56 protein-coding genes (1 of these 56 only partly in view) are annotated in these 55,746 nt (G+C 61.0%); 22 read left to right on the top strand and 34 right to left on the bottom strand.

What is annotated here, in order from left to right:
- On the top strand, positions 1-894 hold the 3' end of the coding sequence (locus tag I6L40_RS19800) for a methyl-accepting chemotaxis protein (protein WP_071912691.1). 1,212 nt of this gene lie to the left of the window's left edge; 894 of the gene's 2,106 nt are visible here — the last part of the coding sequence; the start codon falls outside the window, past its left edge; its stop codon occupies positions 892-894.
- Positions 895-950: 56 nt separating this feature from the next.
- Here the strand turns inward: I6L40_RS19800 and I6L40_RS19795 are convergent, their stop codons facing one another.
- Both I6L40_RS19795 and I6L40_RS19790 read right to left on the bottom strand, forming a co-directional pair.
- Complete coding sequence (locus I6L40_RS19795) at positions 951-1,406, bottom strand: NfeD family protein (protein ID WP_216994757.1); 456 nt, start codon at positions 1,404-1,406, stop codon at positions 951-953.
- Positions 1,403-2,323, bottom strand: a complete 921-nt coding sequence (locus I6L40_RS19790; protein WP_041210247.1) for an SPFH domain-containing protein — start codon at positions 2,321-2,323, stop codon at positions 1,403-1,405. Before I6L40_RS19790 ends, I6L40_RS19795 begins: the two co-directional genes overlap by 4 nt.
- A 198-nt stretch (positions 2,324-2,521) precedes the next feature.
- On the opposite strand from I6L40_RS19790, the gene cysG reads away from it, so the two are divergent.
- The 5 genes from cysG to I6L40_RS19765 all read left to right on the top strand — a co-directional run bounded on the left by cysG (position 2,522) and on the right by I6L40_RS19765 (position 8,054).
- Positions 2,522-3,967 (top strand): siroheme synthase CysG, encoded by a 1,446-nt coding sequence (gene cysG, locus I6L40_RS19785; RefSeq protein WP_216994756.1) that lies wholly within the window; start codon positions 2,522-2,524, stop codon positions 3,965-3,967.
- A gap of 95 nt (positions 3,968-4,062) precedes the next feature.
- Complete coding sequence (gene cysD, locus I6L40_RS19780; protein ID WP_185228297.1) at positions 4,063-4,971, top strand: sulfate adenylyltransferase subunit CysD; 909 nt, start codon at positions 4,063-4,065, stop codon at positions 4,969-4,971.
- A gap of 12 nt (positions 4,972-4,983) precedes the next feature.
- On the top strand, positions 4,984-6,411 hold the full coding sequence (gene cysN, locus I6L40_RS19775; RefSeq protein WP_216994755.1) for a sulfate adenylyltransferase subunit CysN: 1,428 nt from the start codon (positions 4,984-4,986) through the stop codon (positions 6,409-6,411).
- Positions 6,412-6,670: 259 nt separating this feature from the next.
- The gene (cysC, locus tag I6L40_RS19770) at positions 6,671-7,261 is read left to right on the top strand and encodes an adenylyl-sulfate kinase (RefSeq protein ID WP_071912698.1); all 591 of its coding nucleotides are present in this window, start codon (positions 6,671-6,673) and stop codon (positions 7,259-7,261) included.
- Between the two features lie 457 nt (positions 7,262-7,718).
- Entirely contained in the window at positions 7,719-8,054 is a 336-nt protein-coding gene (locus I6L40_RS19765) for a multidrug efflux SMR transporter (protein WP_082044051.1), read from the top strand.
- A gap of 442 nt (positions 8,055-8,496) precedes the next feature.
- Here I6L40_RS19765 and I6L40_RS19760 read toward each other — a convergent pair whose 3' ends face one another.
- The 9 genes from I6L40_RS19760 to I6L40_RS19720 all read right to left on the bottom strand — a co-directional run bounded on the left by I6L40_RS19760 (position 8,497) and on the right by I6L40_RS19720 (position 16,414).
- Entirely contained in the window at positions 8,497-10,125 is a 1,629-nt protein-coding gene (locus I6L40_RS19760) for a PAS domain-containing methyl-accepting chemotaxis protein (RefSeq protein ID WP_216994754.1), read from the bottom strand.
- 270 nt (positions 10,126-10,395) lie between these two features.
- Positions 10,396-11,268 (bottom strand): TIGR03899 family protein, encoded by an 873-nt coding sequence (locus I6L40_RS19755; RefSeq protein WP_216994753.1) that lies wholly within the window; start codon positions 11,266-11,268, stop codon positions 10,396-10,398.
- Positions 11,269-11,372: 104 nt separating this feature from the next.
- Positions 11,373-11,852, bottom strand: a complete 480-nt coding sequence (locus I6L40_RS19750; protein WP_071912704.1) for a DUF3299 domain-containing protein — start codon at positions 11,850-11,852, stop codon at positions 11,373-11,375.
- 32 nt (positions 11,853-11,884) lie between these two features.
- A complete protein-coding gene (locus tag I6L40_RS19745) occupies positions 11,885-13,132 on the bottom strand; it encodes an ABC transporter permease (RefSeq protein ID WP_071912706.1) in 1,248 nt (415 codons plus the stop codon).
- A complete protein-coding gene (locus I6L40_RS19740) occupies positions 13,126-13,815 on the bottom strand; it encodes an ABC transporter ATP-binding protein (protein ID WP_071912708.1) in 690 nt (229 codons plus the stop codon). The genes I6L40_RS19745 and I6L40_RS19740 overlap by 7 nt, the downstream gene beginning before the upstream one ends.
- 4 nt (positions 13,816-13,819) lie before the next feature.
- A complete protein-coding gene (locus I6L40_RS19735) occupies positions 13,820-14,410 on the bottom strand; it encodes a DUF2796 domain-containing protein (protein ID WP_216994752.1) in 591 nt (196 codons plus the stop codon).
- Positions 14,411-14,440: 30 nt separating this feature from the next.
- The gene (locus tag I6L40_RS19730) at positions 14,441-14,740 is read right to left on the bottom strand and encodes a DUF2607 family protein (RefSeq protein ID WP_043849910.1); all 300 of its coding nucleotides are present in this window, start codon (positions 14,738-14,740) and stop codon (positions 14,441-14,443) included.
- Positions 14,741-14,783: 43 nt separating this feature from the next.
- Complete coding sequence (locus tag I6L40_RS19725) at positions 14,784-15,326, bottom strand: YtfJ family protein (protein WP_041210236.1); 543 nt, start codon at positions 15,324-15,326, stop codon at positions 14,784-14,786.
- Between the two features lie 209 nt (positions 15,327-15,535).
- The gene (locus I6L40_RS19720; protein WP_041210235.1) at positions 15,536-16,414 is read right to left on the bottom strand and encodes a hypothetical protein; all 879 of its coding nucleotides are present in this window, start codon (positions 16,412-16,414) and stop codon (positions 15,536-15,538) included.
- Positions 16,415-16,552: 138 nt separating this feature from the next.
- On the opposite strand from I6L40_RS19720, the gene I6L40_RS19715 reads away from it, so the two are divergent.
- Positions 16,553-16,903, top strand: coding sequence for a hypothetical protein (locus I6L40_RS19715; protein ID WP_071912713.1), 351 nt, complete (start codon positions 16,553-16,555; stop codon positions 16,901-16,903).
- A gap of 27 nt (positions 16,904-16,930) precedes the next feature.
- Here the strand turns inward: I6L40_RS19715 and ppa are convergent, their stop codons facing one another.
- The 3 genes from ppa to I6L40_RS19700 all read right to left on the bottom strand — a co-directional run bounded on the left by ppa (position 16,931) and on the right by I6L40_RS19700 (position 20,230).
- On the bottom strand, positions 16,931-17,461 hold the full coding sequence (gene ppa, locus I6L40_RS19710) for an inorganic diphosphatase (protein WP_005335667.1): 531 nt from the start codon (positions 17,459-17,461) through the stop codon (positions 16,931-16,933).
- Positions 17,462-17,659: 198 nt separating this feature from the next.
- Positions 17,660-19,240 carry a DUF3369 domain-containing protein gene (locus I6L40_RS19705; protein WP_071912715.1) on the bottom strand — a complete coding sequence of 527 codons (1,581 nt, stop codon included), beginning with the start codon at positions 19,238-19,240 and terminating at the stop codon, positions 17,660-17,662.
- A 108-nt stretch (positions 19,241-19,348) separates the two neighbouring features.
- On the bottom strand, positions 19,349-20,230 hold the full coding sequence (locus tag I6L40_RS19700; protein ID WP_071912717.1) for a LysR family transcriptional regulator: 882 nt from the start codon (positions 20,228-20,230) through the stop codon (positions 19,349-19,351).
- Between the two features lie 159 nt (positions 20,231-20,389).
- Between I6L40_RS19700 and I6L40_RS19695 the strand changes: the two genes are divergently transcribed.
- Positions 20,390-20,794, top strand: coding sequence for an SMR family transporter (locus I6L40_RS19695; RefSeq protein WP_083593472.1), 405 nt, complete (start codon positions 20,390-20,392; stop codon positions 20,792-20,794).
- Positions 20,782-21,102 (top strand): SMR family transporter, encoded by a 321-nt coding sequence (locus tag I6L40_RS19690; protein ID WP_033113059.1) that lies wholly within the window; start codon positions 20,782-20,784, stop codon positions 21,100-21,102. The genes I6L40_RS19695 and I6L40_RS19690 overlap by 13 nt, the downstream gene beginning before the upstream one ends.
- Before the next feature lie 69 nt (positions 21,103-21,171).
- Here I6L40_RS19690 and I6L40_RS19685 read toward each other — a convergent pair whose 3' ends face one another.
- From I6L40_RS19685 to hrpB, 3 genes are all read right to left on the bottom strand, one after another.
- Positions 21,172-21,573, bottom strand: coding sequence for a VOC family protein (locus I6L40_RS19685; RefSeq protein WP_071912720.1), 402 nt, complete (start codon positions 21,571-21,573; stop codon positions 21,172-21,174).
- Positions 21,574-21,632: 59 nt separating this feature from the next.
- Entirely contained in the window at positions 21,633-23,951 is a 2,319-nt protein-coding gene (gene mrcB, locus I6L40_RS19680; protein ID WP_041210229.1) for a penicillin-binding protein 1B, read from the bottom strand.
- A 73-nt stretch (positions 23,952-24,024) separates the two neighbouring features.
- Positions 24,025-26,472, bottom strand: a complete 2,448-nt coding sequence (hrpB, locus tag I6L40_RS19675) for an ATP-dependent helicase HrpB (RefSeq protein ID WP_216994751.1) — start codon at positions 26,470-26,472, stop codon at positions 24,025-24,027.
- 179 nt (positions 26,473-26,651) lie between these two features.
- On the opposite strand from hrpB, the gene thpR reads away from it, so the two are divergent.
- From thpR to I6L40_RS19625, 10 genes are all read left to right on the top strand, one after another.
- Positions 26,652-27,224: an RNA 2',3'-cyclic phosphodiesterase gene (thpR, locus tag I6L40_RS19670; protein WP_071912935.1), complete on the top strand. Its 573-nt coding sequence runs from the start codon at positions 26,652-26,654 to the stop codon at positions 27,222-27,224.
- Complete coding sequence (gene sfsA, locus I6L40_RS19665) at positions 27,221-27,964, top strand: DNA/RNA nuclease SfsA (protein WP_071912723.1); 744 nt, start codon at positions 27,221-27,223, stop codon at positions 27,962-27,964. Before thpR ends, sfsA begins: the two co-directional genes overlap by 4 nt.
- Positions 27,965-28,083: 119 nt before the next feature.
- Positions 28,084-28,533, top strand: a complete 450-nt coding sequence (gene dksA, locus I6L40_RS19660; protein WP_005335644.1) for an RNA polymerase-binding protein DksA — start codon at positions 28,084-28,086, stop codon at positions 28,531-28,533.
- A 110-nt stretch (positions 28,534-28,643) separates the two neighbouring features.
- Positions 28,644-29,558: a tRNA glutamyl-Q(34) synthetase GluQRS gene (gene gluQRS, locus I6L40_RS19655; protein ID WP_216995456.1), complete on the top strand. Its 915-nt coding sequence runs from the start codon at positions 28,644-28,646 to the stop codon at positions 29,556-29,558.
- Positions 29,559-30,093: 535 nt separating this feature from the next.
- On the top strand, positions 30,094-31,584 hold the full coding sequence (gene pcnB / locus I6L40_RS19650) for a polynucleotide adenylyltransferase PcnB (protein WP_043849917.1): 1,491 nt from the start codon (positions 30,094-30,096) through the stop codon (positions 31,582-31,584).
- 11 nt (positions 31,585-31,595) lie between these two features.
- The gene (folK, locus tag I6L40_RS19645; RefSeq protein ID WP_042030454.1) at positions 31,596-32,105 is read left to right on the top strand and encodes a 2-amino-4-hydroxy-6-hydroxymethyldihydropteridine diphosphokinase; all 510 of its coding nucleotides are present in this window, start codon (positions 31,596-31,598) and stop codon (positions 32,103-32,105) included.
- Positions 32,102-32,896, top strand: coding sequence for a 3-methyl-2-oxobutanoate hydroxymethyltransferase (gene panB / locus I6L40_RS19640; RefSeq protein WP_041210224.1), 795 nt, complete (start codon positions 32,102-32,104; stop codon positions 32,894-32,896). The genes folK and panB overlap by 4 nt, the downstream gene beginning before the upstream one ends.
- Before the next feature lie 104 nt (positions 32,897-33,000).
- Complete coding sequence (gene panC, locus I6L40_RS19635) at positions 33,001-33,858, top strand: pantoate--beta-alanine ligase (RefSeq protein WP_043849920.1); 858 nt, start codon at positions 33,001-33,003, stop codon at positions 33,856-33,858.
- A gap of 24 nt (positions 33,859-33,882) precedes the next feature.
- Entirely contained in the window at positions 33,883-34,233 is a 351-nt protein-coding gene (locus I6L40_RS19630) for a putative quinol monooxygenase (RefSeq protein ID WP_041210222.1), read from the top strand.
- A gap of 152 nt (positions 34,234-34,385) precedes the next feature.
- Positions 34,386-35,753 carry a cation:dicarboxylase symporter family transporter gene (locus I6L40_RS19625; protein ID WP_302054902.1) on the top strand — a complete coding sequence of 456 codons (1,368 nt, stop codon included), beginning with the start codon at positions 34,386-34,388 and terminating at the stop codon, positions 35,751-35,753.
- A 64-nt stretch (positions 35,754-35,817) separates the two neighbouring features.
- Here the strand turns inward: I6L40_RS19625 and I6L40_RS19620 are convergent, their stop codons facing one another.
- The 8 genes from I6L40_RS19620 to hpt form a co-directional block, all read right to left on the bottom strand.
- A complete protein-coding gene (locus I6L40_RS19620) occupies positions 35,818-36,345 on the bottom strand; it encodes a rhodanese-like domain-containing protein (RefSeq protein WP_201909109.1) in 528 nt (175 codons plus the stop codon).
- A 4-nt stretch (positions 36,346-36,349) separates the two neighbouring features.
- Positions 36,350-36,787, bottom strand: coding sequence for a MauE/DoxX family redox-associated membrane protein (locus tag I6L40_RS19615; protein WP_216994749.1), 438 nt, complete (start codon positions 36,785-36,787; stop codon positions 36,350-36,352).
- Positions 36,784-37,092 carry a DUF3343 domain-containing protein gene (locus tag I6L40_RS19610; RefSeq protein ID WP_120415445.1) on the bottom strand — a complete coding sequence of 103 codons (309 nt, stop codon included), beginning with the start codon at positions 37,090-37,092 and terminating at the stop codon, positions 36,784-36,786. Before I6L40_RS19610 ends, I6L40_RS19615 begins: the two co-directional genes overlap by 4 nt.
- Positions 37,089-37,871 (bottom strand): acyl-CoA dehydratase activase, encoded by a 783-nt coding sequence (locus I6L40_RS19605; RefSeq protein WP_216994748.1) that lies wholly within the window; start codon positions 37,869-37,871, stop codon positions 37,089-37,091. Before I6L40_RS19605 ends, I6L40_RS19610 begins: the two co-directional genes overlap by 4 nt.
- Before the next feature lie 9 nt (positions 37,872-37,880).
- Positions 37,881-39,032 carry a double-cubane-cluster-containing anaerobic reductase gene (locus I6L40_RS19600; RefSeq protein ID WP_071912737.1) on the bottom strand — a complete coding sequence of 384 codons (1,152 nt, stop codon included), beginning with the start codon at positions 39,030-39,032 and terminating at the stop codon, positions 37,881-37,883.
- 226 nt (positions 39,033-39,258) lie between these two features.
- Complete coding sequence (locus I6L40_RS19595; RefSeq protein WP_041210215.1) at positions 39,259-40,032, bottom strand: ABC transporter permease; 774 nt, start codon at positions 40,030-40,032, stop codon at positions 39,259-39,261.
- Entirely contained in the window at positions 40,029-40,946 is a 918-nt protein-coding gene (locus tag I6L40_RS19590; protein WP_042030466.1) for an ABC transporter ATP-binding protein, read from the bottom strand. The genes I6L40_RS19595 and I6L40_RS19590 overlap by 4 nt, the downstream gene beginning before the upstream one ends.
- Positions 40,947-41,054: 108 nt before the next feature.
- Positions 41,055-41,585, bottom strand: coding sequence for a hypoxanthine phosphoribosyltransferase (gene hpt, locus I6L40_RS19585; protein ID WP_005343302.1), 531 nt, complete (start codon positions 41,583-41,585; stop codon positions 41,055-41,057).
- Between the two features lie 201 nt (positions 41,586-41,786).
- Between hpt and I6L40_RS19580 the strand changes: the two genes are divergently transcribed.
- Positions 41,787-42,401: a TetR/AcrR family transcriptional regulator gene (locus tag I6L40_RS19580; RefSeq protein ID WP_041210213.1), complete on the top strand. Its 615-nt coding sequence runs from the start codon at positions 41,787-41,789 to the stop codon at positions 42,399-42,401.
- 68 nt (positions 42,402-42,469) lie between these two features.
- Here I6L40_RS19580 and I6L40_RS19575 read toward each other — a convergent pair whose 3' ends face one another.
- Both I6L40_RS19575 and mpl read right to left on the bottom strand, forming a co-directional pair.
- Positions 42,470-43,081 carry a flavin prenyltransferase UbiX gene (locus tag I6L40_RS19575; RefSeq protein ID WP_071912739.1) on the bottom strand — a complete coding sequence of 204 codons (612 nt, stop codon included), beginning with the start codon at positions 43,079-43,081 and terminating at the stop codon, positions 42,470-42,472.
- Positions 43,078-44,448 (bottom strand): UDP-N-acetylmuramate:L-alanyl-gamma-D-glutamyl-meso-diaminopimelate ligase, encoded by a 1,371-nt coding sequence (gene mpl / locus I6L40_RS19570; RefSeq protein WP_216994747.1) that lies wholly within the window; start codon positions 44,446-44,448, stop codon positions 43,078-43,080. Before mpl ends, I6L40_RS19575 begins: the two co-directional genes overlap by 4 nt.
- A 196-nt stretch (positions 44,449-44,644) precedes the next feature.
- Here mpl and I6L40_RS19565 point away from each other — a divergent pair, with 196 nt between their 5' ends.
- The gene (locus I6L40_RS19565) at positions 44,645-45,346 is read left to right on the top strand and encodes a phosphatase PAP2 family protein (protein ID WP_071912743.1); all 702 of its coding nucleotides are present in this window, start codon (positions 44,645-44,647) and stop codon (positions 45,344-45,346) included.
- Between the two features lie 69 nt (positions 45,347-45,415).
- Here I6L40_RS19565 and galE read toward each other — a convergent pair whose 3' ends face one another.
- The 7 genes from galE to barA form a co-directional block, all read right to left on the bottom strand.
- A complete protein-coding gene (gene galE, locus I6L40_RS19560) occupies positions 45,416-46,429 on the bottom strand; it encodes a UDP-glucose 4-epimerase GalE (protein ID WP_071912744.1) in 1,014 nt (337 codons plus the stop codon).
- A gap of 85 nt (positions 46,430-46,514) precedes the next feature.
- A complete protein-coding gene (locus I6L40_RS19555; RefSeq protein ID WP_071912746.1) occupies positions 46,515-47,522 on the bottom strand; it encodes a hybrid-cluster NAD(P)-dependent oxidoreductase in 1,008 nt (335 codons plus the stop codon).
- An 82-nt stretch (positions 47,523-47,604) separates the two neighbouring features.
- Entirely contained in the window at positions 47,605-49,254 is a 1,650-nt protein-coding gene (hcp, locus tag I6L40_RS19550) for a hydroxylamine reductase (protein WP_216994746.1), read from the bottom strand.
- 205 nt (positions 49,255-49,459) lie between these two features.
- Positions 49,460-49,927: a Dps family protein gene (locus I6L40_RS19545; RefSeq protein WP_033113084.1), complete on the bottom strand. Its 468-nt coding sequence runs from the start codon at positions 49,925-49,927 to the stop codon at positions 49,460-49,462.
- Positions 49,928-50,079: 152 nt separating this feature from the next.
- Positions 50,080-50,961 (bottom strand): N-acetylmuramoyl-L-alanine amidase, encoded by an 882-nt coding sequence (locus I6L40_RS19540; protein WP_071912843.1) that lies wholly within the window; start codon positions 50,959-50,961, stop codon positions 50,080-50,082.
- Between the two features lie 30 nt (positions 50,962-50,991).
- On the bottom strand, positions 50,992-51,471 hold the full coding sequence (locus I6L40_RS19535) for a DUF1456 family protein (protein WP_071912845.1): 480 nt from the start codon (positions 51,469-51,471) through the stop codon (positions 50,992-50,994).
- 95 nt (positions 51,472-51,566) lie between these two features.
- Positions 51,567-54,278 (bottom strand): two-component sensor histidine kinase BarA, encoded by a 2,712-nt coding sequence (gene barA, locus I6L40_RS19530; RefSeq protein ID WP_071912846.1) that lies wholly within the window; start codon positions 54,276-54,278, stop codon positions 51,567-51,569.
- A 76-nt stretch (positions 54,279-54,354) separates the two neighbouring features.
- Here barA and rlmD point away from each other — a divergent pair, with 76 nt between their 5' ends.
- Positions 54,355-55,677, top strand: a complete 1,323-nt coding sequence (rlmD, locus tag I6L40_RS19525) for a 23S rRNA (uracil(1939)-C(5))-methyltransferase RlmD (RefSeq protein WP_216994745.1) — start codon at positions 54,355-54,357, stop codon at positions 55,675-55,677.
- Positions 55,678-55,746: the final 69 nt, after the last annotated feature.

The following is a 55,746-nucleotide window of genomic DNA, read 5'->3' as shown; positions in this document are numbered from 1 at the left end:
CTGATAGAGCTGGGAAGGCATCTCAACGCTTTCCTTGGCAAGCTGCGTGGCATGGTGCAGAGCAGCAAGGAGATAGGGCAGCAGGTTAACGATCAGGCCAGAGGCATGAAGCAGACCGCCAACACCATGCGCCAGAGTCTGGATGAACAGCATCTGGAGCTGGAGAGTGTGGTCAGTGCCATGCACGAGATGAGCACTACCGCGGTCAGCGTCGCAGGCTATGCCGAGCAGGCTGCCGAGGAGTCGGAGGCTGCGACCCATCACATCAACAGTGCCCAGCAGACCTTGAGCAATGCGCGGCAGGAGATCCATACCCTGGTTGAGGATATGCACGAGGCTGACAAGGCGGTGGCACTGGTGGCCCAGCGCAGCGCCAATATCAGCCGGATCCTCGATGTGATCCGGGCCATCGCCGAGCAGACCAACCTGCTGGCTCTGAACGCCGCCATCGAGGCTGCCCGCGCTGGCGACATGGGGCGCGGTTTTGCGGTGGTAGCGGACGAGGTGCGGGCACTGGCGACCAAGACAAGGGCGTCAACCGACGAGATAGGTCAGTTGATTGGTAGCTTGCAGGCCGAGGTGAACAGTAGCCAGCGCCTGATGAATACCGGCATCGAGCGCTCCAGCTCTACCGTGCAGGGAACCGAGCAGGCATTCGAGGCGCTCAATCTGGTCGTCTCCCAGATCCAGCAGATCCACGACCATATCAGCCAGGTCGCTACGGCTGCCGAACAGCAGAGCGCCGTCAGCGACGACATCAACCAGAACCTGATGCGTATTGGCGACACCGCCAACGTGATTGGTCAGGAGGCCAATGCCAGCCATCAGCTCAGCGAAACGCTGGAGCAAGCGGCAACGGCGCTGGCCAGCCAGCTGGAGCGGCTGCGTACCTGATGGTGATGCAAACAAAAGCCCGCGATATCGCGGGCTTTTTTATGGCTTGCAGGCGGTCAGGAGAGCGGTTCAACCAGCAGGATATGGGAGTCGGCTCCCACCACTCTGACTTGGGTGCCTGCCGGCAGTGGCTGGCTGCAGCGCACCGTCCAGACCGTATCATCCAGATGCACCCGGCTGGAGCCCTGCACGACATCATCGATCAGGGTCAGCTCACGGCCCAGATAGCTCTGCATCCGCTCGTTGATGGGGGCGGCGGCATCCTTTCCGGAGCGATCCCGATTGTGCTGCCAGCGCCACCAGGCCCAGGTGGTGAGCAGGGATTGCAGGGCGAACAGCAGCAGTTGTGCCTGCCAGCCGAAGGGCCAGACCAGCAGCAGCAGGCCCACCTCCAGCGCGGCGATGCCGGTCCAGAGCAGAAAACCCACCGACCCCAGCACCTCGATGGCCAGCAACACGAAGCCGAGCCCCAGCCAGTGCCAATGGGTCAGCCCCTCGAACAGGGTGATCATGACTTGCCGCCCTTGCCATCCTTGAATAGCTCGGCCATACCGGCCACGGCGCCAATCAGGCTGCCCGCTTCCAGCGGCATCATCACCACCTTGCTGTTGGGACCTTCACCGATGCGGGCCAGCGCTTCGGTATATTTCTGGGCTACGAAGTAGTTGATGGCCTGCAGATCCCCTTCGGCGATGGCCTTGGAGACCATGTGGGTCGCCTTGGCTTCTGCCTCGGCAGCCCGCTCGCGCGCTTCGGCGGCGAGGAAGGCGGCCTGACGCTCACCCTCGGCCTTGAGGATCTGGGACTGTTTCTCACCTTCCGCTTTCAGGATCTTGGACTGGCGCACCCCTTCGGCCTCCAGCACTTCGGCCCGTTTCTGGCGCTCGGCCTTCATCTGGGCGTTCATCGCTTCGACCAGTGCCAGCGGCGGGCGCACATCTTTAATTTCGATGCGGGTCACCTTGATACCCCAGGGGGCGGTGGCGGCATCCATGGTGCGCAGCAGTTTCTCGTTGATGGTGTCGCGCTGGGAGAGCATCTCGTCCAGCTCCATGGCGCCGAGCACGGTCCGCATATTGGTCATGGTGAGATTGCGTATAGCGCTGGTGAGATCGTTGACCTCGTAGCCCGCTTTGCGGGCATCCACCACCTGCACAAAGCTGATGGCGTCGATGGTGACGTTGGCGTTGTCGCGGGAGATCACCTCTTGTGCCGGGATGTCCAGCACCTGCTCCATCATGATGATCTTGTGGCCGACCCGATCCACATAGGGGATCAGCAGGTTGAGGCCCGGGGTCAGGGTGCGGGTGTAGCGGCCGAAGCGCTCGACAGTCCAGTTGAAGCCCTGTGGCACTATCTTGATGCCGGCACTCAGGGTTGCGATGACCAGAAATACAAAAATCCCTAGCACAATCAATGATTCGTTCATCATTAAGCTCCTTATGAAACACAGTCCATAGCCTAGGGTTTGCCCTTTGGCACTACAAGCGACTTTCGCTCTCTTTAGTCAGTAAATGGCTTTGCTAATTACCAAAGTGTCTTAAAAAGCATTTTTTATTATTTTGAGGGATAAGTGGCCCTGCCTATAGTCGCCCCATATTAGTCGTATTCCGAGGGATGGGTCGAAATGGATTATTTGCCGATGTTTGCCAAGTTGGACGGGCGCCCGGTGCTGCTGGTGGGCGGGGGCGAAGTGGCCCTGCGCAAGGCGCGCCTGCTGCTGGCGGCCGGTGCCCGACTGACCATCGTCTCCCCGGAGCTTGAACCGGAATTTGTGGAATTTTCCGGTCGTTTTACCCATCTTGCCGAGCGTTTCACCCCGGCCCATCTGGCAGGCCAGATCCTGGTGGTGGCGGCGACCGACAACCTCGAAGTCAACGCCCTCGTCTATCAGAGCGCCAACCAGCTGGGTCTGTTCGTCAATGTGGTGGATGATCCCAAGCGTTCCAGCTTTATCTTCCCCTCGATCATCGATCGTTCGCCGCTGATGGTGGCGGTCTCCAGCGGCGGCAAGGCGCCGGTGCTGGTGCGCTTGCTGCGCGAGCGGTTGGAGAGCCTGCTGCCGCGCCATCTTGGCGGGTTGACCGAGCTCTCCGGCCGGGTCCGTGACAAGGCCAAGCGGGTGCTCTCCTCGATTTCCGATCGTCGCCGCTTCTGGGAGCGCGCCTTTGCCTCCAACACCCTAGCCAGCCTGATTGAAAAAGAGGATTGGCAAGGTGCTGAGCAGTGGCTGAGCGATGGACTCGATCAGGCGAAAAGCGAAGTGGGCGAGGTGGTGCTGGTCGGCGCGGGCCCCGGCGATCCGGGCCTCTTGACCCTCAAGGCGCTGCAACAGATTCAACAGGCTGAAGTGGTGCTCTACGACCAGCTGGTCTCCGCCGAGATCCTCGATCTGGTGCGCCGCGACGCCACTCTGGTGTCGGTCGGCAAGAAGGCGGGCGCCCACAGCGTGCCGCAGGAGGAGACCAATCGCCTGCTGGTGGACTACGCCAAGGCGGGCAACCGGGTGGTGCGGCTGAAAGGGGGTGATCCCTTTATGTTTGGCCGTGGCGGCGAGGAGCTGGAAGTGCTGGCCGACGAAGGCATCCCCTTCTCGGTGGTGCCCGGCATCACGGCTGCCGCCGGAGCCACCGCCTATGCCGGCATTCCGCTCACCCACCGTGACTATGCCCAGAGCGCCGTCTTTATCACTGGCCACTGCCAGAAAGAGGGCAAGGAGCCCGACTGGCAGCAGCTCGCCGCCACCAGTCAGACCCTTGTCATCTACATGGGGCTGATGCGCTCCGAGCATATCCAGCAGCAGCTGGTGGATCACGGCCGAAGCCAAGCCACCCCCATCGCCATCATCGAGCGCGGCACTACATCCCGTCAGCGGGTGCTGACCGGCACGCTGGCCGACTTGGCCGAGCTGGCCAAACAGGCGGTAAGCCCGTCGCTTATCGTCATCGGCGAAGTGGTTGCCCTGCGCGAGCGGCTGGCCTGGTTTGGGGAAAAGAGCGGAGAACAGGGCGGCAAGCAGCACGCTAACCCGGATCTCGACAGCTGCGACCTCAAGCTGGTGCAGCTGGCCTGAGCGCAAAGAGATATTTGATGCGGCTGCCGGTGCGGCCGCGCACTGAACCACCCGGCGCCCCGAGCAGGCGCATAAGCAATGACCCGAGGACCAACATGGACCGTGAAAGATTGACGCACTTGCAGCAGCTGGAAGCCGAGAGCATCCATATCATCCGCGAGGTGGCTGCCGAATTTGAAAACCCGGTGATGATGTACTCCATCGGCAAGGACTCCTCCGTCATGCTGCATCTGGCCCGCAAGGCCTTCTATCCGGGCAAGATCCCGTTCCCCTTGCTCCACGTCGACACCGACTGGAAGTTCAAGGAGATGATCAAATTCCGCGACGAGACCGCCAAAAAGTACGGGCTGGATCTGATCGTCCACAAGAACCCGGAGGGGCTCGCCATGGGCATCAACCCCTTCGTGCACGGCAGCGGCAAGCACACCGACATCATGAAGACCGAGGGGCTCAAGCAGGCGCTCAACAAATATGGCTTCGACGCCGCCTTCGGTGGTGCCCGCCGCGACGAGGAGAAGTCCCGCGCCAAGGAGCGGGTCTACTCCTTCCGTGACAAGTCCCACCGCTGGGATCCGAAAAACCAGCGCCCCGAGCTGTGGCGGGTCTACAACAGCCAGGTCAACAAGGGGGAGAGCATCCGGGTGTTCCCGCTCTCCAACTGGACCGAGCTGGACATCTGGCAATACATCTATCTGGAGAACATCGACATAGTGCCGCTTTACTTCGCGGCCCATCGTCCGGTGGTGGAGCGCAACGGCATCAAGATCATGGTGGATGACGATCGCATGCCGCTCACCGCCGAGGATGAGGTGAAGCAGGAGCTGGTGCGTTTCCGCACCCTCGGCTGCTATCCGCTGACCGGGGCCATCGAATCCGCTGCCACCACCTTGCCGGAAATTATTGAAGAGATGCTGCTCACCACCTCGAGCGAGCGGCAAGGGCGGCTCATCGACCACGATCAGGCCGGCTCCATGGAGCAGAAGAAGCGTCAGGGATATTTCTAAGGAGTCGTCAGCATGAACAGCCATATTCAGACCGCCATCACCGAACAGGGCATCGAAGCCTATCTGCACGCCCAGCAGCACAAGAGTCTGCTGCGTTTTCTCACCTGCGGCAGCGTGGATGACGGCAAGAGCACCCTTATCGGTCGCCTGCTGCACGACTCCCAGCAGATTTATGAAGATCAGCTCAAAGCGCTGGAGTCCGACAGCCAGAAGCTCGGCACCACCGGCGAGAAGCTGGACCTGGCGCTGCTGGTCGACGGCCTGCAAGCGGAGCGCGAGCAGGGCATCACCATCGACGTGGCCTACCGCTATTTCTCCACCGCCAAGCGCAAATTTATCATCTCGGATACCCCGGGCCACGAGCAGTACACCCGCAACATGGCCACCGGCGCTTCCACCTGCGATCTGGCCATCATCCTGATCGACGCCCGCAAAGGCGTGCTGGATCAGACCCGTCGCCACAGCTTTATCGCGAGCCTGCTCGGTATCAAGCAGTTCGTGGTGGCGGTCAACAAGATGGATCTGGTGGAGTTCAGTCAGGAAGTATTCGAGCGCATCAGTGCCGACTACCGCGAGTTCGCCAAGAAGCTCAGCGTCGACACCATCCATATCGTGCCGGTCTCGGCGCTGGACGGTGACAACGTGGTCAATGCAAGCGACAAGCTGGCCTGGTATCAGGGGGAAACCTTGCTTGCTCTGCTGGAGTCTGCGGAAGTGGAGCGTGAGCTGGAGCGTCACCCGGTGCGCCTGCCGGTGCAGTATGTAAATCGCCCCAACCTCGATTTTCGCGGCTTCGCGGGGACCTTGGCCTCTGGCATCCTGCGGGTGGGTGACAAGCTGGCGGTGCTGCCGTCGGGCAAGGAGAGCACGGTGACCCGCATCGTCACCTTCGACGGCGATCTGGAGTACGCCCTGCCGGGTCAGGCCATCACCGTTACCTTCGCCGACGAGATCGACATCAGCCGCGGCGACCTGCTGGTGGATGCCGCCAACCGTCCGCAAGTGACCCAGAACCTGCTGGCCCATATCGTCTGGATGGGGGAGGAGTCCCTGCAACCGGGCCGGGTCTACGACGTCAAGCTGGCCACCAAGAAGAGTCGTGGTCAGGTGGAGGCGATCCGCCATCGCATCGAGATCAACAAGCTGGATGAGCTGCCCGCAAGCGAGCTCAAGCTCAACGAGATCGGCCTGTGCGAGCTGAGCCTCACCGACCCGGTGGCATTCGACCCGTATCAGGAGATCCGCGATACCGGCAGCTTTATCCTGATCGACCGGCTGAGCAACGTCACCGTCGGCGCCGGCATGATCGTAGAGGGCTTGGCCGCGAAAGCGGTGAAGGGGCACTACAGCGAGTTTGAAATCGAGCTCAACGCCTTGGTGCGCAAGCACTTCCCGCACTGGCAAGCCCTTGCCATCGGTAACGACAGCGACAAGCAATAGCGCGCTGTTCTCCCCTCCCTGCGGGAGAGAGCAGGATGATGAGCGTCCCCCGTTATTCCCACCCCTCCTGCCACTGAGGAAAAGAGGGGGTAGGGAATCGGTGTTCCCTCTCCCTTGGGAGATAGCAGGATGATGAGTGTCCTCCGTGATTCCCACCCCTCCTGCCGCTGAGGACAAAGAGGGGGCAGGGTGTGTTCCCTCTCCCTTTGGGAGAGGGTCAGGGTGAGGGGCGGGATTGCGCCGAAAAGAAGGAGTCTGGATGAATAACGTTGTGTGGCATCAGCATGCGGTGAACAAGGCCAGCCGGGCCGAGGCCAAGGGGCAGCGACCGCTGGTGATCTGGTTTACCGGGTTGTCGGGGGCGGGCAAATCGACTCTAGCGGGGGCGCTGGAGCAGGCGTTGGCCGCCGAGGGCAAGCACACCTATCTGCTCGATGGCGACAATGTGCGCCACGGTCTGTGTGGCGATCTCGGTTTCGATGATGCCGCGCGGCAGGAGAATATCCGCCGGGTCGGCGAGGTGGCAAAACTGATGGTAGATGCGGGCCTTATCGTGCTCACCGCCTTTATCTCGCCGTTTCGTGCCGAGCGGGAGCTGGTGCGCAGTCTCCTGGGCGAGGGGGAGTTTGTCGAGGTCTTTGTCGATGTGCCGCTCGCCGTCTGCGAAGAGCGCGACCCCAAGGGGCTCTACAAAAAGGCGCGGGCAGGGGAAATTCGCAACTTTACCGGTATCGACTCCGCCTATGAGGCGCCCGAGCAGCCGGAAATTCATCTGCTTAACGCCGGCAAACCGGTCGCTGCGCTGGTGGATGAGCTGCTGACCGCCCTGCGGCAGGGGAACTACCTGTAGCTGGATCGGAAGAACCTATAACAAGCTCCCTGCGGCCCTTAAGCTGGCCACCACAGGCGTTGATGGACTGGTGGTCGCCACTATAAGCAAAAGTTGGGTCATAATCGGAAAACCCATAAATCCAGCTTATAGTGGCACCGGCAAGTCTTGACCCACCCCAAGGCGGTCGATAGCAACCCCGCAAAGGGAGCTTCCGATCCCTGCTTATATCGCGGCGGGTTATTCGCGATTGTCCGAATACGCTGCGCTATTCGAACCTACGGGCTGAAGATTGGATGGGTCACATCAACGTTTTTATGGTGTTGTTGTGGGTTTGTGAGAGTCAGCATCAGCAGTTAATTGGTTTGGGCTCCAAGGGGGTCTTATTGGTGAAGGGTCGCATTAACATGTTATTGCTCACATTTTGGCTGGGGAAAATACTGTAAATAAGTAAGAAGTTAAAAGATGTAGGGGTTTTATGATGGGGATTGGCCTGCAGAGCTGGATCTATCTTATTGCGGCTGGATTGCTTGAAATAGGATGGCCAGTGGGGTTGAAAATGGCACAGGTGCCGGGGAAAACAGTTCCTGGAATATTGATTGCAGTTATATTCATGATCGCAAGTGGTGGGTTGTTGTTTCTAGCGCAACGGCAGATCCCGATCGGGACTGCGTATGCTGTTTGGACAGGTCTCGGTGCCGTAGGAACCTTTCTTATTGGAATTATGGTATATGGCGATCCAACATCGCTGCTCCGCTATTTGGGGGTTACGCTCATTTTGGCTGGTGTTATAACTCTGAAACTTGCTCATTGATACTTGGCTTAGAACCTATCCCCAAAGGGGTTGTCAGATAACAAGGGCCTGTCTCAATATCTAGTATGTTAGGCTACGCTCTGCGCCAGCCTGCAAAAACCACGCTACCGCCCCTGAATGTCAGCCTCCAGTCTGCTGCTTTTTACCTGCCACATGGTGCTGGTCTGGCTCATGGCTGACTCCGACAAGAGGTTGCCAGGCAGCTATGTTACCGAACGGGGCTGGGGTGAAAAGCGCAAGCGGGCCATTTCCTGAGCAAGATCAACAAACTAATCGGTTACGGGTGGCGATATGTTCGCGCCAGAGCAGTCGCCCATCAGCGCAGGGGGGAATCGGAAGGGGAAAGTGGGAGCATCGCCCTTTTGTTGGCAGACATTAAAAAACCACATGGGCCCAAGGGCCCATGTGGTTTTTCTGCGCTGATTGCTTGTCTTTATCTGGCTTAGCGAACCGGCACCACGCGGGCGGCTGGCATCTCGTAGCGGCTCTGGGTGGCCGGAGCCCCTTTCTGGAACTGGCGTACCAGACGGTTGAGCTCGCTCAGCTGGGTTACCAGCTGGGTGATGCCGTGGACGGCGTGCTGGCTGCCGACGCTGGAGTCATCGGCCAGGGTCTTGATGCTGAGCACGTTGCGGTTGATCTCGTCGGTGACGTGGGACTGTTCCAGCACCGCCTGGGCAATCTGGCCGCTGCCGGAGGCGACCTGCTGCAGCATGTTGTTGATTTGCTGCAGGATGGTGCCGGTGACCGATGCCTTCTGCTGGCAGCTCTCGGCCAGTTGGCAACCCTTCTCCATCGCCTGCTCAGCCTCGCCGGAGCTGTTCTGCAGTTCGGTGATCATCTTCTGGATTTCGCTGGTAGAGGATTGGGTCTTGATGGCGAGCGAGCGGATCTCGTCGGCGACCACCGAGAAGCCGCGACCCGCTTCACCGGCCCGGGCAGCTTCGATGGCGGCATTGAGGGCCAGCAGGTTGGTCTGGTTGGCGATGTTGTTGATGACATCGAGGATGCCGTCGATATCGCGGCAGTGACCGACCAGCGCGCTGATGACTGTTCTGGAGGTGGTCAGTTCGCTGTTCATGCCGGCAACGGCGGCGACGGTTTCGGTGACGCTGTCGTTGCCGCTCTTGAACAGGTCGGCGGTCTCGTCCAGCAGGCTGGAGGAGTCGCTGGAGCTTTGCGATACCTCGCGAATGGACTCGGACATCTCGGTGATGGCGGTCGCTACCTGATTGGTCTCGGCCTGTTGCTGCTGCAGGTTCTCGGTGATGGACTCGGCGTTGCGCAGATCCCCCTCGGCTGCTTGCAGGATCCGGCTGCAGGTCTGCTGGGTGCGGGCCAGCACGGCGTTGAACTCGGCCTGATTCATCACCATCGAGAGCTCGATGGCGGCGATGTTGTCCACCTTGTTGGTGTAGAGCAGCTGCATCAGCGGGTTGTCGAAGCGGCTGCGAGCCATTTTGTTGAGCTTGCCGAGGCGACGGGAGAGGGCGTTGAGGGTGATGGCAGCCACGGCCAGCGGAATGGCGGCCAGGGTCAGTTGCCAGCCCACGGTATGGGCGTAGCCAAAGCTGAGGATGGCGACCAGGCTCAGCAGCAGGCAGAGGTTGATGGCCAGAGTGTGGGAGAAGGTCGGCAGTTTCAGCGCCAGCGGCAGCTTGTCATTGCGCAGGTCGGCATAGATCTTCTCGGCCCGTTGTTTGATCTCTTCACTCGGCGCGGTGCGCACTGACTGGTACTCGACGACCCGGCCATTGGCATCCTTGATGGGGGTGACAAAGGCGCTGACCCAGTAGTGGTCGCCATTTTTGCAGCGGTTCTTCACCGGCCCCATCCAGACTTTGCCCTCTTTGATATGGCTCCACAGATCGCCAAAGGCCTGTTTCGGCATGTCCGGGTGGCGCACCAGATTGTGATGTTCGCCCACCAGCTCGTCCAGCTGGAAGCCGGCAATCTCGCAGAACTCTTCGTTGGCGTAAGTGATACGACTCTCCAGATCCGTGGTGGAGATGAGGCTCTGGTGTTCCGGATAGAGACGTTCGCGTTGGGTAACCGGTTGATTGACTCTCATGGCGTTGCTCCCGAACAGTGGTGGTTGAATTTTGATCTACATCAAGAGTGTGTGCAAAGGATGGGCCATGCTCCATTTTTAATGATTTTTATGTCATTAAAGGGCTGGTGAGCGTGGTAGTAGGGATTTTGTTTTGCAAGTTGCAAAAAAAGGGGGTGGTGAGGGGGGAGCGATCTGCATTTTGCACTTCATTTTGAAGATGAGAGCAATACAGAGCGCCCTATTCGCAAGAAGGGAGGGCTTGCCTCCCCGAGGTATTCAGGAACGGGTTCAGGGATGGCTTGCGGGAGTTGGCTCGGTGGGTGAGGGGGGCTGCTCGCTCGGTTGTTGCTGCACCTCTATCTGCATCCCCTGCACCAGCACGGTTTTCAGATCCTGCAGGTACTCATCCAGCGGCGCATCGGTGAGCAGCTGGGCCAGCTCGTTGCCCACCGGGGTGAGCCGGTAGTAGAGCAGGGTGATGTTGTTCTGCTTGCGCTGTAGCCGCCAGCGCTGGTTGCCGAACTCCAGCTCCACCCCATCGGCGGGCAGCGGGCCGGACTCCAGTTCGCCCTTGTGCAGCAGACCCAGCTCGAACAGCTGCAGCAGGGCGCTATAGGGCAGGCGATATTTGCCGAGCCCCAGCCGGGTTGCCTTGGCGCGGCTCAGCAGGCTGGCTCCCTTGTGCAGCCCCAGCAGCAGGCGCTGCTCGTCGCTGCCCGCATAGTGGCAGGTGAGGGAGCAGATGCGCTGGAACAGCTGGGCTTCGCGCTGGGTCATCTCCTTCAAGGTGGAGAGCGCCCGAATGGAGAAGCGACCTGGGGTGGCGATCTCCAGCGCGAAGATCCGCCCCCACAGCTGCTGCATCGGCACCATGCTGATATCTTCGGCCAGTTGCAGGAAGCGGGTCAGCCAGTCGCTGTCCATCTCGCCGCCAGCGGCGGTCTCTTCGCAGTGACGGGAGGCCATCACCATGATGGCTTCCAGATTGCGCTGGCGGGCGGCCTGATCCGCCAGATGGCGAAAGGTGGCGCGCTGTTCGAAGGTGCTGTCGGTGTTGCGGGTGAGCATGCCATCGATGCCGCGACTGCGGGCCAGACGCAGAGTCTGCTCCTGACTGCTCAGGATCGAACTCTCTTTCTTGGGGGGGGGCAGATCGGCCATGCTGACTCCATTCGCACAGGTGCAGGAGGTGAATGTTACTCCAAGCCAAGTTTGAAGATAACAAAGCGGCCTCCGTGGAGGCCGCTTTTTTTGCAAAGGGAGGATTACTCCTCGTAAACGCTCACCTCCACCGCATCCATGGCGTAGGAGGCGGTGGCCATTTCGTGGCTGGAGCTGACGGTGCGCATCTTGCCTTTGACCCAGATGGCGTCCCACAGGTCATCCACCGGCGCCCCCTTGGGGTAGCTCACATAGACCACCTGATTGGTGGGCGGGGGCGGCACGTGGATGCAGGCGCCAAAGTAGGGCACCAGCAGGAAGGCGGTGATCTTCTTGGCATCCCCCTCCAGCGGTACCACGAAGCCCGGCAGCCGCACATTTTGCTCATCCAGCTTCTTGTTCACGCCACCCACAGGTTGCGGCACCGAGGCAAAGTTGCCGTCATGGTTGATCGGCGGGGGCGGCTGGATCTTCTCCCCCTGCGGGATGAGCACATCCCAGTCGATGGTCTTGTAATCGTCTGCGGCCATGGCGGGCAGCGCCAGCAGGCTGGCGAGCAGCGCCACTATTTTCCACTTCATCATCTGTCCTTCTGTTTCTATTTTTGGGCGTCTCGCTAGACGCGAATACTCATGCCATCGCTCAGGCTGTAGCGGTAGGCGCGAGCGGCGGGGAGCAGGCCGATCACCATGCCCGCCAGCCACACCAGCCCCAGCAACTGCCACTCGTAGGCGCTTGGCAGCCCCAGACTCAGTTGCAGGCCATAGTGGCTGAGCAGCCAGGGGGTAGCAAGCCCCTGCCCGAGGTAGAGCACCGCCACCCCGAACGCGATGCCAACCGTGGTCAGCGCCATCGCCTCCAGCGCCAGCAGCAGGAACAGATGGGCGGGACCCGCGCCGAGGGAGCGCAATATGGCGAGCTCGCGGCGCCGCTCGTTAAGCCCGGCGAGCAAGGTGGTCAGCATGCCGATCAGGCCCGCCACCACCACAAAACCGGCGATGACCGACAGAGCGGTTTCTGCCACGCTCATCAGGCTCCACAGCTCCTGCAGGGCGGCGCCCGGCAGGATCGCCATCAGCGGCTCTCTGGAATAGGTGTTGATGGTGCGTTGCAGCTGGAACGCCAGAATCCGGTTGCTCAACCCCACCATAAAGGCGGTGATGGTTTTCGGGGTGAGATCCTGCGCCAGCGCCTGCTCCGGCGTCACGTTCTTGCTGTGGCGACCGGTATCCCACCCGAGATGGATCGCCTCGATCCCCGCCAGCGGCACATGGATGGTGCGATCGATGGGCGTGCCGGTCGGCGCCAGAATGCCCACCACCTTGAACGGCAGGTTGTCGTGCTGGCTGAACGAGGTGTTGCCGGCGCCGTGGGCGATGACGATGGACTGGCCAAGGTGATAGCCGAGCTTCTCGGCCACCTGGGCGCCGAGTACCGCTTCGAACGGCGTATCGAATGGTCGCCCCTCGCGCAGTTGCAGCGACTGCTGCTGGCCGTACTTCAGGTGGGTGAAGTAGTCGCCGTTGGTGCCGAGCACCCGAAATCCCTTGTGGGAGTCACCGAGGGAGAGCGGGATGGTCCAGGCGATGCCGGGGCGCTGCTTGATGGCCTGATAGGAGTCCCAGCCCACGTTGTTGGTGGGGTTGCCGATGCGAAACACCGAGTAGAGCAGCAGATTCACCTGACCGGAGCGGGCGCCGACGATGAGATCGGTGCCCGAGACGGTATTGGCAAAGCTGTCGCGTGCCTGATTGCGCACCCGCTCCACCCCGAGCAGCAGGGTGACGCTGATGGCGATGGCCAGCAGGGTAAGCCCGGCGGTAAGGCGGCGGGCCCAGAGACTTTGCAGGGCGAGAGTCAGCATGATGCCCTCCGGTTGAGCTGTTGCAGGTTTTCCACCCGCGGGAATAGCGGTTCGAGGTAAGGATCGTGGCTGACGAAGATGAGGGTCGAACCCTGCTTGTCGCACTCCTCGAACAACAGCTTGATAAAGGCGGCCCGGTTATCGGTGTCGAGGGCCGAGGTGGGCTCGTCGGCGATCACCAGTGGTGGCGAGCCGATCAGTGCCCGTGCAGCAGCAACCCGCTGCTGCTGACCGATGCTGAGGGCGTGCACGGGGCGATGCAGTGCTTCGTCCGGCAGTTGCAGCTCTGCCAGCAGGCGGCGCGCCTCCTGTTGTGGCGAGGCTTGCAGCCGACTGCGCTTCTCGGGGGAGAAGGTGAGCGCAGCGGTGACGTTATCCAGCACCGAGAGAAACGGCAGCAGGTTGAACTGCTGGAAGATGTAACCGAGATTGGCCGCCCGGAAGTGGTCACGGGCGCGACCAGAGAGCTGGGCCAGTGGCTGGCCCAGCACCTCCAGGGTGCCGTGGTTGGCGGTCTGGATCCCGGCCAGCAGGCCGAGCAGCGTCGATTTGCCGGAGCCCGACGGCCCCTTGATAAAGACCCGCTCGCCCTTTGCAATGGTCAGGGTGGGCAGGTCGAGTACAACCTCGTGACCCGGCCAGGCAAAGGCCAGATCGCGGATCTCAACCACGGCGTTTTTCATGGCGTTACCAGCTCAGCTTGTTGGCGGACGGGGTCAGTTCGGCTGCGGTCTGGCTGGTGGGCAGGATCCCCTGCACGCTCAGCTTCTCAAGGCTCGGATAGACGCTGAACAGGGTCGCTTCAAGACCGGTGAGTTTGGCCGGGGTAGCGCAGGTGTAGGTATACATGGCGCCCATATCGGCGTGACCCGCTTCGTCATGATCATGGTGGTGCTCATGCTCGCCGCTGGCAGCCTTGTCATGGTCATGGTCATGGTCATGGTCATGGTCGTGATCTTCTTTGGCGGCCTGCAGCTCCTGTTGGGTCAGCTTGCAGCCGGCGGCCGGGTCGAAGCGGAACAGGGTGTCAGGCTGCTGGAGGCGGGCAATGGCCTTGGCATATTGTGCCTTCTCTTCGTCGCTCTTGGCTGCGTGCTCGAAGCCCACCAGATCGGCGGCAGGGGCTTGCAGCTCGATCATCAGCTGGTCGCCATCGACCACCAGATTGAGGTGGCCGTGGCCATGTTCGTGGGCGCCGTGGCTGTGACTTTCGTGTTCATCGTGATTGGCGTGCGCGGCAAAGGTGGCTACCGCCAGCAACAGGGTAACTGCTTTCATCTTGAATCCTTTTAATAACAAAAAGATAACTTAAACAAAGGGATAGATAAAAGCGGAGAGCGGTGGCGCACGGATTGCGTAGCTGTGGGGAGGGGTGGCATCTGCCGAGTGTTGCATGAGTGCAACAACAGGCGTGTCGGCCGTTTTATCAGCGTAACAATATGGGGCAGGGGTGATCGCCTGTTTGCCATCCAGATGGAGGGCACAGACCAGACAGTGGTGGTTGTCGTGACCGGGTAGGGCGGAGTCAAGCTGATGCCGGGCGAGCAGGGGTTGTAGCAACAACCAGCCCAGCAACAGGATCCAGATTTTCAGCTTGATACGACCCATAGACCCTTATGGAAAGGGCGCCATCAGCGCCCTTTCACTCTGATTAGAGATGGGACTTGATGAGCCCCATCACGGTTGCGATGTTGTTGGCATCGAGCTGGCCATCTTTGGCAAACAGCACCTTGCCCTCTTTATCCAGCAGGATGATGGCTGAACTCTCCGGCGCCAGATCCCAGGCGTTGCGCGCCATGCCCTTGGCATCCAGCACCAGTGCGGACCAGGGGAACTCTTTCTTGGTATCTTCGGCGCTGCTCTTCACAAAGCCGGAGGTACCCCAGATAGCGTCATTGCTGTTGATGATGGTGACGGTCTGGTACTTGTCATGGGGCAGATGAGCCGCCTTGATCGCCTCGATCATCGGTGCATTCAGCTCTTTGGCACTGGTGCGACCGGCGATGTGCTGGATCAGGAAGACCTTGCCGGTGAGCGCCTTGCTCTGCCACGGCTGGTAGCTGATCTCCTTGCCGCTGAGTACCAGCTCACCCTTGTCGCTGATATTGACCAGCGGAACCGGGTTCGCTTCCTTGATGTTGCTGGCGAAGGCGAGGCAGGGCAGCAGCGCCAAAGTAAGTACGAGATGTTTCATCCTGATGACACTCCATTTGTTATGTTATAACGAGTTTCAGATTGAGGGAATGGGCGAGCTTCATCCTAAACTGATCGGATCTGTTTAAAAAGTGTTAAATAGAATCGCAATTCGGAAGTGCCACCACCCCGTCGGTTTGACGAGGTGGGCTAGGATGGCATGACATCGATAAAAATCAATGAATTGGCTGCTGGTCTGAGCTCTCGGGTTCAGTAGAGCGGCTGGCTGACGAGGGGGATCCTGGCCAGCGCCATCTGCTGCACCATCAGCGGAGATCCGGTCAGCAATACCTGACGCTGGTTGTTGATCATCAGGGTATCGCCCTTGAGGCCGCTGTCGGCGGTGATGGCGAGCCAGGCGGGCGAGACACTGCCGATGCTGATATCGGGATAAATGATGCTGAGCACATATTGCGGCGCCAGCTCTGCCAGCAGGCTGGCCATCAGCAGCGCCTTCTCGTCGCTGTCGGCCTTGTTCTCCTGCAGCGCCTGCAGCGGAGGGGCGAAGTGATCCATCTGCTCGGGCTGGGTCGGGATGGCGTTCAGCCACTCCTGCAGCAGGCTGACGCTGGTGGCGAGATCCTTGGCGGCAAACTGGCGGGCCAGCGGCTTGAGGGAGTCCTTGAAGTGGTAGAAGAGCCGCGAGTAGTCGGGCCGCACGCAGGGTAGCTTGCGATTGGAGGGATGCACGCAGGGCACCACCATCATCTGGTAGAAGGCATCATCCTGATACTGCTGGTACGCCTGCCAGAAAAGTTGCGACTCCATGCTGTCATCGTGCAGGGTGAAGGCCTGCTCCAGCGAGCGAAACTTGGTAGCGGTCTCGGGGCTGTACTGATTGATGAGATTGATGCTGTTGTAGAGCCTGGGTCCGATGTAGGCGTACAGGGTCTCCAGCGGCTTGGTGAGGGAGGCATCGAGCAGTTGCATCTCGTGCTGGCTCGCTGCCAGGGTCTGGTCATCTGTGGTCAGCTGAAAGTGCTGGTGCTGGCCGCCCGGCGATTGCCACTGCCAGCTCATCTGGATCTCGCTGGCATGAGCGGTGGTAGAGAGGGTCAAAGCGAGCAACAGCGCGGCGATTGGCTTCATGGCGGTGTTTCCTGCCGGGGATGATAATTAACAACTAGGTGAGACGGGGCCAGTTTGGCGATGTTTCGTTTTGTGAACCGGATAACAGACTGATGTGGCTTTAAATTTAATTGTGGAAAAAAGTCACGAGGAGGGGTTATGAAGCTGTGGCTCTTGGGATGGCTGGTGGCGGTGAGCCTGCCTGCAGTGGCGGGGCCTGTCATCGTCAGCAAGGGAGATGACGGGATCGATGCCTTTGCTCTGCGCGACAAGCTGGCGCGCGAACATGAGTGGCAGGAGTGGTTGCGCTTCCAGCAGGCCATCAAGTGGCTGGAGGTGCTGCCGGTCAATTGCGAGCTGGTGAGTCAGAAGGAGGGAGGGTATCGCTGCGGGAGCGATTACTACCGTCCCTACCAGCAGCAAGATGGTCGTGAAATATATATTCAGGGGGATCCTGCTGGCGAAACGCCCCCAAATTTGTCGCAACAGCCCACTAAAAAGGCGCCATAAGGCGCCTTTTTCATCTGCGGGTTGCGCTTACTTGGCAGCGTAACGCTCGGCAGAGGTTTTGATCTCGGCTTCGGCAGCGGCCTTGTCGCCCCAACCTTCAACCTTGACCCATTTGCCTGCTTCCAGCTCTTTGTAGCGCTCGAAGAAGTGCTGGATCTGTGCTTTCAGCAGTTCCGGCAGATCGTTCACATCCTGAATGTGGTCGTACTGCTTGGTCAGCTTGGAGTGCGGTACGGCAACGATCTTGGCATCTTCGCCAGATTCGTCGGTCATCTTCAGCACGCCAACCGGGCGGCAGCGGATGACGGAGCCCGCCAGCAGCGGGTAGGGGGTCGGAACCAGTACGTCGACGGGGTCACCATCCAGCGAGAGGGTCGCGTTCACATAGCCGTAGTTGCACGGATAGAACATCGGGGTGGACATGAAGCGATCCACGAAAATTGCGCCGCTATCCTTGTCGACTTCGTATTTGATCGGGTCGGCATTCTGCGGGATTTCGATGATGACGTAGATATCGTCGGGCAGGCTCTTGCCGGCCGGTACCAGGTTCAGGCTCATGATATTTCCTTGGTTTTAATATCGGGTTTGCAGGCCGACATTATAGCGATGTGATGTTAAATGACCATATTTCAGCAGATATCGCCGCCAAAGAGAGGGGATGTTTATCGCAGGGGGAGAGTAGGTGTGCGCAAAATGCAACAAATTGGCTGTTTTGATGCCATACCGGTGGGTTGCGTCACCGGTATGGCATGAGATTCAGAGCGAGTAGGGAAGCCGCGATTCGTTGACCAGTCGGGCGAGGGCAGCCACGACATGGGGGTCAAACTGGGTGCCGGAGCGCGACTGGATGTACTCCATGGTTTGCTCCAGCGTCCAGGGCTCCTTGTAGGGGCGTTTGCTGAGCAGGGCATCGAACACATCGACCACCGCCACAATCCGCGCCGAGAGCGGTATCTGCTGGCCAGCCAGCCGTTCGGGGTAACCCTTGCCGTCAAAATGCTCGTGGTGGCCACGGGCAATCTCGGCTCCGAGCGACAGGTAGCTGGTACCTTCCACCATTTCGCCCGCCTTGTGCAGTATGTTGGCGCCAATGCCGGCATGCTGCTCCATGATGGCCCGCTCGTCGGGATCGAAACGTCCCGGCTTGTGCAGGATATGGTCCGGTGTGCCCACCTTGCCCACATCGTGCAAGATGGAGGCCATGCCGATCATCTCGATAAACTCGGGGGTGAGCTGCTCGGGGTAGGCGGCCATCTGCTGCAGCTCTTCCACCAGAGCATCGGATAGCTTCTGGACCCGCAAGACGTGTTCGCCGGTGTCCGAGTCGCGGAACTCTGCCAGTGCAGCCAGCGCCACAACAGTCGCCTCCTGGGCACGCAGCAGCTGGTTGTAGAGATAGAGGTTGTCGTAGGCGGCGGAGATACGTTGGCAGAACACATCCAGCAGGTCGCACTCGAGGGGGTCGAGGGGCTGGGTGGGGGTAAAGCTCAGTACGAATTCCCGGCCATTCTGGGCGGCGATATAGAGCGAGTCCTGCGGGTGTTCAAAGCGGTTGCAACGGGCTGCCAGCGCCTTGGTCACCGACTCGTTGAGGGTCGGGAAGTCGGTAAGACTCCCCTGACTCAGCAGGGTTTCATAGTCACCGGTAGCCGCCAGGATCTCCAGTTTCTGCTCGCCCGGGCGGCGTTCGGCACAGATGGCACCCTCGGTACCGACGTCCAGAATCGCGCTGATCTGTTTGAGCACACCGGAGGCAAACTCCTTGAGCGAATGGAGATGGTAAAGGTCTCCGGCCCCTTCCAGGATCTTGCCAAGACCTTGCCGGCTCTTGTCGATGGCACTCAGCGTTTCATACGAGCGCAGGGAGGCTATGACGGTGGTGTAGAGCTTCTGTACCGTCAGCTCGGTCTTGGTCTTGTAGTCGTTGATATCGTAATCGAGGATCACCCGCTGCTCCGGTGCTTGGCCGGGTTGGCCGGTCCGCAACACGATGCGCACCAGCGAGTTGCGCATTTCGTTGCGGATCCTGTGCACCAGCCGCAGGCCGGCGTCTTCGGTTTCCATCACCACATCGAGCAGGATCAGGGCTATTTTGGGATTGGCCTCCAGCATAGTGGCGGCTTCAGCACCGCTGTAAGCATTGAGCAGTTCGAGCGGGCGGGATTTGTACTGAATATTGGAGAGGGCAAGCCGGGTGGCATGATGAATGTCGGGCTCATCATCCACGATCAGCACCTGCCAGGGGTTGAGTGCCTTGGGGATTACGACTTCTTCGTCATCGAGTTCGATGATGTCGTCATCCAGCCAAATGTCGTCCTTGTCTTGGGCACTGCTCATATCGGTTACGCCTCCGGCGTTCAATGAGTATGTAAACAGTATGCACGATCATGCTCGGTAGACGCATCAGCTTAAATGCAGATCGTGAACTTGCTCCGTGACTTTCATCTATTCGAATGGTTCCAGATATGTCTGGATTGAGCGCTTCAACCAGGCCAGCGCCTTGCCGTGATAGGCGTTCTGCGCCAGATAGACCCCGTAATCCCGCCACTGCAGGCTGAACTTGTGTTTCAGTGTCAGTAGCGACCCCTGCCTCAGCTGACTCTGTATGAGAGGCGAGGGGAGCACCGCCCAGCCAAGTCCGTCCAGCACCGCATTGCGCATCAACTCGAAGCTGGAGAGACCGATATGCTTGCCACCCACTGGCAGCAGGCTTTTTACAGAAAACTCATCCACATAGGAGAGTGTGACCTGAGTGTGATCGGTGAGATCCTGCTGCACCACTCGCTTCAGGGCCGCCAGCTGGTGGTTGGGGGCAACCACCATCAAGGTACGGATCGGGTTGAGCAGATCGATGTGGAGGCCGCTGCGCTCCTGATCTTCGGTAATGAGGCCGAAAGCGGCATCGACAAATCCCTCCTCGACCAGCGCGGGCAGCTCGGGCGGGGAGGCGAGCACCAGCGAGATGCTGGTACCGGGAAACTGGCTGTGCAGTCCAGCCAGCATCTCGCGCCATACCTGTTCGGGGATAGCGTCATCGCGGGCGATCCGCAGTGCCACTTCGGCCCCCGAAGCGTAGTGCTCGCATTTCTGTTGCAGGCTGTTGGCGGCCTGCAGCAGGCGGGTGCAGTCATCCAGCACCAGCTCGCCGATTTCGGTCAGCCGACTCTGGTTGGCACCGCGTTCAAAAAGTTCGACGCCAAGCTCGACTTCAAGAGCCGCTATGGCGGTACTGACTGCGCTGCGGCTTTTGCCAAGGCGGCGGGCAGTGCTGGCGATGGAGCCACTATTGGCAGACTCGACAAAGAGTTCTATCTGATAAAGCTTCATGGTTTACGGCATATGACACAGTGATCCCATCTTCACCTTACCCTGCCCCCGACTGACAAGGCAAACGAGTAGCGTCGATATTATCGACGCTCAGCGACTCCCGCCGGAGAGAAGACCCGAGCTACCATCTCTCCCGTCGCAGCAACAAAAGGAAAATTTATGTTATTCAGTCGCATGGTTTTAGCTCGAATATTTTTGACGGGCGCCATAGTGACCGAGGTGGCAGGCACCTCGAGTATGGCGATGATCCCCGAGAACGATGCCGGATGGCTCAACTATTTGCCGATGTGGGTGCTGATTTCGCTCTCGTATCTGCTACTGGCCAAAGCCGCCAAAACAATCTCCATTGGTATTGCCTTTGCGTTGTGGGAGGGGCTGGGGATTGCGCTGATCACCGTCGTCTCCGTGATGTTCCTCGACTACAACCTGAGTGCTCAGGAGTTGATTGGTCTGGGGCTGGCGATAGTGGGTATTGTTATGGTGACCATGGGGGAGTGCCACGATGAGCCGACAAGTGCTCACGGTGACACCCGCAATGGCGAGGAGGTTGTATGCACCCGTTAATCATCGTTTTTGGCGCAGCGCTGCTGGATATCGGCGCCAACATGGCGATCAACCGCTCGGTCGGCTTTCGCTACAAGAGGTGGGGTTTCCTCGGCATCCTGCTGGTGCTGATGGCCTTTACCCTGCTCTCCGAGGCGGTTAGCGGTGGCAAGATCGACCTGGCCGTGGCCTACGCGACCTGGGGTGCCATCGGTATTCTCGGTACTGCGCTGGGTGGCTTGCTCATCTTCCGCGAGCGCCTCAAGCCCATCGGCTGGGCCGGCATGATGGTGATGGCACTGGCTGTCGCCATGCTGACCACCGCCTGATAAAACGCCAGCAATAAATAAAAAAGCCGCCCGGTTCGCCGGGCGGCTTTTTGTTTGGCCGATGCGGACTCAGCGCGGCGCTTCGTAGAGCTCCAGCGGCAGGCCGTCGGGGTCAGCGAAAAAGGTGAAGCGCTTGCCGGTCAGCTCATCCACCCGCACCGGTTCCACTGCGACTTGGTGGGCATGCAGATGGGTGATGACGCGGTCAAGGTCGCCGACCCGAAAGGCCAAATGACGCAGGCCGCATGCCTCTGGCGTAGAGGGGCGCTTGGGCGTAATGGGGAAGCTGAACAGCTCCAGCTGACTGCCATCCGGCAGGGCCAGATCCAGTTTCCACGACTGGCGCGCCTCGCGCAGGGTCTCCGAAATGATGGGGAGCCCCAGCACCTCGTGATAGAAGTGGCGCGAGCGAGCGTAATCGCTGGCGATGATGGCAACGTGGTGGATGGCCTCAAACAGCGGCTGGTTCATGGTGACTCCTTGTAAGCGGGTTGGCGAGACGGGCAGCCCGGGCTACCCGTCTCCCTCGGTCAGTTGAAGAATCCGCCGAACCAGTCGTCCAGCGCGCTGCGTGGCGTACCCGGGCTGCTGCAGCTGGTCGGTGAGCCCATGGTCGATACCTTGGCCGGCACCTGCAGGCTGCCCGGGCAGTCGCTGGTGACCCGGGTGCCACTGGTACGAGAGAAGTTGGCCCAGGTAACCCCTTCCGGGATCTGCAGGCTCAGGCTGTTGACGCCGCGCTGGCTCATGTAGCCGGTAAACAGCTGCAGGGCGCCGCTGGCACCGGTGAGACCTGCCGGGGTGTTGTCATCGCGGCCGACCCAGATGCTGACCAGCTCATTGTTGTCGAGCCCGGTAAACCAGGAGTCGCGCAGCTCGTTGGTGGTGCCGGTCTTGGCCGCCATGGTGGCGCCCGGGAACTTGGCACCCAGCGAGCGTGCCGTCCCCTGACTCACCGTCTTGGTCATGGCGAACAGGGTGAGCCAGCTCGCCTGACTGTCGGTGACCCGTTTGGCGGTTTGATCATGCTGATAGAGCAGGCTGCCATCCCCCTTGACCACGGCGCGGATCGCCGACAGCGGCTGGGTAAGACCCTGATTGGCGATGGGCAGGTACATCTGGTTCACCTCCATCGGCGAGAGCGCAACGGCCCCCAGCACCAGCGACGGATAGGGCTGGATCTCCTGCTGCACCCCCAGCTTGTGCAGGGTGTCGACCACCTTCTCCAGCCCCACCTGCAGACCAAGATTGACGGTCGGCACGTTGAGGGAGCTGGCCAACGCATCCATCAGCGGCACACTCTGGCGGAACTTGCGATCGTAGTTCTGCGGTGTCCAGACCTGACCATCCTGACCGCGAATGCGGATCGGCTGATCTTTGAGCGGGGTCGCCAGGGTCAGGCCGTTGGAGAGGCCGGTCAGGTAGACCGCTGGCTTCACCAGCGAACCGATCTGGCGGCGGGCATCGAGCGCCCGGTTGAAACCGGCGTAGCGAGGATCGCGACCACCGACCAGTGCCACCACTTCGCCCTTGTGCCAGTCAGAGACCACCATGGCGGCCTCCAGCTTCTTCTTGCCGCGCAGTTTTTCGATGTCGGCGAGGCCAGAAGCGACCGCCTGCTCGGCGGCATGCTGGGCGATGGGGTCGAGGCTGGTGAAGATCTTGAGGCCGGACTGTTTGAGCAGATCCGGGCCGAAGCGGCTCTGGATCTCGCGCTTGAGCAGCCCCATGAAGGCCGGGGTGCGGCCGTAGCTCATCTGGCCGCGGGCGATGATGCCGAGCGGCTGCTTGCTGGCCAGATCATATTCGGCCTGGGTCAGGCTGCCGTGATCCATCAGCAGTTTCAGTACCAGATCGCGGCGCACCTTGGCCCGATCGGGGAAGCGCCAGGGATCGTAATAGGAGGGGCCTTTTACCAGACCGACCAGCAGGGCGACCTGATCGATGTCCAGCTCGTTGACCGGAATGCCGAAGTAGAAGTAGGAGGCGAGGCCGAAGCCATAGACCCCTTGCGAGAAGTTCTGCCCCAGATAGACCTCGTTGAGGTAGGACTCCAGGATCTCGTCCTTGCTATAGCGGTAGTCGATCAGCACTGCCATGTAGGCTTCCTGCAGTTTTCGCCACAGGCTGCGCTCACGGGTCAGGAAGAAGTTCTTGGCCAGCTGCTGGGTGAGGGTACTCCCCCCCTGCACGGTGCGGCCGGCGATCAGGTTGGCAAACATGGCGCGCATGATGGCGATGGGAGAGACGCCGCCATGCTGATAGAAGTCGCGATCCTCGGTGGTGAGCAGGGTCACCAGCAGGCTGTCCGGTACCTCGGCGAGGCGCACCAGCAGGCGATCTTCCCGATCTTCGGTGTTGAGGCGATCGAGCAGCACCGGGTCCATCTGGGCGTAACCGAGCTGGCGCTGGTTCTCCAGCGACTGGATCCCCTCGAGGCGCGGGCCGTTGAAGGTGAGGCGCAGGCCGCGGGCACCATCGGTGCCATCGTAGAAGGCAAATGGTCGGCGAATAAGCTCGATGCGGTTGCCGATGATGGTGTATTCACCCGGGGTATGGGGCTGGCGCACCTGCTTGTAGCTCAGCATGTTGAGCTCGCGCAGCATCTGGTCGCGCGACAGGCGCTGACCCGGATAGAGCTCCAGCGGACGGCTGTAGACCATCACCGGCAGCTGCCACTTCTCGCCGTCAAATCGCTCGCGCACCTGGGTATCGAGGTAGATGCCAAACACCACCATGAAGGCCGCTACCACCAGCGAGAGCTTGAAGCCAAGCCAGAACAGCTTGCGCCAGATGGTACGCTTGGGTGGCGCTTTCTTGGGGGCGCGCTTGCGTCGTTGGGTTGCCATAAATCCTCTTTGCTTTCCTTTCTACTTGTTATGTCGCATTCGCGAACGTCCGATCGGGCCTGGCCAATCGAACCTAGATACCCATCTTCTTCTTGGTGACTCTGGTCGGCATCGCCTCCAGCGGATTGTCCGGCCAGTAGTGGCGGGGATAGCGCCCCTTCATCTCTTTTTTCACCTGCTCGTAGGAGCCAGCCCAGAAAGCGGCCAGATCGGCGGTGATCTGCAGCGGTCGCTGGGCGGGGGAGAGCAGCTCTACAACCAGCGCCACCCGACCATCGGCCACGCAGGGGGTTGCCGCCTGACCGAACATCTCCTGAATTCGCACCGGGATCACCGGTGCCTGCCTCGGCTGATAGCGGATCCGTACCCGGCTGCCGGTCGGTGCCGTAAAGTGGCCGGGCAGTGCCTCGTCCAGCCTTTTGGGCAGTGGCCAGGGCAGAGATTGGCGCAGGATGTCGCTCATATCGAGCTTTTTCAACTGCTCCAGCCGGGTCATGCCGCTCACCGCCGGCAGCAGCCACTGTTCGAGGGTAGCCAGCAGGCTGTCGTCATCCATGGCTGGCCACTCCTCATCGGGCAGCCAGTCGCGGGCGCAGCGCAGACGGGCCAGCAGCCCTTCGCTGCTCTCGTCCCACGGCAGCACATGCAGCCCCTTGCGGCGGATGCCCTGCAGCAGGCAGCGCCCCTTCTGCTCATCCGAAAGATCTGTCAGCGGTCGCTGGCTCAGCACCAGCTCGCCGATCACCTGCTGGCGCTCGGCTCGCACCCGCTCCTCACGCTCGTCCCAGTCGAACCACTGCCGCTCGCTTACCAGCTCTGGCAGCAGGCGCGCCAGCTCATCCAGCTCTATCGGTTCGGCGATAAAGATGCGGCTGCCGCGCTCGTTCTGGCCCATCTCCACCGCAATCAGCGCACTCTGGCCCTGACAGGGGTGACCCTCGTTCAGATCGCAGCTCACCCCGCCACTGAGCTGGTAACGGCTGCCGCTGCGCAGCTTGCCGATGCGATCCGGCCAGGCAAGGGCGCAGAGCAGCCCGAGCCACTGACCCTGTGGATTGGCCGGGCGCACGCCAAGCCGTTCAAACCAGCGGGCCGCACTCTGGCGCAGGGCTCCCTGACGGCGGTGGAACAGCACCGAGAGGCGCTCCGATCCTCGCAGATCTTCTTCCAGCAACGCCACCAGATATGCGGCATCGGCGACAATCCCTGTCAGACCTTCAGCTTCCAGCTCGCGGGCGCGCAGCAGCATGCGGGCGAGCCGGGGATGGGTACCGAAGGCCGCCATGGCGCGGCCAGCCGGGGTAAGTTGTTGCTCACCCTCCGGCTTCATGGCGCCGAGGGCGACCAGCAGCCGCTGGGCGCTGGCGACGGCCGCGGCCGGCGGCATATCGAGCAGCGGCAGATCTTCCACCTTTGCCCCCCACTGGGCGGCGTCCAGCAGAAGACCGGTCAGCTCCTGAGTGAGGATGTCGGGCGGACTCTGCTCGGCGAGCCGCTCCTGCACCTCGCTGCTCCAGAGCCGGTAGCAGACGCCGGGGCCAAGGCGGCCGGCACGGCCCGCCCGCTGGGTGGCGGAGGCTTTGGCGATGGGGCGGGTCTCCAGTCGGGTGACGCCGCTTTTCAGATCGAACGAGGCACGCCGCTCCAGCCCGCTGTCGATCACGACAGAGACGCCTTCGATGGTGAGGGAGGTCTCCGCCACATTGGTGGTGAGCACCAGCTTACGGCGGCCCGCAGGTGCCGGCTCGATGGCCGCTTGCTGGGCTGCCATGTCGAGGCGGCCGTAGAGGGGGGTGAGGGTCACATCATCCGGCAGCCGTCCTTCCAGCCAATGTGCCAGCCGTTCGATCTCTCCCTGTCCCGGCAGAAAGACCAGCAGGCTGCCAGCTTGCCCGGCCAGCGCTTCGAGCACCACGGCGCCGACTTGCGGCTCCAGCCACTGCTGGCGATTGGCGGGGCGATAGTGGTAGTCGATGGGAAAGCCGCGCCCTTCCGAGCGGATCACCGGTGCATCCGGCAGCAACTTTTCCAGCGCCATGCCATCCAGAGTGGCGGACATCACCAGGAGCTTGAGGTCATCGCGCAACCCCTGCTGGCTCTCGATGGCGAAGGCCAGCGCGGTATCGGCATGCAGGCTGCGCTCGTGGAACTCGTCGAAGATGACCAGCGAGACGCCGCCGAGCTCGGGATCCTGCTGCAACATCCGGGTCAGCACCCCCTCGGTGACGATCTCGAGCCGGGTCGCGGAGCTGGTGCGGCTCTCGCCGCGCACCCGCAGGCCGATGTGCTCGCCCACCTTCTCCCCGAGCTGGCGCGCCAGAAAGCTGGCGATATTGCGCGCCGCCAGCCGTCTTGGTTCCAGCATGATGATGCGGCCGGGCAGCCGGTTCTGGCGTACCAGCTCCAGCGGCAGCAGGGTCGATTTGCCCGCGCCGGGGGGCGCCTGCAGGATCACGCTGCTGTGGCGGTCGAGGGCGGCAAAGAGTTCGGGCAGCACCGAAACGATGGGGAGTGGGGACAAAACGATCAACACCTTCTGTTGCAACCGGTAAAACGGCGCCTATTCTGCCACAGCCAGCCCGGCCACCGTGAGCAGATGTAGGGGAGCAGATGGCCCTCGGCCCGGATGGCGAGACAGGAGGAGATGGCTGCCATAGAATGGGCCACCCTCTCTGTCTGGAAAAAGGCATTTTCACCCGAATGGCCAAACTCTTCTTTGCCCTGCCCGTCGGGGAGCTCGCTCCCGAACTCATCAGCTGGCGTGATCAACGCCCCTGGCCCGGTCAGCCGGTGCCGCAAGCCAATCTTCACCTCACCCTTGCCTTCCTCGGTGAAGCGGACGAGGTGACCACCCGCCGCCTGATTGCCGCCGTTGAGCGCCAGCACTGTCCGCCTCTCACCATCAGGCTGGACGAGACCGGCTGGTTCAGCCGCGCCAAGGCTGGCTGGGTTGGCCCGAAGGAGTGGCCCAACGAGCTGACCGTGCTGGCGAAGGCGCTGCGGCGTCACGGCGAGAAGCTGGGACTTGGCAATGGCGAGCAGGGTTATCGCCCTCACGTCACCCTGTCGCGCAAGGCGGGCGAGGCGCCAGCCACCCTGCCGGCTCCCGATTTTCTGCTTAAGGCCGATCAATTTTGTCTCTATGAGTCGATCTCGACCCCGGACGGGGTGCGCTACCAGCCGCTCGCCTGCTGGCCGCTGCGGGCCAGAGCCAGGGATGAGGGAACTCGGGATGAGTGGGACAACGAACAGGCGCGGAGGGCGAACCCGTGATATTCGAGCCCCCGCTGCAATCCGGGCAGCTTGTTGCCCGCTACAAGCGCTTTCTGACCGATGTCGAACTGGCCAATGGCGAGGTGATCACCATCCACTGCGCCAACACCGGCGCCATGACCGGCTGCGCCGATCCGGGCACCCGGGTCTGGTATTCGACCTCCGACAACCCCAAGCGCAAGCTGCCCCATAGCTGGGAGATCGCCGAGAGCCCGGCCGGCCACTTTATCTGCGTCAACACCGCGCGCGCCAACCAGATCGCCCGGGAGCTTATCGAGCAGGGTGCCATCGCACCGCTGTGCGGCTATGCCAGATTGCGCACCGAGGTGAAATATGGCGAAGAGAACAGTCGCATCGACCTCTTGCTGGAAGATGAGAAGAGGGGCAACTGTTACATCGAGGTAAAATCGGTCACCCTGCTCGACGAGCGGGAAGATGCCGGCATGGGCTACTTCCCCGATGCGGTAACTGCCCGTGGCGCCAAGCATTTACGTGAATTGATGGCCATGAAAGCGGCAGGTCACAGAGCCGTGCTGCTATTTATGGTGTTGCACTCCGGAATAAGCCGGATGCGCCCTGCAGCGCACATAGATCCGCACTATAGTCTGCTAATTGAACAGGCAATTGCGGCGGGGGTTGAAATTTTATGCTATCGGCCCCATGTTGGGGTGCAAGGCATGGTGGCACAAGGATTTATCCCGTTTGAATCCAGCCACCTGTTACCCGAGGGGAGTTCATAAATATTGGAGTGGGTAACATTATTGGTACGGCTCGTTTGCTTACCCGTTACCCTTCTGCTATAGATGTCGCCCTCAATTTATGGATGGCACGGGTAGCGTGCTGAATTAGGAGACAGGGCATGCCAACAGGCGAAAACAGGAAATCTCTGGGCCCCCTGGCCATTGCGGGTGTCGCGCCTTACCAGGAAAAGCCGGGTGAGGAGTACATGAATGACCAACAGAAGGCGCATTTTCGCAAGATCCTGGGTGCCTGGCGCAACCAACTGATGCAGGAAGTTGACCGCACCGTTGATCACATGAAGGACGAGGCTGCCAACTTCCCGGATCCCGTGGATCGTGCCGCGCAGGAAGAGGAGTTCGCTCTCGAACTGCGTACCCGCGATCGTGAACGCAAGCTGATCAAGAAGATCGAGAAGACCTTGCAGCTGCTGGAAGATGACGACTTCGGTTACTGCGAGCACTGCGGTATCGAAATCGGTATCCGCCGTCTGGAAGCCCGTCCGACAGCCGACCTCTGTGTCGACTGCAAGACGCTGGCCGAGATCAAGGAAAAGCAGATGGCCGGTTGATACCGACCCGCTGCAATATGAAAAAGGGAGCTTGCGGGCTCCCTTTTTTATTGAGCTTTTGGGCGGGGCGTCCCAAAATGCGCCTCACTGAACTGCTTATCCGAACCGTCATGGCTGTGAATACCCCTTCCTCCCCCCAAATTCGCCCCTATGTGGGCCGCTTTGCGCCGTCCCCTTCCGGCCCGCTCCACTTCGGTTCGCTGATTGCGGCCCTCGGCAGCTTTTTGCAGGCCAGAGCGCAACAGGGGCGCTGGTTGGTGCGCATCGAGGATATCGATCCGCCGCGGGAGATGGCGGGGGCGGCCGACCTTATTCTCAAAACCCTTGAGGTATACGGTCTTGAGTGGGATGGCGAGGTGATGTTCCAGAGCGCGCGCCACGGCCGCTATGACGAGATCATCGACCAGCTCTACCGGGCGGGCGATCTCTACTGGTGCCGCTGTACCCGGCGCGAAATCATGGCGAGCGGTGGCTTTTACAATGGCCACTGCCGCACTTTGGGGCTGACGGCAGAGGGCTCGGCCGCCCGCTTGCGCCAGCACCATCCGGTCTACCACTTCGATGACCGGTTGCAGGGCCATATCGCGGTGCCGGCGGCGCTCGCCGAGGAGGATTTCATCATCCGCCGCCGCGACGGGCTCTACGCCTACAACCTGGCGGTGGTGGTGGATGACATGGACAGCGGCATCACCGAGATAGTGCGCGGCGCCGACCTGCTGGAGCCGACGGTGCGTCAGATTGCCCTCTACCAGACCCTGGGGGCAGCGGTGCCGGACTGGGTGCATCTGCCGCTGGCGGTACAGGCCGATGGCAACAAGCTCTCCAAGCAGAACCATGCGCCGGCGCTGGCGCTGGCGCTGGATGAGGTGCGCCCGGCCCTGTGGCAGGCGCTGCACTTCCTCGGTCAGTGCCCGCCGCCGGAGCTGATGGCAAGCCGGATCGACGAGATCATCAGCTGGGGCATCGCCCACTGGCAGCTGGCCCGGGTGCCCGCCAGCGAGAAGATCCCGTTGGTTGCCGGCTAAATCTGGCAGTCAAAGCCAAAAGCAAGGTGACAAGGTGAAGCGCTGCGCGAGTCAGCTTGAACAGATCGGGCGCAGGCTTTCGAGAGCAGGCAAGAGAGAACAACGGACCCTGCGCCGCGGATCCGGTTAGGTATAAGGTTAAATTGGGTCATTTCCCGAAAAGCCATAAATTAAATTTATAGTGACGGGGTTGGTGCCATAGCCGCCTTGTTGCCGTGCGGGCAGCCCTTAAAACGGCAATGGCCGGTTTGATGGCAGTGAATGGCCGCTATTTTTCCGGCAACGCCGATTCAAACGGGATCAATTGCCGTCACGGTTTTTCATTTGGTCAGGTGTGAGCTATCGGAATAGACCGCTATTTTTCCGGCAACGCCGATTCAAACGGGATCAATTGCCGTCACGGTTTTTCATTTGGTTAGGCGTGAGCTATGGGAATAGACCGCTATTTTTTCCGGCAACGCCGATTCAAACGGGATCAATTGCCGTCACGGTTTTTCATTTGGTTAGGCGTGAGCTATGATAGGCCGCTATTTTTTTGGCCTCCCGTCAATTTGAAGTCATAACGAGGTGTACCATTTTTTCCCAGATCGCAAACTTTTGCCGCAAAGTGCTCGGCAAGGATGAGGGCGAGCAGTCGGCGGAGTCCCCCATTCCGGCCCGTGTTGCCGGACAACGTCGAACCCTGAGTCGTGACCAGCACCCGATTTCGCGCAAAGAGATCAGCGAGAATGCACTCAAGGTGCTCTATCGCCTGAACAAGGGCGGCTACGAAGCCTACCTGGTCGGCGGCGGAGTCCGGGATCTGCTGCTCGGGAAGACGCCCAAGGATTTCGACATCGCCACCGATGCGACGCCGGAGCAGATCAAGGCGCTGTTCAGCAACTGCCGTCTGATTGGCCGCCGCTTCCGCCTGGCCCACATTGTCTTTGGTCGTGACGTGATCGAAGTGGCCACCTTCCGCGGTCACCACCATCAGGTCAATACCAGCAAACATGTGTCGGCCCAGTCCGATGAAGGGATGCTGCTGCGCGACAACGTCTACGGCACCATCGAAGAGGATGCCGAGCGCCGTGACTTTACCGTCAACGCCCTCTACTACAGCGCCAAGGATTTCACCCTGCACGATTTCGAGGGCGGGCTGGAAGATTTGGCCGAGCGCAAGCTGGAGCTCATTGGCGATCCCGAAACCCGCTACCGCGAAGATCCGGTGCGGATGCTGCGCGCTGTGCGTTTCGCCGCCAAGCTCGACATGACCATCAGCCCGCGCACCGCTGCCCCCATCAGGGAGCTGGCGCCGCTGCTGCAGGATATTCCGGCGGCCCGCCTGTTTGAGGAGACCCTCAAGCTGTTCCTGGCTGGCGATGCCCTGACTACCTACAAGCTGCTGCGCGAGTACGGCCTGTTCCAGCAGCTCTTCCCGCAAGTGGCTGCGCTGTTTACCCCGCACGGCAACTCGCCTTACGAGCAGTTTATCGAGCAGGCGCTGATCGATACCGACACTCGCGTTCGTGAAGATAAACGCGTCACCCCCGCCTTCCTCTACGCCACCCTGCTGTGGGGCTGCGTCGAGGCCCGTGGTCGGGTGCTGGAGAACGAGAGCGGCCTGCCCTGGTATGACGCCTTCATGCTGGCGATCAACGAGGTGCTCGACAATCAGGTGCGGATCATCGCCGTTCCCCGCCGTTTCACCACAGATGTCCGCGATATCTGGGCACTGCAACAGCGGCTGACCCGTCGTCAGGGCAAGCACCCCGAGCGCGCCATGGAGCACCCCAAGTTCCGTGCGGCGTTCGACTTCCTGTTGCTGCGCAACCGGGTCGAGCGCGGTCTCGGCGAGCTGGCCAGTTGGTGGGAGCGCTATGTCGCCTCCAACCCTGATGTCCGCCCGCAGCTGCAACGGGAAGCGACCCGTCGCCCGGCCAGCGGTGAGCGCGGTGAGAGCCGTAGCCACGATGGCGAGAAGCGCAGCAGCAACAGCCGCAATCGTCGCCGCCCGCGCCGTCGCAAGCCGAAAGCGGCCGAGTGATCGCAGACGTGATGACCGAGGTCTTCATCGCCATTGGCTCCAACCTGTCTGACCCGCTCGGTCAGGCGCGCCGCGCGGTCGCCGCGCTGGCGACCTTGCCGGAATCAGTGCTGGTGCAGGCCTCGTCGTTTTACAGCAGCCGCCCGATGGGGCCTGCTGATCAGCCGGACTACGTCAATGCCGTGGCCCGGCTCAACACCCGGCTGACGCCGCTGGCGCTGCTGGATCAACTACAAAAAATCGAGCTGGAACAGGGACGTGTGCGCAAAGAGGAGCGGTGGGGGCCCAGAACCCTGGATCTCGATCTGCTGCTCTTTGGCGATCAGGTGATCAACCACGAGCGCCTGATCGTTCCCCATTACGGCATGAAGGAGCGGGAGTTCGTGCTGCTGCCCCTGGCCGAAATCGCGCCCGCTCTGGTGCTGCCCTGCGGCACCCCGCTCGCACAACTGGTTGCCCGCTGCCCGGGCAATGATCTCGCCATCATTGCGCCGAGTGCAGACGTACAGGAGCCTTTATGAGCAAGATCACCACCGCCAGCCTGCTGAAGATGAAGCAGGATGGTCAAAAGTTCACCGCCATCACCGCCTATGATGCCACTTTTGCCAAGCTGTTCGACGACGAGGGGGCCCATGTGCTGCTCATCGGCGATTCGCTGGGCATGGTGCTGCAAGGGGGTCAGGATACCCTGGCGGTCAACATGGATGAGATGGTCTATCACACCCGCTGTGTGGCTCGCGGTGCCAGCAATGCGCTGATCATCGCCGACATGCCCTTCATGAGTTACGCCACCCCCGAGCAGACTTACCAGAACGCCGCCCGCCTGATGGCAGCCGGTGCCCGCATGGTCAAGATGGAAGGGGGCGACTGGCTGTGCGACTCCATCCGCCACCTCACCCGCAACGGGGTGCCGGTGTGCGGTCACCTCGGCCTCACCCCGCAATCCGTCCACGTCTTTGGCGGCTTCAAGGTGCAGGGGCGCGACGAGTTCCAGGCCCAGGAGATCTACCGTCAGGCCCTCGAGCTGCAGGCGGCCGGTATCCAGCTGCTGGTGCTCGAGTGTGTGCCGAGCTCGCTTGCCGAGCGGATCAGCAAGGCGCTGCGCATCCCGGTGATCGGCATTGGTGCCGGCCCTGCGACCGACGGTCAAATTCTGGTGATGCACGACGCCTTTGGCGTCACCTCCGGCTATGTGCCCAAGTTCACCAAGAACTTCCTGGCCGAGACCGGTGACGTGCGTGCCGCCGTGCGCCTCTATGTGCAGCAGGTGAGCGAGGGGAGTTTCCCCGGCCCGGAACACTGCTTCAACTGATGTGATGCCCTATCGATGAGAGCGGGGGCCAGTGCCCCCGTTTCGTCATCCTGTCAGGCTGATGTAACCCGTATCTTTTTGATTCATCTGAAGGTGAACTGCCGATGTTGGTTGTTAACAATCCTGCCGCTCTGCGTGAGCAGATCTCTCAATGGCGCCGTGAAGGGCGTGCCATCGCATTCGTGCCCACCATGGGCAATCTGCATCAGGGCCACCTGACGCTGGTGAAAGAGGCGCACAGCCACGCCGAGAAGGTGGTGGTCAGCATCTTCGTCAACCCGATGCAGTTCGACAAGGCCGAGGATCTTGCCAACTACCCGCGCACTCTGGAGCAGGATTGCGCTGCGCTGGAAGCGGCCGGGGTCGATATGGTGTTCACCCCGACCCCGGAGATCATGTATCCGCAGGGGCTGGCCAGCCAGACCTTCGTCGAGGTGCCGGGTCTCTCCAATCTGCTGGAGGGGGCGCTGCGTCCGGGTCACTTCCGCGGGGTCAGCACTGTCGTCACCAAGCTGTTCAATCTGGTACAGCCGGATGTGGCCTGCTTTGGCCAGAAGGATTACCAGCAGCTGGCGCTCATTCGCAAGATGGTGGCCGACATGGCGATGCCCATCGAGATCGTCGGCGTGCCGACCGTGCGGGCCGAAGACGGGCTGGCGCTCTCTTCGCGTAACGGCTACCTGACTGCTGCCGAGCGGGCCATTGCCCCCGAGCTGGCGCGCACCATGAACTGGATCGCCGAGCAGATCGAAGCGGGTGATCACCACCTGCCCTCCTTGGTGGCGCAGGCCAGCCAGCGCCTCGACAACGCCGGTTTTCGCACCGATGCCATCGACATCGTCGATGCCGCCAACCTCGAAGCGGCTACCGACGAGAGCGAGCAGCTGGTGATCCTGATGGCTGCTTATCTCGGCAAGGCCCGTCTTATCGACAACCGGGTGGTCACGCTACAGCAAGCCTGAGCGAGTCGCCCACAGGAGGATCTCATGTCCAAGAAGGTTTATTGCATCGCCCAATTCCTGCCGAAAGCTGGTCAGGAGCAGGCCCTGTTTCAGGTGTTGCAGGCACTGGAGCCCAACACCCTGCGTGAGGATGGCTGCCTGCAATATCGGGTAACCCGCCACATCGCCAGCCCGTTTGCCGAGGGGGAGAGCTTTCCCATCGTGTTCAACGAGATATGGCAAGATATGGCCTCTTTCGAGGCGCACTGCCAGCGCGCCGAGATCAAGGCTTTCTTCGAGCGTTACTGTCTGGCCGACGATGGCCTGGCTGCCAAGTGGAACGTCTGCGTCTATAGCGACGAACCCGAACAGTACGACGCCCCCGTAAAGAAGTAATTCCCCCGATTGTCAGCGGACGCCTTCCCGGGCGTCCGCTGCTTTTTCACGCCTGCACTCTCCTGCATCCCGGCGTTTTGTTCTGCGGCCCTGCCCGCATCCCCCTTTGTTTCAATCCACTCTCGGCCTGATGGCCGCTACAGGTATTCATGATGTTTGTCCTGATTACATCGCTTGTTTTCTGTCTGCTCTGTTTTGCTCTCACCCGGTTACCCTCGGGGTTGCCGCTCTCGCGCAAGGTGCTTGCGGGTCTGCTGCTTGGCGCCCTGTTCGGGCTGGCGCTGCAACTGGGGTGGGGCGCCGATGATGCCGGCGTCCAGCAGACCCTGGAGTGGGTCAATATCATCGGCGGCGGCTATGTCAGCCTGCTCAAGGTGGTGATGATGCCGCTGGTGTTCACCTCGATCCTCTCCGCCATCAACAAGCTGGAGCAGGCCCAGTCACTCGGCAAGATCAGCGCCGTGCTGATCGGCTCCATGCTGACCCTGGTGATGATCGCCGGTGTGGTGGGGATGACGGTGACCCATCTGAGTGGTCTCACTGCCGAGGGGCTGCTGAGCCACGGCAGCGACACGGCTGCGCTGCAACAGAGCATGAGCACCATCGACAGTGCCCAGACTCTGCCGGCCCTGCTGCTCTCGCTGGTGCCCACCAACTTTGCCGCCGATATGGCGGGTAGCCGCGGTCTCTCGGTGATCGGGGTGGTGATCTTCACCGTGCTGGCCGGGGTTGCCCTGCTGCAGTTGAAGGCGGAGCATCCAGAGGCTGGTGCTCGCGCCGCCGTGGCCATCGACACCCTGCAACTGTGGGTGATGAAGATGGTGCGGGTGGTGATTGCGCTCACCCCCTATGGAGTGATGGCGCTGATCGCCCGGGTGGTGGCTCACTATCCCCTGAGCGAGATCCTCAGCCTGCTCGGCTTTATTCTGGTCTGCTACGTCGCCATTCTGGCGATGTTTGCCGTGCACATGGTGATCCTGCTGCTGATCGGTCAGAACCCGCTCCACTATCTGCGGGAAGTGTGGGGCGTGCTCACCTTCGCCTTTATCTCCCGCAGCAGCGCCGCCTCCATCCCGCTCAGCATCGAGACCCAGCAACGTCTTGGCGTGCCCTCCAGCATCGCCAACTTTGCCGCCTCGTTCGGTGCCAACCTCGGCCAGAACGGCTGCGCCGGTATCTATCCGGCCATGATGGTGGCGATGATTGCCCCCATGCTCGGTATCAACCCGTTTGACCCGCTGTTCCTGCTGACTCTGCTGCCGGTGATTGCACTGGGCTCCATCGGGGTGGCAGGCGTCGGCGGTGGTGGCACCTTCGCCGCGCTGATCGTGCTCTCTACCCTCAACTTCCCCATTGCGCTGGTGGGGGTGATGATCGCCATCGAGCCACTGGTGGACATGGGTCGTACCGCCCTCAACGTCAACGGCTCCATCATGGCGGCCATGATCACCAAGCGCCTGCTTGGCGAACAAGCGCAGAGCGATGTCACGGAAGGCGAAGCGTCCCGAGTCGCCAGCTGACAGCCAGTATCGAAATAAGAGAAGCCCGCAGTTGCGGGCTTCTTTTTTGGGGCGAAAGGTCGGGTTACTCGGCCGTGACGGGGTAGCCAGCGCCTTTCCAGGCGAAGATGCCGCCCGGCACCCGATAGACCTGTTGATAGCCCTGATTGACCGCCCAAGCGGCAGCATTGTGGCTGCGGCCGCACTTGACGAAGCCGCAGTAGATCACCACGGGGCGGGCTTTGTCTTCACCCAACAGCGCCTGGAACTGCTCCGGTGTACCGCTTCCCTCGACAATCTCGCTCCAGTTGTCGCCCGCTTTCGCCTCTTTCACGAAGGCAAAGTTCTTGGCACCCGGGATGTGCTCCTTCTTGTAGGAGTCCTCATAGGGCATGGTGTCGATGATCACCAGCTCCTCGCCCTTGTCCATCCGGGTTTTCAGCTCGGCCACGGTCAACAGCTGATAGCCCCCCTGCTGCGCCTCCTGTGCCAGCTGCACAGCCGATTGCTCAAGCTTCACCTCCTGCTCGAACTGGTTGTCGCCACAGCCCGCGAGGGCAAAGCTGGCGGCGATCAGCGAGGCCAGCAGAGTGCGGGATCGCAATGTCATCATGTCACTACTCCTTTGGAACGGGAAAAACGGGGCGGGAGGTTCGCAGCAGGGCGCCCGCAAGCGTCAGTAGCAGCAGATCCCGCACAATGGCCTCCGGCAACGAGCTGAGATCAGCCCTGCCAAGACAGCCGCAAGAGATGTCGAGCCCGATGGCAACGCCATAGCCCAACACCGGAATAAACAGGGCGAGCAGCCCGATCACCAGCCACAATCCCCAGCGCCGGTTGGCGATGACTGCAAGCCCTGCGCAGAGCTCAAGGGCAATCAACCCCCAGGCGGCGAGTGGCAGCAGCGGTGGCCAGATCAGGCCAAAGGCGCCGATCTGCTCGATGAACAGGGCGGGGGAGGCCAGCTTGAACCCGGCGGAGGTGAGGAAGAATCCCCCCAGCGCCAGATTGGCCAGCATGCGCAGATAAATGGCGATGGGATAGCTCTTTATCATCCATGACTCCGACTGCCAGCCACAGGCGTTTGCTTCGCCATGTCCTGACTATCGGCCGGATAACGGGCCAGCTCCTGATAGTCGCCGTCCGCTTCGCAGCGAAAGACGGCGGCGGTTTCACCACTCTGGCACCACTGTTGCCACTCGTCTGGCGGGCAGTGGAGGCGAATGGCGAGTCCACAGCCGGCGCTGAGCAGGCGCGGCACGTCGCAGACCCGAAACTGTTGGCCATGTTGCTCCAGCCGCTTGCGCAGTCTGACTGTGCCGAGGGTGGAGTGGAACAGGTAGAGAAACTCCTGATTCATGATTTGCCTCCCGTGCTGGTGCGCGCGCCGAACAGGGCGGCCCCCAGCGCACCGGCAAACTGGGCGTCCGGGTGAGTGGCGACCTCACAGCCCAACCCTTCGGCCAGATAGTGGCGGAAGGTGGCGCAGTGGCTGACGCCGCCGGTAAAGAGCACGCTCGGTCGGGCGCCGAGGCGGCCGATAAAATTGGCACTGCGCCGGGCCATGGCGCGGACGATGCCGGCCAGGATCGACTCGGCGGGAATGCCCGCCGAGCGCAGGCTGATCGCCTCCGATTCGGCAAACACGGTACACATGCTGCTGATGTCGTGGGGCTCTGCGCCCTCCAACAGCTCGTCGAGCTGCTCGACCCGAGCTCCCAGAGTACGGGTGATCACCTCGAGAAAGCGACCGGTACCGGCGGCGCACTTGTCGTTCATCAGAAAGTCGGTGAGATTGCCCTCGCTATCTAGCTGGATCACCTTGCTGTCCTGCCCGCCGATGTCGATGACGGTGTGTACCGACGGGCAGAGCAGGCGAGCCCCCAGCCCATGGCAGGAGATCTCGGTAACCCGGCGATCGGCGAACGACGCCAGATCGCGGCCATAGCCGGTCAGGGTCAGGTGGGGGCGCTCTGGCAAATCGGCCGAGAGCTCCTCCCAGCCTTGCTCGATGGCGGCCAGCGGACGAAAGGGGGTTGGCACCAGAAAACGGCGGACGATGCGCCCGCCATCATTGTGGTCGAACAGGATCCCCTTGGTCGCGGTGGAGCCCGAGTCAATCCCGATGGAGAGTGACACGGCGCCTCCTCACAGCATTTCGATAAAGGCCGCCAGCCGGGTAGCCAGCTGTCCCTTGTCAGCGCTGGAGTAGTCGGTCTCGACCGCCATGTAGGGGATGCCATGGCGTTCTCGTACGTGACGCTTGATGGCGAGCGACTCCACCGCATAGGTGTGGCAGGCCTGCAGGATCACATCGATCACCCCGTCTGCCTGATACTCCTCCACCATCTGGCTCAGCAGCTTCATGCGCTGGTGGTTGGGGGAGATGCAAGAGCAGCCGATGGCCAGATACTTGTCGGTCAGCGCATCGAACAGGTCACCCTCCTCGCTGACGCACTGCTCGGTCGCCTTGGCGCCGGTGCAGTTCTCGTAACCTACTACCCAGCCGCCGTGTTCCTCGATAAGGCGCACCACCTTGTCGGCCGCGCCGCCGATGGGGCAGCCGGTGATGAGGATGCGCGGGCGGGCATCGAGCCGCTTGCCCTCGGCATACTCGGCCTTGATGCGGCGGGTCATCTCCTGCAGCTCGCTGATGAGCTGCTCCTTGTCGAAGCGGAAGGTGGCGCCATAGACCACCTTGAGCAGGTCGGTGCCGCTCAGCGCCGGCGGGTTGAGCTGACCCAGCCGATAGAAGTCGGCCAGCGCGCGGCGCTCGCGGTTCTTCAGCACGATGGCGTCGCGCAGCGCCTGCTCGCTGATGGGTTGGCCAAACTGCTGCTCCAGCAACTCCTTGAAGCGGACGATTTCGCTGCGCCACAGGGTGCGGGAGGCCTCGTCATCGGCGCGGTTGGGCAATTGCATCACGTGCACCGGTTTGAACTCGGCCATGTACTCGTACATCTTCTTCTTGCCGTCGCAGGTGGTTTCCCCCACCACCAGATCGGAGAAGTAGAAGTAGGGGCACTTGTCGGTCTTGCCGAAACCATAGCTGCTCTTGATCAGCGGGCAGAGGTTGCGGGGCAGATCTTTCTCGGCCTCCTCGATGGTCTCGTCGCTGGTGGAGCAGAGCGATACCACCACCGCGCCGGCGGCCATCGCCACCTCTTGCGGCATGAAGGTGCAGTAGGTGCCGATCAGGGGGATCTGTCGCTCCTTGAGTGCCATCACAGCCAGAAAGCCCTGACGACGGGCATCTGAAAAACTATCGAAAATGGCTGGCAACTCGGTGATAAGTGACATAGGCGATCCTGCCCTGATGAGAGAAATGAAGAGACGGATGCTCCATCAATAACGGCACATCCAACCGCGAGAATTATACCTTTGGGGGTAATTCGAAAATTGCGGTGGATCACAAGGTGTCAGGTAAAGCCTTAATAACAGGCAGGTTATTGCGAAGGGGGCTGGCAGGTTGAAGGAGCTACAGGGGGAATAAAAAACGGGCACCGCGAGGTGCCCGTTCTGGTCATCAGTGGCGCAGACCGGTGCCGCGCGAGATAAGCCACCAGGCCAGACCGTAGAGAGCCACGATGAAGCCGGTGATGATGAGGTAGGCGGTGCCGAGCGGCACGTCGGAGATACCGAGGAAGCCGAAACGGAATGCGTTCACCATGTAGATGATGGGGTTCACCTGGGAGACCCCCTGCCAGAAGGGGGGCAGCAGGCTGATGGAGTAGAACACCCCGCCCAGATAGGTAAGCGGCGTCAGCACGAAGGTGGGGATGATGCTGATGTCGTCGAAGGTCTTGGCAAACACCGCGTTGATGAGGCCACCCAGCGAGAAGAGGATGGCGGTCAGCAGCACGGTCACGCAGACGCTGAACAGATGGTGGATCTGCAGCGGCACGAAGAACAGCGACACCAGGGTGACAATGAGGCCGACGCAGAGGCCGCGCGCCACACCACCGCCCACGTAGCCGGCGATGATGACGTAGTTGGGCACCGGTGCCACCAGCAGCTCCTCCACGTTGCGCTGGAACTTGGCGCTGAAGAAGGAGGAGGCGACGTTGGAGTAGGAGTTGGTGATCACCGACATCATGATGAGGCCGGGCACGATGAACTCCATGTAGGTGAAGCCGCCCATGTCACCGATGCGCGAACCGATCAGGTTGCCGAAGATGACGAAGTAGAGGCTCATGGTGATGGCGGGCGGCACTAGGGTCTGGATCCAGATCCGGGTAAAGCGGCTCACCTCTTTGGCCAGAATGCTCTTGAAGGCGATGTAGTAAGTGGTCAGGTTCATGCTTTTCTCCCCTCTTCGACCAGGGTGACAAACAGCTCTTCCAGCCGGTTGGCCTTGTTGCGCATGCTCAGTACCTGCACCTGCTGGTGTGACAGCTGCTCGAACAGGCTGTTGAGGGACTGGCTCTTGTCGAGATCCACTTCCAGGGTGCGCTCATCTTGCATGCGGCCGTTGAATTCGGGCACGTTTGGTACGGCAGAACCTGGCGCCAGATCGAGCAGGAAGGTCTCGCGGCCCAGCTTGCCCAGCAGGTTTTTCATGCTGGTGTTCTCGATCAGACGACCCTTGTCGATGATGCCGATGTTGCGGCAGAGCATCTCCGCCTCTTCCAGATAGTGGGTGGTGAGAATGATGGTGACCCCCTGCTCGTTGAGATCCTTGAGGAAACTCCACATGGAGCGACGGATCTCGATATCGACCCCGGCGGTCGGTTCATCGAGGATCAGCAGCTTGGGTTCGTGCATCAGGGCGCGGGCGATCATCAACCGGCGCTTCATGCCGCCGGAGAGGGTGCGGGCCGGCATGTCGCGCTTCTCCCACAAATCGAGCTGGCGCAGGTACTTCTCGGCACGAATTTTGGCTTCTGCCTTGGGTACGCCGTAGAAGCCGGCCTGATGGGTGACAATCTGGATCACTTTCTCGAACTGGCTGAAGTTGAACTCCTGCGGCACCAGTCCGAGCTGGGCCTTGGCCTCTTCCAGATGGGTATCGATGTCATAACCGAATACCTTCACCTTGCCGCCACTCTTGTTCACCAGCGAGCTGATGACGCCGATGGTGGTGGACTTGCCCGCCCCGTTGGGGCCGAGCAGGGCGAAGAAATCCCCCTGCTTGACGGTGAGATCGATGCCTTTCAGGGCTTCGACGCCCCCCTGATAGGTCTTTTTCAGGCCGCTGATTTCCAGTGCGTTCATTGCAACCTCTAACTGGCTGAACCCGTCTTGATACAGAAAAGGCGGCCGAGGCCGCCTGAGACAGAAAATGGCGCAGCGCCACCTTGTTCGGTATGTTTTTTAACCTTGTTACTCTTGCGGTACCACTTTGCCGATGAAGGGCAGGTTGCGGTACTTCTGGGCGTAGTCGATGCCGCAGCCGACCACGAATTCATCCGGAATGGCAAAGCCGACCCAGTCAACCGGCACCTGCACTTCGCGGCGGGAGGGTTTGTCCAGCAGGGTGCAGATGGCGAGGGATTTCGGCTCGCGCAGGGAGAGGATCTCGCGCACCTTGTTGAGGGTGTAGCCGGTATCGATGATGTCTTCGACGATCACCACATCCTTGCCCTTGATGTCGTCATCCAGGTCTTTGAGGATACGCACGTCACGGGTGCTGTGCATGCCGGAGCCATAGCTGGAGGCGGTCATAAAATCCAGGGTGATGGGCAGCTGGCACTGACGGCAGAGGTCAGCCAGGAAGACGCAGGAGCCGCGCAGCAGACCGATCATTACGACTTCGTCGGAACCCTGGTAGCGGGCGGTGATCTCTTCACCCAATTTGGCGATCCGGGCGGCTACTTCAGCCTCGGAGATCATCACCTCGACAGTGTGTTTCATCACTTACTCCCATATGGCCAAAGGGAAACTGGCCGTTCATGAACATCAAAACCGATGATTCTACCACCCGTGTCGAGAGGCGCCATATATACGTGGTGCTTTTATCGGCTTATTTTAATTGATAGAGTTAGCAGGCACTCAGGCATGATTAGTTACAATACTATAAACACCATAATCAATAACTATTAGATGATAAAAACTATGGAACCACGCGCAGAAATAAGACGTCGTACCCGGCTGTCGCCGGAGGCTCGTCGCAATCAACTGATGGAATGTGCCATCGAAGTGTTCTCCCGCCGCGGTATCGGTCGTGCTGGTCACGCCGAAATTGCCGAGCAGGCCAAGGTCTCTGTTGCCACCGTCTTCAACTATTTCAACACCCGCGAGGAGTTGGTAGATGAGGTATTGGCCGAGATCGAACGCTTCGTGAACCTGACGTTGTCGCAGGCATACAGCGGCAATGGTTCAATCTTCGACAAGATCAAGCGCCATGTGAGCTTGTCTGTCGATGCGGCCTACGACCAGCCCGATTACGCAGGTATTTGGCTGGAGTGGAGTTCCTCGGTTCGGGAAGAGGTATGGCCTCGCTATACCCGGCTGCTCGATCAGTGCCTTGAGCTGATCGCCAGCGAGCTGCAAACCGCCATGGATGCAGGGGAGATCACCAGCGTGCTGTCGGCACAGGATCTGGCCCGCTCTCTGACCGGTTTTGGCTATGTGATGATGCAGATGATCAATCAACCTCAGCGCCCGGCGCGCGAAGAGGTGACTGATTTCCTGTTCAAGTACGTGACTGCACCTATTCAGGCTTGCTGATACGGCTTAACGAAAAAAGGCGCCCCTCATCGAGGGGCGCCTTTTTTTATCCGGTTTGTCTGGTCAGCTCAGCCGTGGCCATAGCCCCAGCGGCTGGTCAGCTCACGCTCGACACCCAGATGATCGAGGATGCGGGCGACCATAAAATCTACCAGATCCGCGATGCTTTTCGGCTCATGATAGAAGCCCGGCGCGGCGGGCATGATGGTTACCCCGAGGCGGGCCAGTTTCAGCATGTTCTCCAGATGGATCGCCGAGAAGGGACTCTCACGGGGCACCAGGATCAGCTGGCCGCGCTCCTTGATCACCACATCCGCCGCCCGCTCCAGCAGGTTGTCGGAAGTGCCGTTGGCAATGGCCGAGACGGTGCCCATTGAGCAGGGGCAGACCACCATCTGCTTGGGGGCCGCCGAGCCGGAGGCGACTGGTGAGAACCACTCCTCCTTGCCGCAGGCGACTATCTGACCCTCTTTGGCGCCATATTGGCGACAGAGATAAGCCGATAGCTCCTTCGGTGAGCCCGGCCACTCCTGCTGTTGCTCGGTCTTGAGTACCACCCGTGCCGCTGAGGAGGCGAGCAGGTAGACCCGATAGTCCGCCTGCACCAGACACTCCAGCAGGCGCAGGGCGTAGGGGGCGCCGGAGGCACCGGTCAGCGCCAGGGTGATCGCTTTGTTCATAGTTCGCCGTGGTAATCCTTGAGGCGGGCGATCAGCTTGTCATGAATGCCGCCGAAGCCGCCGTTGCTCATGATCAGAATATGGTCGCCATCGCGGCTCTCGGCCACCAGCCGGTTGATCAGGGTCTCCAGATCGTTGAACACCTTGGCGGGTCGGGTCATATGGGCCGTTACCTCGCCGAGATCCCAGCCAATGTTGGGCGGCTGGAAGAAGAACACCTCGTCGGCGCCATCGAAGCAGCCGGCCAGCTCCTCCTTGTGAACACCCAGCTTCATGGTGTTGGAGCGTGGCTCCAGCACGGCCAGAATACGGGCTTCACCCACCTTGGCGCGCAGACCGCCGAGGGTGGTCTCGATGGCGGTAGGGTGGTGGGCAAAGTCGTCATAGACGCTGATACCTGCCACTTCGCCCTTGAGCTCCATCCGCCGCTTGGGGGATTTGAACTGGCAGAGGGCCGCTATGCCGTGCTCTACCATGACGCCGGCATGACGGGCGGCAGCGATGGCCATCAGGCCATTGTTGACATTGTGCTCGCCGATGCACTCCCAGCGCACCTCGCCCTGCTTTTCGCCATCCAGCCACACCTCGAAGGCGGAGCCGTCATCGGCCAGCTTGACCGCTTTCCACTTGGCGTCGTCCTGACCCACCAGCTCTACCTCGCTCCAGCAGCCCATCTTGCGCACGGCGGCCAGGTTCTCGTCCCCCTTGGGGAAGAGCACTCGACCGTTGCTCGGTACGGTGCGCATCAGGTGGTGGAACTGGCGCTGGATGGCGGCGAGATCCGGGAAGATATCGGCGTGGTCGAACTCCAGGTTGTTCATCACCAGGGTGCGCGGATGGTAGTGGACGAACTTGGAGCGCTTGTCGAAGAAGGCGCAGTCATACTCGTCCGCTTCGATGACGAAGAAGGGGGCAGAGCCGAGGCGGGCCGAGACCGGGAAGTTGCCCGGCACGCCGCCAATAAGGAAACCGGGCTCCAGCTTGGCGTACTCCAGCACCCAGGCCAGCATGCTGGCGGTGGTGGTCTTGCCGTGGGTGCCGGCAACGGCCAGCACCCAGCGATCTTGCAGCACGTGCTCCAGCAGCCACTGGGGGCCGGAGATGTAGGGCAGATTGCGGTCCAGCACATATTCAACACAGGGGTTGCCGCGGCTCATGGCGTTGCCAATCACCACCAGATCCGGCGCCGGATCAAGCTGGGAAGGGTCATAGCCTTCGGTCAGCTCGATGCCCTGTTGCTCGAGCTGGGTGCTCATGGGGGGATAGACGTTGGCGTCCGAGCCGGTCACCCGGTAACCAAGCTGTTTTGCCAACACCGCCAGACCACCCATAAAGGTGCCGCAGATCCCGAGAATGTGAATATGCATACCGCTTCCTTTCGCAGTAAAGGGAAGTGCGCATTCTAGCAAGGTGACAGAAATTTGGCAGACCCAAGGGGGAGGCTGGCAGGAATTAAGTTGGTGGGGATGGGGCTTGATTTCAGATGAAAGCGCTTTAAAATGCCCCATTTTTGTGACAGCGGTAACATATTTTCGGCCGTTGCCCTTTCCGAGGAGAGTCTGCATGGGCAAGTTTCTGCTTTGCTATCTGGTCGGTGGTCTGGTGGCCATCAGTTGGGCCGCGCTGCCCGCCCATGGTCCCTGGGATCAGTGGGACCTCGCGATTTTTCACACCGTTAACGGCTGGCTCGGGCAGTCGCCTTTGTGGGCCGATCTGGTGGCCATCACCAACAACCGGCTGTTCGATCTGGTGGTGCTTGGCTGCATGGGATTGATCCTGGCTCGCTGTTTCTTTGCCCGTGATATTGCTGGTCGTCGCCAGCTGGTGGCGATGGGCATAGTGATGCTGCTAAGTGCACTGGTGATCAATCAGCTTGGTCACAGATTGCCGGTGGAGCGACCCAGCCCGACCCTGATGGTGGCCGATGCGCTGCGGGTGACCCAGATCAGCGGTATTCCGACCAAGGACTCTTCCGGTGACAGCTTCCCCGGGGATCACGCTCTGTTCCTGATGATCTTCGCCGGCTTTGCTCTGCGCTACCTGCCGCGCTGGGCGGGGATTACTGCGCTGCTGATGGTACCGCTTTTCTCCGCCCCCCGGATTTTCTCCGGCGCGCACTGGTTTACCGATGTCTATGTCGGCGCGCTGGGGCTGGCGACCCTCTGTCTGCCCTGGTTGCTGCTGACGCCGCTGGCGGATCGGCTGATAGGCCGCATCGCCCCCCGATTGGCCCGTGTGCCGTTGCTGCGCAGTCAGACCCACTGATTGAGCGTCGCAAAATAAAACGCCCCGACATCTTCATGTCGGGGCGTTTTGCTATGGCCAGCTCGGGAATTAACCCTGATAGCCGTTGGGGTTCTGGCTTTGCCAGCGCCAGGTATCGATCATCATCTGCTCCAGACCACGCTCTGCCTGCCAGCCCAGCTCGGCACGGGCCTTGTGCGGCTCGGCCCAGCACTCGGCGATGTCGCCCGGGCGACGGGGTTTGATCTGGTAGGGAATGGGTCGGCCGCTGGCCGCTTCAAACGCCCTGATCATCTCCAGCACCGAATAGCCCTGACCGGTGCCCAGGTTATAGGTAAAGACGCCGGTATCCGATTCGATGCGAGCCAGCGCTTTGAGGTGACCGATGGCGAGATCCACCACGTGGATATAGTCGCGCACCCCGGTACCGTCCGGCGTCGGGTAGTCGTTGCCAAACCCCCCCAGCTCCTTGAGCTTGCCCACGCCGACCTGACTGATATAGGGCAGCAGGTTGTTGGGAATGCCATTGGGATCTTCGCCAATCAGACCGCTCTCATGGGCACCGACCGGGTTGAAGTAGCGCAGCAGCACGATGGCCCAGCGGGGATCAGATTTGGCGAGGTCGCGCAGGATCTCTTCGACCATCAGCTTGGAGCGACCATAAGGGTTGGTGGCGCTGGTGGGGAAATCTTCCCGCAGCGGTACCGAGGCCGGATCGCCGTAGACGGTAGCCGAGGAGCTGAATACCAGCCGGAACACGCCGGCCCTGGCCATCTCTTCGCACAGCACCAGGGTGCCGCTGATGTTGTTCTGGTAGTAGGTGAGCGGGATCTGGCTTGACTCACCGACCGCCTTGAGGCCGGCGAAATGGATCACCGACTCGATCTGGTGGGTGGCAAACAGCTGCTGCAGACAAGCTCTGTCCAGCACGTCCCCTTCGACGAAGATGACCGGCTTGCCGGTGATCCGTTCGACCCGCTTGAGTGACACCGGTGAGGAGTTGGAGAGGTTGTCCAGCACCACCACCTGCTGCCCGACGTTCAAGAGTTCAACCAGGGTATGGGAGCCGATATAGCCGGCGCCCCCTGTAACCAGAATTGTCATTTTTTATCCCGTCTTCGACTGAAACTGGGGCTGCGTCTACCTGCCCGGCCCACTCGGGAAAAGCGCGAGATGCCAGGAACGCGCTTCAATAGTCGACGGTGACATCCCCGCTGGCGGTGCAGGAGCAGGCCAGAGCCACCCCGCTCTCGAGATCCTGCGCACTCAGGGTCATCACGCTCTGGCGCTCGATATCGCCTTCCGTGGTGCAGCGGCAGGCACCGCATACCCCGGCGCGGCAGGCAGCCATCATGGTCTCGCCCACAGCTTCCAGCGCTGCCAGCAGGGTCTGGCCCGGCAGGATCTTCACCTTCTTGCCGCTCTTTTTCAGGGTTAGCCAGAAGTGGTCGCTGCTGGTTGCAACTGGCGCCGTACTCGATGTAACCGCCGGCAGACCGAACGACTCCTGGTGCAACTGCGCTTCCGGTAGCCCCAGTTTCGCCAGCATGGTGCAAACTGCGGTCATGTAAGGCGCGGGCCCGCACAGATAGACGTGGCGCGCGAGCAGGTCTGGTGCCAATTCCTTCAACATGTCCGCTGTGAGCCGGCCAACCCAGGGGTGATCTGCAGGGGCCTCTTCCAGAATCAGGGCATGGCGTACACCGGGATGAGCCTCAGCCAGTGCAGCCAGCTCGTCTGCGAAGATCACATCTGCTGGCGAGCGGGCACTGTGAATAAAGCGGATGTCGGCGTCCGGCCGTTTGACCAGCTCGCCCCGCAGCATGGCCCACATGGGGGTGATGCCGGAGCCGGCGCTCAAGAGAAGCGGCCGCTCGCAGGGCAAAGCGGTCAGATTGAAGTCGCCGAAGGGGCCATCCACCCGGATCTCGTCCCCCACTTGCAGGGTCTGGTGCAGATGGTGGGAGACCAACCCCACATCCTTGATGGTGACCTGCCAGCAGGCATCCTGCGGGCTGGAGGAGAGGGTATAGGCGCGGCAGTGAGGCTTGCCATCGATCTCGGTATGCAGGGTGATGCACTGGCCAGCCAGCACGGCTGGCAAGGTTCCCGCCACTGGGGAAAGTCGCCAACTCGCCACGTCGTGGGTATCTGCCCGGCGACCGATGCAGCGCAGGGTCAAAGAGGTGGAGGTCATCGCAAGGCTCCTCTTGCTCGGAAATCGCTTTGAAAAAAGGCGAGCTCAATGGCTCGCCAAACGCTTACAACATGCTGGAATGTCAGGCCGCCAGGATCTCGGCCAAGTCAGCCTCGGCCGTGGTGGTCCCTTTCAGGCCAAACTGTTCCTCCAGCACCTTGAGCAGGGCCGGGGTGAGGAAGGCGGGGGCGGTCGGGCCGGTACGGATGTCCTTCACACCCAGTGCCAGCAGGGTGAGCAGGATGACAATAGCCTTCTGCTCGAACCAGGAGAGCACCAGCGTCAGCGGCAGATCGTTGACGCCGCACTCGAACGCCTCGGAGAGCGCCAGCGCGAGCTGGATGGCGGAGTAGGCATCGTTGCACTGACCCACGTCCAGCAGACGGGGAATGCCGCCGATGTCGCCAAAGTCGAGCTTGTTGAACTTGTACTTGCCGCAGCCCAGCGTGAGCAGCAGGCTGTCGCGTGGCGCAGCCTTGGCAAACTCGGTGAAGTAGGCGCGCTCGGCCTTGTCGCCGTCACAGCCACCCACCAGGAAGAAGTGGCTGATCTCCCCGGCTTTTACCTTCTCAATCACCGCCGGTGCGGCCTGCATCAGGGCATTGCGGGCAAAGCCGATGGTGATGAAGTGCTCCAGCTCGGTGTGCTTGAAGCCTTCCAGTGCTTGCGCCTTGGCGATCACGGCGGAGAAATCATCCCCCTCCAGATGAATGACACCCGGCCAGCCGACGATGGAGCGGGTGAAGATGCGATCCGAGTAGTTGCCCACGTTCGGGTCGATGATGCAGTTGGAGGTCATCACCACGGCGCCCGGGAAGTTGGCAAACTCCTTCTGCTGGTTTTGCCAGGCGGAGCCGTAGTTACCCACCAGATGGGGGTACTGCTTGAAGAAGGGGTAGGCCAGTGCGGGCAGCATCTCGCCGTGGGTGTAGACATGAATGCCGGCCCCCTTGGTCTGCTCCAGAATGAGCTTGAGATCCATCATGTCGTGGCCGGAGACCAGAATGCACTTGCCGGGAATTGGCGTGACCCTGACCTGGGTCGGTTCCGGGTGGCCGAAGGCCCTGGTTTCACCCAGATCCAGCATCTCCATGATTTTGAAGTTGAGCTGGCCGATCTCCATGGCGCAGTTGAACAGACGACCCATTTCGCTCGGATCTGTGCTGAGCCAGCTCATGATACGGTGGAATTCGGCGGCCACCTCGTCACTCTGCTGATCCAGCACCCGGGCGTGCTCCATGTAGGCGGCAGCACCCTTGAGGCCGTAAAGGCAGAGCAGGCGCAGCCCCATGATGTCCTCATTCACCTCGTTCTTGCCCCGATTGGGGGCGGTTGGCGCGGCATGGGCAAGTTGTTCCCGCAGCTCGGCACCGGGTTCGAAGTAAGCGGACTGTGGCAAGTCGTTGACCTGCACCGCCATGGCGGTCAGACGATCGGCCAGCTGCTGGCGATAGGCGAGGGCCTGATTGGCGTAGGCCACGATGCGATTCGAGTCGAAGTTGACGTTGGTGAGGGTGGCGAAGAAGGCCTTGGGCACGAAGGCATCGATCTCGCGGTCGATGACGCCCTGCTCGCGGGCAGCCAGCGCCCAGGCGCTGAGCCCCTGCAAGGTATAAATCAGCACATCCTGCAGATCCGAGGTTTCCGCCGTCTTGCCGCACATACCTTGTGCATAGGCGCAGCCGTTGCCTGCCGGGGTACGAATTGTCTGTTCACATTGCACACAAAACATCATGTCTCTCCTAATTGGACATTTCAGTTGTTTGTTTTGTGGCGATTCTATTCCTACGGCTCTGAACTTAATAGGCATTCAATTTGCCAATTCAATTTTCATTGATGCAGATCAAAAACAAAAAAGCCGCCCAGACAGGGCGGCAAGCGGGTGGATAAAAGGAGAGACAACTCAGGTTTGCAACAAAGCTCACTTCAACAATGGGTCAGGCCAGGTAGGCGCGCAGCATCCAGACCAGTTTCTCCTGCTGCTGCACGTAGTCGGAGAGGATGGAGGCCGTGCCCTCATCACCTGCATCGGCGGCTTGAGCCAGAATGCGGCGCTGAGCCACCAGCAGTTCACGGAAGCTCCCCAGCAGGGATTCGACACAGGCACGACCGTCGTGCAGCCCTTTCTGTTCGGGAATAGCGGAGACCTTGATGTAGTCGCTGAAGCTGTGCAGTGGCACGCTATCCAGGGTCAGGATGCGTTCTGCCAGGGCATCGACTTTCAGCAGCAGGTCGTTGTAAATCTCCTCGAACTTCAGGTGCAGCTCGAAGAACTGGTTGCCACGGATATTCCAGTGGAAGCCGCGGACGTTCATGTAGAGGATCTGGTAGCTGGCCAGCAACTTGTTCAGCTCGGCAGCCAGAGCTTGTGATTGAGCGGTATCAAGACCAATCGGGCTTTTCATCATTCACCTCCAGATAAGGAAATCGGGTTTGACAATCTGTCTTGGAACGAATTCAGATTAACCCCTTGTTATTTGAAGGGATAATCGCTCGTACCTAACAGTTTGATAGCGAGTGGCTATCAAAGCGGGGAGGGAAGTGGTGAAAGGGTGGGCTAGTTTGGGTACTTCTCGAGCAGAGCCATCAGGATGGCCTGACACTCGCTATCCGGCTCGCTATCGACGTTGCCAGCGCGAAAGTGGAGCTGGAAGGCACGCATGACGGCGCGACTCTGCTCGTCCCACTGGCCGCTCTGGGGGAGGCCGTAGCCGTAGCGAGCCAGCTGCTGCTGCCACATGGTGGCACTCCATTCGGGCAGAGGGTTGGCAAGCAGCTCTGCCACCCGGCTTTCATCTGGCCAGGCGCCGACGCCGTACTCCAGATAGAGCTGACGCCAGGGGAAGTGGGGGCCGGGATCCTGCTTGCGCTCGGGGGCGACATCGCTGTGGCCCAGCACCTGGGTCGGCGGGATCCGGTAACGGGCGACCAGCTCCCGACTGAGGGCGCCGACGGCGGCAATCTGCTGCGGGGTATAGGGTTGCCAGCGGCGGGCATCGGGGGCCAGCAGCTCATCTTCCGGCGGATAGCCGAGGTTGACGATCTCGATGCCAAGGGAGCTGGCATTGAGCCCGGCATATTGGTGCCAGCGGCTGCGCCCGGCATGCCAGGCACGCTGGCTATCCGGCACCAGCTGATAGACGGGGAGCGGTGTCTCGCGGCTGTCACGGGGGATCAGGTAGTGGGCGCTCACCTTGTGCTCCGGCTCGGTCAGCAGACGCAGGGAGTGGGCGTCATCCTCGTCGGTGTAGTGAAGGATAAGAAATGCGATCCGCTCGTTCTGGTTGGCGCTCTGATAGCGAGTGGAGAGCTGGTAGCTCTGCTGGTTGCAGCCTTGCAGCAAAGGGCCAAGCAGCGTGCCGAGAAGCAGCGATGCGGCGATGCGCCATCCCCTGACTGCTCGACGTTTGGGCAGTGTGATGGAGAGGCGCTTCGTCATGGCTGCTGGCCTGCCGGTTGAGCGGTGCAGTTAGCTGCGGTATTTGGCGGTGAGGCCGAGCAGGAAGTTGCGCAGGATCTGATCCCCGCAATCCTGATAGTGCTTGTGATCCTTGGAGCGGAACAGGGCGCTCAGCTCGGATTTGGAGAGGTTGAAGTTGGCGAGCTTGAGCGTGCCGAGCATATCCTCTTCTTTGAAGTTGAGGGCGATGCGCAGCTTGCGCAGGATCAGGTTGTTGTTGATCCGGTTTGGCACCACCTGGGGCGGCGCATCTTCCCGCACACCGCGACGGGTGACGATGAGACCGTCGAGGAACTGGCTCAGGGCAGAGTCGGGGCAGGCGGCATAGCCCGCTTCCTGCACTTCTCCCTCTTCGGCCTCTTTCATCAGCCAGCCGTGCAGTTGGGCATGGTCGATGGCCAGATTGCCCTTGGCAAACATCTCGACCATCTCGTCGTTGCTGATGGTGAGGGCGTAGCGCAGGCGGCGCAGAATATCGTTGTTGGTCATGCTGACTCCTGTTTAAACGGCGCAACTTTACCATCTGTCGGCCCCCGCGTCAGAAAAAGCGGGGTAACGATATCCTGGGCGTGAACCAGTCTGGCTCAATTCAGGTAGCGTGGCGCCTCCTGGCGCACCAGTTCAAGGGCATCCTGCAGCTCCAGCAGCTCGGGCTCCAGCTCGCTGACCGGCACGCCGTCGCGCAGCTGTTGCTCCAGTTGTGACAGCAGCCGCTGCAGGCCGGGCACCCCCGAGTAGGCGCAGCCGCCGTTGAGACGGTGGAGCTGGGCCAGCACTTCACCGTCGTCGATGGCACCCGCAAGAGCGGCATCCAGCACAGGCTCCACCTCGTCGAAGCTGGCCAGCAGCATGGTCAGCATCTCTCTGGCCAGATCCTCCTTGCCGGCCGCCTGCCGCACCGCCAGCGCCCAGTCGATCTGCTGATCGCCGACAATCTGGTGACGGCGATGGGCAAAGTCGGTGATGAGTCTGGCCAGCATGCTCTCGTCGATGGGCTTGGCCAGATAGTCATCCATCCCCTGGCGGATCAGGCGCTCCCGCTCGCCGGGAATGGCGTGGGCAGTCACCGCCACGATCGGCGTCTCGGTATTGAGGGACTGGCTGCGGATCGCCTGGGTGGCGCTGATACCATCCATGATCGGCATCTGGATATCCATGAAGATGATGTCGAACGGCTGGCTCTGGGCCTGTTTGACCGCCTCCTTGCCGTTCTTGCAGAGCACGACCTGAGTCACCATCTCCCTGAGCATGGCGGCGATGAGCTTGAGGTTGGCGGCGTTGTCATCCACTGCCAGCACCTTGATCGGCTGCAGCTGGCGAGCAGATGGCTGGGCCGGCAGCTGCTGGCGGCTCGCCTCCGGGGTGAGCAGGGCGTGCAGCAGCTTGCGATGGTTGAGCGGCTTGGAGAGACAGTGCTGTGCACCGTGAGCCAGCATCGCCTCGTAGAGCGCCGGTTCATGGCTGCTGAGCAGCACTATGGTGTTCTGCTGCTGGCCGCTCAGGCTGTCGAGTCGGCTGATCACCTGTTGCGGAGTATGCAGGGTGCTGCTGCCAATGAGCACAATGTCCTGTTCACTCATCTCTGGCCAGGGGGCATCGTTTGTCAGTAGCTGCACATCGAGCTGCCACTCGGCCAGCAGCGCCAGCAGAGCGGCGCGAGCAAAGGGGTCCGGCTCCAGCAGCCAGAGCCGTTTGTTGCGGATGCGATCCAGCGGCAGCTGATCGGTCTGCGGCAGGGGAGAGACCTCCAGATCCAGGCTGAAAGAGAAGACTGAGCCCTTGTCCAGCTCCGACTCGAAGCGGATCTGGCCGCCCATCTGCTGCACCAGCTTCTGGGTGATGACCAGACCCAGTCCGGTGCCGCCATAACGGCGCGAGATGGAGGAGTCGGCCTGATTGAAAGCCTGGAACAGCTGGCGCTGCTGCTCTTCCGAGATGCCGATGCCGGTATCCCGGATCCGCACGTTGAGCTTCACCTTGTGGTTGCTGCTGCCGAGCTGTTCGATATGAACATCCACGTTGCCGCGCTCGGTGAATTTGATGGCGTTACCGGTGAGGTTGGTCAGCACTTGCTGCAGACGCATGGGGTCGCCAGTGAGGGTATCGGGGACATCCGCATCGACCCGCAAAGAGAGCTCCAGCTGCTTGTCGTGGGCGCTGGGGCCGAGCAGGTGCATGGTCTCGTTGAGGGTGTCGCGCAGGCTGAAGGGGATATGCTCCAGCTGCAGCTTGCCCGCCTCCAGCTTGGAGAAGTCGAGGATGTCGTTGATGATGCCAAGCAGGTTGCGCGCCGACTTCTCGATGGTCTGCATGTAGTCGGTCTGGCTCGGCGTGAGGCTGGTCTTGAGCAGCTGGCGGGTAAAACCGATGACGCCGTTGAGCGGGGTGCGCAGCTCGTGAGACATGTTGGCGAGGAACTCCGATTTGACCCTTGCCGCCTCCTGCGCCCGCTTCTTGGCCATGTCGAGCTCGACGTTCTGGATCTCGATCTGCTCCAGCGTCTCGCGCAAATCCGAGGTGGCCTGATCGATATTCTGCTGCATCTCCTCGTGATATTCGGAGAGCGCCTTGGCCATCGCGTTGATACCGTTTTTCAGCATGTCCAGCTCGCCGGTCAGCTCGCCGCTGACCCGAGTGTCGAGCCGCCCTTCCCGGATCTTGTGCACCGCCTGCACCATGTTGGTGATGGGCTGGGTCACGCTCTTGACCAGCCGGAAACCAAACAGGGTGCTGACGGCGACCCCGAGCAGCACCATAATGATGGCGAAGAAGGTATCGCGGTAGTGGAGCAGCATGGCGCGATCCGTGGTCATCTGCATCGAGATGTAACCGATCATCGGCGGCTCCACATCGCTGGGCAGCGGGAAGCCATCCATGGTGGTTTCGGCCTGGATCGGGGTGCGCAATATGATGTCGTCACCGTAGAGGGTGATGCTGGTCAGCTCCGGAATCGGCTCGCCATCGGGCAGTTGCAACCGGGTGAAGTCCCTGTGGTAGTTGGACGTCACGAACAGCTGGTTGTCCTGAGTGAAGACGGCGATGGACTTGATGAGCGGCGAGTTCTTGCGATGGGTCAGACCAATCAGCCGCTTGAGGGATTCGCGGCTGTGCTGGGTCATACCATATTCACTGGCGATGGCCAGTGGCTCTATGATGTTGATCCCTTGATCGATCAGGTTGTTTTCCAGCTGCTGGTAGCGATGGAAGGTGAAGTAGCCGGCCATCAGGCCACCGATGATCAAGGTGGGTAATATGGTAAATGCCAGCACCCGCGCCCGAAGGCCGTATTTGGTCATACTATTATTCTTGTGGGACAATAGCCTGCTGCAGATTCCACAATCATGACATAGCCACCTATAGGCACCAAGTTTTATGGCCCAGTTTTTCAAGCCCCAAAAGAAATCCACCCAGCCCCAACGCATTGAATTTACGGTAGACACCCTCGATCACCACTGTGTCGGGATCGGTCGTCATCAAGGCAAGGCGATCTTTGTTGAAGGGGCACTGCCCGGCGAGACCATCAAGGCCCGCATCACCGAAGACAAAAAGCAGTATGGCCATGCCGCTCTGCAACAGGTGGTGACACCGGCCGCCAACCGCATTGCCCCTTTCTGCAGCCACTACCGCGAGTGCGGTGGTTGCAGCGCCCAGCATATGTCGGTGGCGGATCAGCAGGCAGCCAAGGCGGCCGGGCTGGTCAATCTGTTCGAGCGTCTTGGCAATATCAGTGCGCCGGTACTGGAGCCGGTGCTGACTGGCGAGGAGCGTGCCTATCGCCGGGTCTGCCGGCTGGCCATCAAATTCGACAAGAACGGTCGCTGCACCCGGGTCGGTTTTCGTCGCCGCAACAGCAACGATCTGGTGGAGATCGAAGGGTGCCCGGTGCTGGCCGAACCGCTCTCTGAACTGATTGCGCCGATGCGCGAGTGCCTCAATCGCTTGAAGAGCCAGCGCGAGCTGGGTCATGCCGAACTGATCCAGGCGGAGCAGGGGATCATGATGCTGCTGCGTCATACCGGTCGTCCCAACGAGACGGATCGGGCGCAGCTGGTGGAGTTTGCCGCCGAGCAGGGTATCGACCTCTATCTGCAGGCGGCCGACGACAAGATAGTGGCGCTGCATCAGCAGTTCGAGCCCTCTTACTCGCTGGATGGCCTGTCTCTTGCATTTGCTCCCGGTGACTTCATTCAGGTCAATGGCCCCGTCAACCAGCAGATGGTCGATCAGGCGCTCTCATGGCTTGGGGCGGGCAAGGATGACAAGGTGCTCGATCTCTTCTGTGGCATCGGCAACTTTACCCTGCCGCTGGCCCGTCAGGCCCGCGAAGTGGTGGGGGTGGAAGGTGAGCTGGCCATGGTGGCGCGCGCCGAAGAGAACGCCCGTCGCAATGGCATCAGCAACGCCCGTTTCTACAAGGCGGACTTGAGCGGCGATATCGTCGGCATGTCCTGGGCGCGGGAAGGGTTCGATCTGGTACTGCTGGATCCGGCTCGTCCCGGTGCGCTGGAGGTGATGGAGCACGTCGTGAAACTTTCACCCAAGCGGGTGGTCTACGTCTCCTGTAATCCGGTGACGCTGGCGCGTGATAGCCAGGTGCTGGTGAAGGGCGGTTATCGACTGGTGCGGTTGGGCATGCTCGACATGTTCCCCCACACCGGTCATCTGGAGTCCATGGCCCTCTTCGAGCGGGGCTAGCTAGTGCTCATCAGCAACCTGAACTGAAGCTGTTTGAGCAGACGTGATTGGGGTAACCTAGCCCCTCGT

It is taken from the genome of Aeromonas sp. FDAARGOS 1410 (genome assembly GCF_019048745.1).
In the GTDB taxonomy this organism is placed as follows: Bacteria; Pseudomonadota; Gammaproteobacteria; order Enterobacterales; family Aeromonadaceae; genus Aeromonas; species Aeromonas jandaei.
The sequence above is the reverse complement of the archived record's forward strand: the minus strand, read 5'-3'. Positions and strand labels throughout refer to the sequence as shown.

Bases quoted from the DNA above. Each gene is read 5' to 3' on its own strand.
- I6L40_RS19795 (WP_216994757.1), bottom strand. From the start codon at position 1,406: ATGATCACCCTGTTCGAGGGGCTGACCCATTGGCACTGGCTGGGGCTC.
- I6L40_RS19790 (WP_041210247.1), bottom strand. From the start codon at position 2,323: ATGAACGAATCATTGATTGTGCTAGGGATTTTTGTATTTCTGGTCATC.
- cysG (WP_216994756.1), top strand. From the start codon at position 2,522: ATGGATTATTTGCCGATGTTTGCCAAGTTGGACGGGCGCCCGGTGCTG.
- cysD (WP_185228297.1), top strand. From the start codon at position 4,063: ATGGACCGTGAAAGATTGACGCACTTGCAGCAGCTGGAAGCCGAGAGC.
- cysN (WP_216994755.1), top strand. From the start codon at position 4,984: ATGAACAGCCATATTCAGACCGCCATCACCGAACAGGGCATCGAAGCC.
- cysC (WP_071912698.1), top strand. From the start codon at position 6,671: ATGAATAACGTTGTGTGGCATCAGCATGCGGTGAACAAGGCCAGCCGG.
- I6L40_RS19765 (WP_082044051.1), top strand. From the start codon at position 7,719: ATGATGGGGATTGGCCTGCAGAGCTGGATCTATCTTATTGCGGCTGGA.
- I6L40_RS19760 (WP_216994754.1), bottom strand. From the start codon at position 10,125: ATGAGAGTCAATCAACCGGTTACCCAACGCGAACGTCTCTATCCGGAA.
- I6L40_RS19755 (WP_216994753.1), bottom strand. From the start codon at position 11,268: ATGGCCGATCTGCCCCCCCCCAAGAAAGAGAGTTCGATCCTGAGCAGT.
- I6L40_RS19750 (WP_071912704.1), bottom strand. From the start codon at position 11,852: ATGATGAAGTGGAAAATAGTGGCGCTGCTCGCCAGCCTGCTGGCGCTG.
- I6L40_RS19745 (WP_071912706.1), bottom strand. From the start codon at position 13,132: ATGCTGACTCTCGCCCTGCAAAGTCTCTGGGCCCGCCGCCTTACCGCC.
- I6L40_RS19740 (WP_071912708.1), bottom strand. From the start codon at position 13,815: ATGAAAAACGCCGTGGTTGAGATCCGCGATCTGGCCTTTGCCTGGCCG.
- I6L40_RS19735 (WP_216994752.1), bottom strand. From the start codon at position 14,410: ATGAAAGCAGTTACCCTGTTGCTGGCGGTAGCCACCTTTGCCGCGCAC.
- I6L40_RS19730 (WP_043849910.1), bottom strand. From the start codon at position 14,740: ATGGGTCGTATCAAGCTGAAAATCTGGATCCTGTTGCTGGGCTGGTTG.
- I6L40_RS19725 (WP_041210236.1), bottom strand. From the start codon at position 15,326: ATGAAACATCTCGTACTTACTTTGGCGCTGCTGCCCTGCCTCGCCTTC.
- I6L40_RS19720 (WP_041210235.1), bottom strand. From the start codon at position 16,414: ATGAAGCCAATCGCCGCGCTGTTGCTCGCTTTGACCCTCTCTACCACC.
- I6L40_RS19715 (WP_071912713.1), top strand. From the start codon at position 16,553: ATGAAGCTGTGGCTCTTGGGATGGCTGGTGGCGGTGAGCCTGCCTGCA.
- ppa (WP_005335667.1), bottom strand. From the start codon at position 17,461: ATGAGCCTGAACCTGGTACCGGCCGGCAAGAGCCTGCCCGACGATATC.
- I6L40_RS19705 (WP_071912715.1), bottom strand. From the start codon at position 19,240: ATGAGCAGTGCCCAAGACAAGGACGACATTTGGCTGGATGACGACATC.
- I6L40_RS19700 (WP_071912717.1), bottom strand. From the start codon at position 20,230: ATGAAGCTTTATCAGATAGAACTCTTTGTCGAGTCTGCCAATAGTGGC.
- I6L40_RS19695 (WP_083593472.1), top strand. From the start codon at position 20,390: ATGTTATTCAGTCGCATGGTTTTAGCTCGAATATTTTTGACGGGCGCC.
- I6L40_RS19690 (WP_033113059.1), top strand. From the start codon at position 20,782: ATGCACCCGTTAATCATCGTTTTTGGCGCAGCGCTGCTGGATATCGGC.
- I6L40_RS19685 (WP_071912720.1), bottom strand. From the start codon at position 21,573: ATGAACCAGCCGCTGTTTGAGGCCATCCACCACGTTGCCATCATCGCC.
- mrcB (WP_041210229.1), bottom strand. From the start codon at position 23,951: ATGGCAACCCAACGACGCAAGCGCGCCCCCAAGAAAGCGCCACCCAAG.
- thpR (WP_071912935.1), top strand. From the start codon at position 26,652: ATGGCCAAACTCTTCTTTGCCCTGCCCGTCGGGGAGCTCGCTCCCGAA.
- dksA (WP_005335644.1), top strand. From the start codon at position 28,084: ATGCCAACAGGCGAAAACAGGAAATCTCTGGGCCCCCTGGCCATTGCG.
- gluQRS (WP_216995456.1), top strand. From the start codon at position 28,644: ATGGCTGTGAATACCCCTTCCTCCCCCCAAATTCGCCCCTATGTGGGC.
- folK (WP_042030454.1), top strand. From the start codon at position 31,596: ATGACCGAGGTCTTCATCGCCATTGGCTCCAACCTGTCTGACCCGCTC.
- panB (WP_041210224.1), top strand. From the start codon at position 32,102: ATGAGCAAGATCACCACCGCCAGCCTGCTGAAGATGAAGCAGGATGGT.
- panC (WP_043849920.1), top strand. From the start codon at position 33,001: ATGTTGGTTGTTAACAATCCTGCCGCTCTGCGTGAGCAGATCTCTCAA.
- I6L40_RS19630 (WP_041210222.1), top strand. From the start codon at position 33,883: ATGTCCAAGAAGGTTTATTGCATCGCCCAATTCCTGCCGAAAGCTGGT.
- I6L40_RS19625 (WP_302054902.1), top strand. From the start codon at position 34,386: ATGTTTGTCCTGATTACATCGCTTGTTTTCTGTCTGCTCTGTTTTGCT.
- I6L40_RS19620 (WP_201909109.1), bottom strand. From the start codon at position 36,345: ATGATGACATTGCGATCCCGCACTCTGCTGGCCTCGCTGATCGCCGCC.
- I6L40_RS19615 (WP_216994749.1), bottom strand. From the start codon at position 36,787: ATGATAAAGAGCTATCCCATCGCCATTTATCTGCGCATGCTGGCCAAT.
- I6L40_RS19610 (WP_120415445.1), bottom strand. From the start codon at position 37,092: ATGAATCAGGAGTTTCTCTACCTGTTCCACTCCACCCTCGGCACAGTC.
- I6L40_RS19600 (WP_071912737.1), bottom strand. From the start codon at position 39,032: ATGTCACTTATCACCGAGTTGCCAGCCATTTTCGATAGTTTTTCAGAT.
- I6L40_RS19595 (WP_041210215.1), bottom strand. From the start codon at position 40,032: ATGAACCTGACCACTTACTACATCGCCTTCAAGAGCATTCTGGCCAAA.
- I6L40_RS19590 (WP_042030466.1), bottom strand. From the start codon at position 40,946: ATGAACGCACTGGAAATCAGCGGCCTGAAAAAGACCTATCAGGGGGGC.
- hpt (WP_005343302.1), bottom strand. From the start codon at position 41,585: ATGAAACACACTGTCGAGGTGATGATCTCCGAGGCTGAAGTAGCCGCC.
- I6L40_RS19580 (WP_041210213.1), top strand. From the start codon at position 41,787: ATGGAACCACGCGCAGAAATAAGACGTCGTACCCGGCTGTCGCCGGAG.
- I6L40_RS19575 (WP_071912739.1), bottom strand. From the start codon at position 43,081: ATGAACAAAGCGATCACCCTGGCGCTGACCGGTGCCTCCGGCGCCCCC.
- mpl (WP_216994747.1), bottom strand. From the start codon at position 44,448: ATGCATATTCACATTCTCGGGATCTGCGGCACCTTTATGGGTGGTCTG.
- I6L40_RS19565 (WP_071912743.1), top strand. From the start codon at position 44,645: ATGGGCAAGTTTCTGCTTTGCTATCTGGTCGGTGGTCTGGTGGCCATC.
- galE (WP_071912744.1), bottom strand. From the start codon at position 46,429: ATGACAATTCTGGTTACAGGGGGCGCCGGCTATATCGGCTCCCATACC.
- I6L40_RS19555 (WP_071912746.1), bottom strand. From the start codon at position 47,522: ATGACCTCCACCTCTTTGACCCTGCGCTGCATCGGTCGCCGGGCAGAT.
- hcp (WP_216994746.1), bottom strand. From the start codon at position 49,254: ATGTTTTGTGTGCAATGTGAACAGACAATTCGTACCCCGGCAGGCAAC.
- I6L40_RS19545 (WP_033113084.1), bottom strand. From the start codon at position 49,927: ATGAAAAGCCCGATTGGTCTTGATACCGCTCAATCACAAGCTCTGGCT.
- I6L40_RS19540 (WP_071912843.1), bottom strand. From the start codon at position 50,961: ATGACGAAGCGCCTCTCCATCACACTGCCCAAACGTCGAGCAGTCAGG.
- I6L40_RS19535 (WP_071912845.1), bottom strand. From the start codon at position 51,471: ATGACCAACAACGATATTCTGCGCCGCCTGCGCTACGCCCTCACCATC.
- barA (WP_071912846.1), bottom strand. From the start codon at position 54,278: ATGACCAAATACGGCCTTCGGGCGCGGGTGCTGGCATTTACCATATTA.
- rlmD (WP_216994745.1), top strand. From the start codon at position 54,355: ATGGCCCAGTTTTTCAAGCCCCAAAAGAAATCCACCCAGCCCCAACGC.